This is a genomic window from Candidatus Chlorohelix sp., assembly GCF_037138995.1.
Taxonomy (GTDB): domain Bacteria; phylum Chloroflexota; class Chloroflexia; order Chloroheliales; family Chloroheliaceae; genus Chlorohelix.
The window spans coordinates 1-55,645 of sequence record NZ_JBAXHI010000028.1 but is presented as its reverse complement, the minus strand read 5'-3'; the positions used below and the strand labels follow the sequence as shown (position 1 = coordinate 55,645).

The 55,645-nt window shown below is 46.2% G+C and carries 41 protein-coding genes, 2 tRNA genes and 1 riboswitch; of the genes, 17 read left to right on the top strand and 26 right to left on the bottom strand.

Translation table 11 applies throughout. From position 1 onward, the window contains the following. Positions 1-91 precede the first annotated feature (91 nt). The 3 genes from WCK19_RS12995 to WCK19_RS12985 form a co-directional block, all read right to left on the bottom strand. On the bottom strand, positions 92-1,312 hold the full coding sequence (locus WCK19_RS12995; RefSeq protein WP_342397815.1) for an HD domain-containing phosphohydrolase: 1,221 nt from the start codon (positions 1,310-1,312) through the stop codon (positions 92-94). A gap of 95 nt (positions 1,313-1,407) precedes the next feature. Next, positions 1,408-4,224: a preprotein translocase subunit SecA gene (gene secA, locus WCK19_RS12990; RefSeq protein WP_342397814.1), complete on the bottom strand. Its 2,817-nt coding sequence runs from the start codon at positions 4,222-4,224 to the stop codon at positions 1,408-1,410. 197 nt (positions 4,225-4,421) lie between these two features. Next, a complete protein-coding gene (locus WCK19_RS12985) occupies positions 4,422-6,182 on the bottom strand; it encodes a CAP domain-containing protein (protein ID WP_342397813.1) in 1,761 nt (586 codons plus the stop codon). A gap of 117 nt (positions 6,183-6,299) precedes the next feature. On the opposite strand from WCK19_RS12985, the gene WCK19_RS12980 reads away from it, so the two are divergent. Further along, positions 6,300-6,383 (top strand) — tRNA-Leu (locus WCK19_RS12980). A gap of 2 nt (positions 6,384-6,385) precedes the next feature. Then, positions 6,386-6,458, top strand: a tRNA-Thr gene (locus WCK19_RS12975). A gap of 65 nt (positions 6,459-6,523) precedes the next feature. On the opposite strand, the gene WCK19_RS12970 is transcribed toward WCK19_RS12975, so the two are convergent. Next, a complete protein-coding gene (locus WCK19_RS12970; protein ID WP_342397812.1) occupies positions 6,524-7,555 on the bottom strand; it encodes an alpha/beta hydrolase in 1,032 nt (343 codons plus the stop codon). Between the two features lie 299 nt (positions 7,556-7,854). Between WCK19_RS12970 and WCK19_RS12965 the strand changes: the two genes are divergently transcribed. Both WCK19_RS12965 and WCK19_RS12960 read left to right on the top strand, forming a co-directional pair. Next, the gene (locus WCK19_RS12965; protein ID WP_342397811.1) at positions 7,855-8,412 is read left to right on the top strand and encodes a hypothetical protein; all 558 of its coding nucleotides are present in this window, start codon (positions 7,855-7,857) and stop codon (positions 8,410-8,412) included. Positions 8,413-8,546: 134 nt separating this feature from the next. Further along, positions 8,547-9,668: a hypothetical protein gene (locus WCK19_RS12960; RefSeq protein WP_342397810.1), complete on the top strand. Its 1,122-nt coding sequence runs from the start codon at positions 8,547-8,549 to the stop codon at positions 9,666-9,668. 303 nt (positions 9,669-9,971) lie between these two features. Here WCK19_RS12960 and WCK19_RS12955 read toward each other — a convergent pair whose 3' ends face one another. The 4 genes from WCK19_RS12955 to hrcA all read right to left on the bottom strand — a co-directional run bounded on the left by WCK19_RS12955 (position 9,972) and on the right by hrcA (position 14,366). Next, complete coding sequence (locus tag WCK19_RS12955; RefSeq protein WP_342397809.1) at positions 9,972-11,324, bottom strand: adenylosuccinate synthase; 1,353 nt, start codon at positions 11,322-11,324, stop codon at positions 9,972-9,974. Positions 11,325-11,400: 76 nt separating this feature from the next. Continuing rightward, complete coding sequence (gene dnaJ / locus WCK19_RS12950) at positions 11,401-12,546, bottom strand: molecular chaperone DnaJ (RefSeq protein ID WP_342397808.1); 1,146 nt, start codon at positions 12,544-12,546, stop codon at positions 11,401-11,403. Between the two features lie 83 nt (positions 12,547-12,629). Further along, positions 12,630-13,172 carry a nucleotide exchange factor GrpE gene (locus WCK19_RS12945; RefSeq protein WP_342397807.1) on the bottom strand — a complete coding sequence of 181 codons (543 nt, stop codon included), beginning with the start codon at positions 13,170-13,172 and terminating at the stop codon, positions 12,630-12,632. Between the two features lie 126 nt (positions 13,173-13,298). Then, positions 13,299-14,366 (bottom strand): heat-inducible transcriptional repressor HrcA, encoded by a 1,068-nt coding sequence (gene hrcA / locus WCK19_RS12940; protein ID WP_342397806.1) that lies wholly within the window; start codon positions 14,364-14,366, stop codon positions 13,299-13,301. A 459-nt stretch (positions 14,367-14,825) separates the two neighbouring features. Here hrcA and WCK19_RS12935 point away from each other — a divergent pair, with 459 nt between their 5' ends. After that, complete coding sequence (locus WCK19_RS12935; protein WP_342397805.1) at positions 14,826-16,682, top strand: cation:proton antiporter; 1,857 nt, start codon at positions 14,826-14,828, stop codon at positions 16,680-16,682. 2 nt (positions 16,683-16,684) lie between these two features. Here WCK19_RS12935 and WCK19_RS12930 read toward each other — a convergent pair whose 3' ends face one another. From WCK19_RS12930 to WCK19_RS12890, 9 genes are all read right to left on the bottom strand, one after another. Next, complete coding sequence (locus WCK19_RS12930; protein WP_342397804.1) at positions 16,685-17,428, bottom strand: suppressor of fused domain protein; 744 nt, start codon at positions 17,426-17,428, stop codon at positions 16,685-16,687. 49 nt (positions 17,429-17,477) lie between these two features. After that, on the bottom strand, positions 17,478-18,275 hold the full coding sequence (pgl, locus tag WCK19_RS12925) for a 6-phosphogluconolactonase (protein ID WP_342397803.1): 798 nt from the start codon (positions 18,273-18,275) through the stop codon (positions 17,478-17,480). Next, a complete protein-coding gene (locus WCK19_RS12920) occupies positions 18,259-19,485 on the bottom strand; it encodes a glucose-6-phosphate dehydrogenase assembly protein OpcA (protein WP_342397802.1) in 1,227 nt (408 codons plus the stop codon). The genes pgl and WCK19_RS12920 overlap by 17 nt, the downstream gene beginning before the upstream one ends. A 19-nt stretch (positions 19,486-19,504) precedes the next feature. Further along, positions 19,505-21,064 (bottom strand): glucose-6-phosphate dehydrogenase, encoded by a 1,560-nt coding sequence (gene zwf, locus WCK19_RS12915; protein WP_342397801.1) that lies wholly within the window; start codon positions 21,062-21,064, stop codon positions 19,505-19,507. An 86-nt stretch (positions 21,065-21,150) separates the two neighbouring features. Next, complete coding sequence (gene gnd / locus WCK19_RS12910; protein ID WP_342397800.1) at positions 21,151-22,086, bottom strand: phosphogluconate dehydrogenase (NAD(+)-dependent, decarboxylating); 936 nt, start codon at positions 22,084-22,086, stop codon at positions 21,151-21,153. Between the two features lie 298 nt (positions 22,087-22,384). Then, positions 22,385-23,497, bottom strand: a complete 1,113-nt coding sequence (tal, locus tag WCK19_RS12905) for a transaldolase (protein ID WP_342397799.1) — start codon at positions 23,495-23,497, stop codon at positions 22,385-22,387. Positions 23,498-23,619: 122 nt separating this feature from the next. Continuing rightward, positions 23,620-25,689 carry a transketolase gene (tkt, locus tag WCK19_RS12900; protein ID WP_342397798.1) on the bottom strand — a complete coding sequence of 690 codons (2,070 nt, stop codon included), beginning with the start codon at positions 25,687-25,689 and terminating at the stop codon, positions 23,620-23,622. A 747-nt stretch (positions 25,690-26,436) separates the two neighbouring features. Then, on the bottom strand, positions 26,437-27,891 hold the full coding sequence (proS, locus tag WCK19_RS12895) for a proline--tRNA ligase (RefSeq protein ID WP_342397797.1): 1,455 nt from the start codon (positions 27,889-27,891) through the stop codon (positions 26,437-26,439). A 142-nt stretch (positions 27,892-28,033) separates the two neighbouring features. After that, positions 28,034-28,477, bottom strand: coding sequence for a hypothetical protein (locus WCK19_RS12890; protein ID WP_342397796.1), 444 nt, complete (start codon positions 28,475-28,477; stop codon positions 28,034-28,036). Between the two features lie 161 nt (positions 28,478-28,638). Between WCK19_RS12890 and WCK19_RS12885 the strand changes: the two genes are divergently transcribed. The 3 genes from WCK19_RS12885 to WCK19_RS12875 are packed head-to-tail and all read left to right on the top strand — an operon-like array spanning position 28,639 to position 32,305. Continuing rightward, a complete protein-coding gene (locus tag WCK19_RS12885; RefSeq protein ID WP_342397795.1) occupies positions 28,639-30,738 on the top strand; it encodes a histidine kinase in 2,100 nt (699 codons plus the stop codon). A gap of 15 nt (positions 30,739-30,753) precedes the next feature. Beyond that, positions 30,754-31,413 (top strand): response regulator transcription factor, encoded by a 660-nt coding sequence (locus WCK19_RS12880; protein WP_342397794.1) that lies wholly within the window; start codon positions 30,754-30,756, stop codon positions 31,411-31,413. Between the two features lie 55 nt (positions 31,414-31,468). Continuing rightward, on the top strand, positions 31,469-32,305 hold the full coding sequence (locus tag WCK19_RS12875) for a GNAT family N-acetyltransferase (RefSeq protein ID WP_342397793.1): 837 nt from the start codon (positions 31,469-31,471) through the stop codon (positions 32,303-32,305). Here WCK19_RS12875 and WCK19_RS12870 read toward each other — a convergent pair. From WCK19_RS12870 to WCK19_RS12845, 6 genes are all read right to left on the bottom strand, one after another. Then, complete coding sequence (locus WCK19_RS12870; protein ID WP_342397792.1) at positions 32,302-33,243, bottom strand: EamA family transporter; 942 nt, start codon at positions 33,241-33,243, stop codon at positions 32,302-32,304. The genes WCK19_RS12875 and WCK19_RS12870 overlap by 4 nt on opposite strands. A gap of 234 nt (positions 33,244-33,477) precedes the next feature. Beyond that, complete coding sequence (locus WCK19_RS12865) at positions 33,478-34,179, bottom strand: CpsD/CapB family tyrosine-protein kinase (protein ID WP_342397791.1); 702 nt, start codon at positions 34,177-34,179, stop codon at positions 33,478-33,480. 22 nt (positions 34,180-34,201) lie between these two features. After that, entirely contained in the window at positions 34,202-34,948 is a 747-nt protein-coding gene (locus tag WCK19_RS12860) for a Wzz/FepE/Etk N-terminal domain-containing protein (RefSeq protein WP_342397790.1), read from the bottom strand. 2 nt (positions 34,949-34,950) lie between these two features. After that, positions 34,951-35,727: a hypothetical protein gene (locus WCK19_RS12855; RefSeq protein ID WP_342397789.1), complete on the bottom strand. Its 777-nt coding sequence runs from the start codon at positions 35,725-35,727 to the stop codon at positions 34,951-34,953. Positions 35,728-35,740: 13 nt separating this feature from the next. Further along, entirely contained in the window at positions 35,741-36,925 is a 1,185-nt protein-coding gene (locus tag WCK19_RS12850; protein WP_342397788.1) for a glycosyltransferase, read from the bottom strand. Positions 36,926-36,931: 6 nt separating this feature from the next. Further along, entirely contained in the window at positions 36,932-38,620 is a 1,689-nt protein-coding gene (locus WCK19_RS12845; RefSeq protein ID WP_342397787.1) for a sugar transferase, read from the bottom strand. A 102-nt stretch (positions 38,621-38,722) separates the two neighbouring features. Here WCK19_RS12845 and WCK19_RS12840 point away from each other — a divergent pair, with 102 nt between their 5' ends. The 4 genes from WCK19_RS12840 to WCK19_RS12825 all read left to right on the top strand — a co-directional run bounded on the left by WCK19_RS12840 (position 38,723) and on the right by WCK19_RS12825 (position 43,606). Continuing rightward, a complete protein-coding gene (locus tag WCK19_RS12840; protein ID WP_342397786.1) occupies positions 38,723-40,324 on the top strand; it encodes a DUF3536 domain-containing protein in 1,602 nt (533 codons plus the stop codon). A gap of 77 nt (positions 40,325-40,401) precedes the next feature. Continuing rightward, positions 40,402-41,118: an alanyl-tRNA editing protein gene (locus WCK19_RS12835; protein ID WP_342397785.1), complete on the top strand. Its 717-nt coding sequence runs from the start codon at positions 40,402-40,404 to the stop codon at positions 41,116-41,118. Between the two features lie 72 nt (positions 41,119-41,190). Then, complete coding sequence (locus tag WCK19_RS12830; protein ID WP_342397784.1) at positions 41,191-42,366, top strand: aminotransferase class I/II-fold pyridoxal phosphate-dependent enzyme; 1,176 nt, start codon at positions 41,191-41,193, stop codon at positions 42,364-42,366. Between the two features lie 7 nt (positions 42,367-42,373). Further along, positions 42,374-43,606: an endonuclease/exonuclease/phosphatase family protein gene (locus WCK19_RS12825; RefSeq protein WP_342397783.1), complete on the top strand. Its 1,233-nt coding sequence runs from the start codon at positions 42,374-42,376 to the stop codon at positions 43,604-43,606. Here the strand turns inward: WCK19_RS12825 and WCK19_RS12820 are convergent. Both WCK19_RS12820 and WCK19_RS12815 read right to left on the bottom strand, forming a co-directional pair. Then, positions 43,532-45,673, bottom strand: coding sequence for a hypothetical protein (locus WCK19_RS12820; protein ID WP_342397782.1), 2,142 nt, complete (start codon positions 45,671-45,673; stop codon positions 43,532-43,534). The two genes, WCK19_RS12825 and WCK19_RS12820, sit on opposite strands and share 75 nt — an antisense overlap. Then, positions 45,674-48,046: a glycosyltransferase family 39 protein gene (locus tag WCK19_RS12815; protein WP_342397781.1), complete on the bottom strand. Its 2,373-nt coding sequence runs from the start codon at positions 48,044-48,046 to the stop codon at positions 45,674-45,676. A gap of 154 nt (positions 48,047-48,200) precedes the next feature. Here WCK19_RS12815 and WCK19_RS12810 point away from each other — a divergent pair, with 154 nt between their 5' ends. From WCK19_RS12810 to WCK19_RS12790, 5 genes are all read left to right on the top strand, one after another. Continuing rightward, positions 48,201-49,046, top strand: a complete 846-nt coding sequence (locus WCK19_RS12810) for an alpha/beta hydrolase-fold protein (RefSeq protein ID WP_342397780.1) — start codon at positions 48,201-48,203, stop codon at positions 49,044-49,046. A 104-nt stretch (positions 49,047-49,150) separates the two neighbouring features. Then, complete coding sequence (gene ispG, locus WCK19_RS12805; RefSeq protein ID WP_342397779.1) at positions 49,151-51,307, top strand: (E)-4-hydroxy-3-methylbut-2-enyl-diphosphate synthase; 2,157 nt, start codon at positions 49,151-49,153, stop codon at positions 51,305-51,307. A gap of 194 nt (positions 51,308-51,501) precedes the next feature. Further along, positions 51,502-52,326 carry a methyltransferase domain-containing protein gene (locus tag WCK19_RS12800; protein WP_342397778.1) on the top strand — a complete coding sequence of 275 codons (825 nt, stop codon included), beginning with the start codon at positions 51,502-51,504 and terminating at the stop codon, positions 52,324-52,326. 13 nt (positions 52,327-52,339) lie between these two features. Further along, on the top strand, positions 52,340-53,017 hold the full coding sequence (locus tag WCK19_RS12795; RefSeq protein WP_342397777.1) for a sigma-70 family RNA polymerase sigma factor: 678 nt from the start codon (positions 52,340-52,342) through the stop codon (positions 53,015-53,017). Positions 53,018-53,114: 97 nt separating this feature from the next. Next, a complete protein-coding gene (locus WCK19_RS12790) occupies positions 53,115-53,750 on the top strand; it encodes a zf-HC2 domain-containing protein (protein ID WP_342397776.1) in 636 nt (211 codons plus the stop codon). Positions 53,751-53,819: 69 nt separating this feature from the next. On the opposite strand, the gene WCK19_RS12785 is transcribed toward WCK19_RS12790, so the two are convergent. Beyond that, complete coding sequence (locus tag WCK19_RS12785) at positions 53,820-54,998, bottom strand: cysteine desulfurase family protein (protein WP_342397775.1); 1,179 nt, start codon at positions 54,996-54,998, stop codon at positions 53,820-53,822. A 143-nt stretch (positions 54,999-55,141) separates the two neighbouring features. Next, positions 55,142-55,266, bottom strand: a riboswitch (SAM riboswitch). Positions 55,267-55,645: the final 379 nt, after the last annotated feature.

Sequence of the window (55,645 nt, the reverse complement as noted above, 5' to 3'; positions counted from 1 at the left end):
TTATTTTAAAAGTAAGTTTAAGCATCATTTCATCCGAAAAGAGGCGCAAAATTTATAGCAAGCGGCTGCAATGTGCCACTGAAACTGCTTTTTATTGCAGAAAGCGTGATAAATCGGGTGCTAATGTTTCGGCAGGCGTGCTACCGAATTGCAGGGCAGTATCCTCATAAGGGTTTTGAGGCGCACCAACGCGCTCTACCACCCGCACTAGAGCTTCTACACATTCGCCTTCAAATTCGATACCAATCAGCGTGCGAAGGTAGTTAAGCGCGTCAATATGGGTCATAGGTTCTCGGTAATAGCGCCTTATTGTTAGAGCATCATAAACATCAGATACTGCTAAGATTTTAGCTTCTAGGTGAATAGCTTCACTCAATAAACCATTCGGATATCCAGTGCCGTTAACCCTTTCATGGTGCTGCCCGGTTATACTAGGTAATCGTTTGAGTTCTCCAATCAAATACAGCCTTTTTAGAATTTCCTCGGTAATGGATACATGTTGGCGCATAAAGCCCCACTCTTCTTCAGTGAGTCTACCCTGCTTTTTCAAGACCACTTCCGGCACGCCAATTTTCCCGTAATCGTGGAGCAATCCAGCCATGCGGATAAGCTCAATATTTTCTTTAGGTAAATTAAGCTCACGGGAGATTTCGGCGGCATAGAAGGCAACCCGGCGACTATGCCCGGCTGTTTGTGGGCTTTTAAGGTCTATGGTATCTGCCATAGTTTCGATGAAGCTTTTGAACATTAACTCTATGTCGCGCCGCATTGTAGCATTTTCGATTGCAACTGCCGCAAGTGAAGCGAATGCCAGTGAAACCTCTTCATCGCGCTCATTGAAGCTTCCGGTTTTTTTATTTATAGTTTGGATTACCCCTATAATTTTTCCGGAATGGTTACGCATTGGCACAGTAAGCATGGTATGAGGTATATAAGCCTGTTCACTGGAAATTCTTTTTTGCTGGCGCGGGTCATTTTGTGCATCTCGCAGGTTTATAATTTCACCTGTTTTAGCTACAGTCCCCGCCAGCCCTGAGCCGATTTTCACCCGGATTTCGTTTAAAGTTCCCAACGCAATTTTGCTATAAAGTTCGTTAGTTTCATAATCTATGAGGAAAAGGCTACTGCGGTCTGCGTTCAGCAAGCTATTGCTAGTGTCAATAATCAGATTAAGCAGATTATCCAAATCAGGTTCTGAGCTTAATAAACAAGCAATTTTGACTAGCGCACGGTAATCATCCATATGTGCAACGAGTTGTGGGGTTGCCTCGTTCGGCTGCTGCGAACCGGAATTTAAATCTTGTTGAGACATATCTGACCCTTTACTACTTTACAACTGCTATATTATTTTATTCCGGTCAAAGGAAAAGCGTTCAATTTCCTCTAACCGGATAATAATAACTATTTCTAGCGCATCGCTGTAACTGCCCCGTGACATTTCTTATATTTTTTACCGCTACCACAAGGGCAAGGTTCGTTCGGACCTGTTTTTTTTGATTTGGCAGACGTAGGTTTAGCCTTACCGTTATCAGCGGACTCTTCAGGAGCATTGGTTTGCATCGGGGGGGGTGGAGGAGCAGCCCGTTGTAGTTCATAAGCGAAGAACTTTTCCGCAATATCACGCTTGATATTAATTTGCAATTCGTTCCAGAACTGGAATGCGGCACGGCGGTATTCCTGCAACGGATCGCGCTGTCCATACGCCCTCAGCCCAATACCGCGCCGTAACTCTTCGAGCGGGGTCAGGTAATTTACCCAGTTATCGTCATATACCTGTACCAATACTAGCCGCTCGAACAATATCATGCTCTCTTCGCCGAGCCTTTCTAGTTTCTCATTATAGGCGTGGTCAAGCATTGCTGAGACAAGTTCATCTATTTCATCGCGATTTTTATTCTCAAAATCGTGTGCGCTTATATTGAACTCTTTTTCAAGGGCTTCAAGTACCATTTGTTTTTGATCTTCTTCGTCATGCGGCTGGCGATCAAACTTGATAGCGCTACTACGAAGCATCAGACCAAGGTTGCGGAACAGGTTTGCCACATCCCATTCGTGCGGATCTCCGGGGGTATGCTCTTCTACAATTTCATCAAGGCGACCCTTAATCAAGGTGCTAATCTGTTCTCGCAGGTCTTCACTGGTGAGAATGCGATGGCGGTCATCATAAATCGACTCGCGCTGTTTGTTCATTACATCATCGAACTCCACCAAATGCTTTCGGAAGTCGAAGTTCATACCTTCAACTTTAGTTTGCGCTTGCTCTACTAACTTGCCTACCATACCAAAGTCAATCGGTTGGTCATCCTCAAAGTTAAAGCGTTCCAACAGTCCTTTGATGCGGTCTGAACCAAAACGGCGCATCAGTTCATCTTCCAGCGAGATATAGAAACGGGTGCTACCCGGGTCGCCTTGTCGTCCGGCACGACCGCGCAACTGATTATCAATACGGCGCGACTCGTGCCGCTCAGTACCTATAATGTGCAACCCACCAGCAGTAATAACTCGTTCATGGGCTTCTTCCCAATGTTTTTGGGCTTCTTTTTCTGCTTCCGCATATATTTCTGAGCCTTTGTCTTCCGCCTTTAAGCCGCGCTTCTCCAATTCATCTTGCAAATAGCTTTCAGGAGAACCGCCCAGAATAATATCGGTGCCGCGTCCCGCCATATTGGTTGCGATTGTAATCGCACCGGGTCTTCCGGCTTGTGTGACGATTGCAGCTTCCTTTTCATGCAATTTTGCGTTCAGAACATTGTGAGGAATTTTGTGTCGCTGCAAAAGGTTTGCCAGCACTTCAGATTTTTCTACGCTGGTTGTACCGACCAATACGGGACGACCCAATTTGTACATTTCCTCGATTTCTTCCACCACTGCTTCGTATTTGGATTTTTCGCTCTTGAAAACCATATCGTTTTCGTCTGTTCGCTTCATCTCTTTATTCGTGGGGATTGGTACTACATCAAGCCTATAAATTTTGTAGAATTCTTCCGACTCCGTTAGCGCAGTACCGGTCATACCTGAGAGTTTGTCGTACATACGGAAATAGTTTTGGAGCGTAATGGTGGCATAGGTGAGGTTTTCCTGCTGTATGCGTACTTTCTCTTTGGCTTCAATTGCTTGGTGCAAACCGCCTTCGTAACGCCTACCTTCCATCAAGCGTCCGGTGAACTCATCTACGATAATAACTTGCCCATCTCGCACAATATACTCACGGTCGCGTTGATATAAGGCTTTCGCTTTGAGAGCGTTATCAAGATATTGGGTATATTTGCTCCATTTATCATCATAGACGCTTTCATAGGGCGGGATATTGAGCATACGCTCTAATCGCTCTAGACCGAATTCGGTCAAGTTCACAACCCGTTCTTTTTCTTTGATGGTGTAATCTCTGTCTTCGCCTTCCCGCAATTGGCGCAAAATATCGGCGAATTTGTAATAATTATCATCGGCTTTGCCTGCCGGTCCGCTGATAATAAGCGGGGTTCGTGCTTCGTCAATCAGAATATTATCTACTTCGTCCACAATCGCGTAATGCAATTCGCGCTGTACGTATTCCTCTGCGCTACGTGCCATATTATCACGCAGATAATCAAAGCCAAACTCGTTATTGGTTCCATAGGTAATATCTGCTCTATAGGCAGCATGGCGTGATACTGGCACTAAGAAGTTCAGGGATGGGTCAACTGCATCGCGGAAGGATGGGTCGAGCATGTAGGCGGAAGGGCGGTTGGGATTGCCGCCATTGCTCTGGATAACTGCTACAGAGAGTCCTAGAGCATGATAAATCGGTCCCATCCATTGGGTATCACGTTTTGCAAGGTAATCGTTTACAGTAATTACGTGAACGCCCAGACCTTCAAGCGCGTTTAAATAGGCAGCAAGGGTTGCCACCAGCGTTTTACCTTCACCAGTTTTCATCTCAGCAATTTTGCCCAGATGCAATACTTGACCACCCATTAATTGCACTTTGAAGTGCTTCTGGCGACGGGTTCTCCATGCCGCCTCGCGTACTGTTGCGAAAGCTTCCGGCAAAATATCTTCCAGACTTTCCCCAGCATTTAATCTTTCTTTGAATTGGTCAGTTTTGGCACGAAGCTCTTCATCACTAAGTTTTGAAAATTTTCCATCATATTCATTTATAACTTTGCTGGCGATTTGCTCTAATTTACGCAATTCTTTATCGGTACTATCGCCACCTGTAATTAAATTTTTAAGAGTTTTGAACACAAATCCACCTGTAATTACTAATTAACATTTATACTCAATCAGGGCATTATAAAAACAAAACAACCCGGTTTTTCGGCAATTTCTACAGATTACATTATAGCATATAGAAATAACTATTCTCGTATTGCTTTTGCTAACATCATGGCTGTTACAAGAAACGTTTTTAGGGCAGTAACCTGTGTCCTAAATAACATAAGCTACTGATTGTAACGCCAGCTAAAATAATGCCGTCCTATGTTACCCATTTCTACCCGCCAGTCCATCGGATTTGAGGGTGTATAAGTAAGCGCACGGCGTTCAAATAATTGTACCAGTACGTATGCGTTAGTTCCAGCTAATTTTGTGACTGTCCAGTAAGGGTCGGTAATTGGATAACCCAATACAAAGACCCATCCTCCGGTTATGCTGTTCATATAGGTTAGAAGTACATCCGCAATATTATGCCCTAGTGTTTTGTCATATTGTTTGCAAATTACTGGGGCAGGCGCGTTTGCCAATTTTTGCACCGAGCCGTCTTTAGCAATAATTTCAAGAACGGCTTGCCCGGTACGGTCTGAGATGCGCTTGTCATTGTTGAGCGATGTTATCATAGCAAATGAGGCATAAGTAGGGGCATTAGGATTGGATGCGGCTGGGTCTCCCGCAACCGGTATTTGCGCCGAACTGCGTTGTTCATAGCTACTGTCTCCAACCTGTACGAATCCTCCTACCAATTCGCGGGTGAGCAAGCCACTGGTTACAAACCACTTGCTATTGCGATCTCCTGCTGGATTATTGATTTCCAACCGGGCTTTATCCAGATAATAGACCAGCCGATTACCGCCCGGCGCTTCTTTGTAGGGTTCATATCTAGCATCAAAAATTTCAGGTCCGTATAACCAACTTCTCTTGACTTTACCTGTTGCTACCGGCGCATCGGTGTTTTGCCACAGATTCCGCACCGAAATATCGGCGTTGCTCAAACCAGCTTTGGGCTGGATAATGTTCAAGGCACTAGTGCTGAATGACCAACTTAACATTTGGGGTGCGCCACCGTTGATACTAAATGTAAAACTGACCGTAAGAGTGGTATCCGGTGCAAGTGGCTGAATTGAGGAAATTGCGGCACTATTACGGGCAGTCCAGAACGAGTTCAAATCCGCCAGTTTGTAACTTGGTACTTCCTTGCCGCTCGAATCTTTTAGGCTCATACCATTGGGGTCATATACAATTTTTTCTGAGCCTCGGTAAGTAACCGTAATCGGATTTCCGATAGGGTAAGCTGGATTTAGTCCGGCACGTTTGAACATATCGGGACTTTCTCCGCGATAACTGCGATAGAATCCACTACTGCCATTAGGGGGCCAGATTATAAACTGAGGCTGGAAGCTGGTTTTCCAGACAGGCATTCCGAAGTCTATGACTGAAATCGGGTTTGTACCATCCGGTTTGGCGCCGTAAGCAATCCCAACATCTGGGTAAGCAGGGTCAAGCAAGGGGATGCGATGGTTCAAGGTGTTCATCAAACGTTCGATCGCTTGCAAAGGGTCGGCAATTGTATCAATGTTTTCATTGGTGCAATCCGGGTTTACATAACTAAATTTAGCAGCACGGGCAAAGAAGTCTTTACCCGAAAACCCTTGATTAGTGGCTATTTCTTCGTGAATGGAATAATTCCCCGACCCATTCAAATTGTAATAATTAACATGAGATGTTGCCGCTTGCTGTAACGGTTGGTTCATCGTTGCTGCTGCTACGCCCACCTGACTGCGGTAATAATTTATTCTGTCCAGCGCAAACTGAGATTTATCCAAACCGAAAGTTTGCATAGAACCCGTATTACTGCCTGCCGCCTCTACCACCGCAGAGGTTAGCGGCATAGGGGTACTTTCCTCATCCGGTTGGAAAGTATTCGGAGTATCGGCTGTGGTGATACTTGGAGGGACTTTATCAGGGGCGTTTCTGGTATCAGCGCTCATAATCTTTCTCCTGTTCAGATGAAATAGGCACTTTACATATCGGATTTTACTTAATGATGACGGTTAACGCAATCGAGTTGCAAAATAAGCTCAATTTTGTTATTATACTGTAGTTGCGCCTGGGTGGCGGAATGGCAGACGCGGCGGTCTCAAAAACCGTTGGGCTAATCACCCGTGTGGGTTCGACTCCCACTCCAGGCATTGCCCATGTAGCTCAGTCGGTAGAGCACATTCTTGGTAAGAATGAGGTCATCAGTTCGATCCTGATCATGGGCTTGGTAAACGAAAAAAGGCGGGCATTGCGCTCGCCTTTTTCATTTGAAATATTTTTCTAAAAAGATTTAGTTCTCGGTGTGCGCCAAAATTTCGCTATCTTTCCTCATTGAATTTTTCCCTAAGTGCATTTTCATCAATTCGACAACTTGATTTGGCAATTCTGCTAGGATTAAATGTCCGCACTTGGGCATTTCAAAGTAAGTAAGATTTGGAATCAGATTTGCCAGCGCTTTAGCATTCTTTTTGCCAATAACCCGGTCATGCGAACCCGGCACCAGCAAAGTGGGAGCTTTAACTGCTGTACACCAAAGGGGCAACTCGTCTAGCACCGGCTTTGACATGATGTCGCGGGCACTATTATAAGAAGTACGAAACGAGCAATCTCGTAGGCTGAGTAGCCCATATAGAATATCGCGCTTATCCACCGGATTTTTAGTAAGGGTTAGACGAGCGTAATAGTAAACGAAGCGCCAACTTTTGGGACCAACAGGGCGCAATACTCTACTGAAAACAGTGCTAAGTGCTATAGGCATAACCTTGACCACAATTGGATTATAACGGAACAAACCAAAATTAAAAGCAGTCAAGGAGGCAACATGTTCAGGATATTTTGCGGCATACGACACTGCAATAACAGAACCTAACGAAAAAGTAGCAATGTGGAATTTTTCCAGCTTAAAATACTGGCGTAAAGCTTCGAGATCTTCCACGTATGCTTTGATACTATAATTATCATTTCCGGGATGGTTTTCATCGCTCAACCCGTGTCCCCGCAGGTCATAATTGATAGTGCGATACCCGTTATCGTTGAGTTTGTCTGTGATGGCATGCCACCAGAAACTACTACAATCCCAGCCGTGAACTAAGATAATTGCTTCACCATCGGCAGGGCCTTCATCCATTATAAAGTGCTTAACCCCGTTGATTTCCACAAACTTCCCCGCCGCAATTTTGGCAAGGTCTTCTTCTATCTCAGCGCGGCGTTTAGCTTTCAGACGCGGCTGTTGTAATTCTCTTTTAAGGCTCTCAATGTAATCAAGCGCTTTTGAGGTGAGTAACCCGGTAGATGCAGCAATGGTTTCATTAACTTTAAGCATAGGGAACCCTCTCTATTGAAAAAAATGAGACTTCTATTATAATTTATGACTAAGTTGAGATAAGCGCAGTAGCAGCCACTACAAAACCGATTGTTCAAAATTTGTCGAAGAAGGCGCAGAATCGAGGGTGTAGCAAAAACTACCGCACCCTGAAGCCAGTTTTAATAGAATAAACCCAATAGTAAATACCTGTTTGCTTACGTAGGAATAATTCTTCTTGCGTTTAATTTTTTAACGCCCATCAAGTCTTTTAAGTATTCTAGTATCCGGCAAGTCAAGCTAGACAGGAGAGAAAACCAGTGGCTTACCAACCTAAACAAAACAGAAATGTTAGGACGGTGTTGGGAGAACCCCGTGTACAACTGGTGGTTTACACTGTCTGGTTCAGTGGTATTATCATCGGGGCGATCCTGCTTTTTTTCCTCGGATTTCTGGTAGCAGGTGACTATAACGGGCGCACCCAGCAGACAGCTTTAGAAGCGGGTGGTCCTACTTATGCCAAGATCCAGTTATCCACTGATGGTACAAAGATTGCGTATGTAGAAGCGTGGAAGACCCAAGGAAAACAGGGGGAAGATGAGCTGAAAAGCGCACTTGCCCGTGGACAGGCTAACTATAATCGCATTTGTGTTGGTTGTCATTATGGTCCCCCGACCGTCTCTAGTCACGGCGCGTGGTTAGGTGATCTTTACCAAACCGCTTTCCTTTTCAATGGCACACCAGTAAATGATGCGAACGTAGTGAAGTTTATCTTACTAGGGCATGGAAATATGCCTTCCGGCATTCCTTTGCCTCAACAAGCAGTAGATATTATGCTTTATGTGAAACAGCAGACGAGTGGCACGCCAACCAAGTGAAACCAAGGCGAAATGCAGTCTGCCCTTTAGTTAACCTATCAGTCGTCAGTGGGTAGCAATCGTAAGCAAACTGCTGGCGACGCGGCTATTGACAACTGACAAGCCACAAGTATTTTTAGAAGGAGGATTCCCGTATGCCAGCATTCCTTGAAGGAAGGGCAGAGCAAGGGAAGGGTCTGGCCGATTGGCGCTGCCGCTACGATAACGATTGGTGGGCTAACATTACAGCCCGTGCTACTATAGGTTGCCCAGCGGCAGTACCCAAACTCCCACTCGAATCCGAGATAGAGTTTAGAGCTAGACCCAAGGGTGACGACATCTCCGACATTACGGTTCGAGTTGAATCGATGGTGGAGGGCGTTAAGAAGGGCTTGGAAATAAACGCACTTATCACGGATCTTGATGATAAAACCCGTGAGAGTAAGGGCTACGGGCGCATTATCGTAGGCGATTTCATACATCCATTTGAGTGGCGCGGCACAGTTCGGCGAGAAACTTATGTTCCCGATAGCAGCCTAAACCTGACCCGATCTCAGACCTATATCGGTGGTCGCTTGTTCCATGATGTTACTGCGCGTATTGCGCTTGATACCCAGATCGCTCGCGAGGCGTGGGAGCAAGTTCGCACTGTGACTGCCAAGAACAACGATGTCTTAACCAAGACTGTATTCTTTGGTCCTCTATGGAGTACTGCTGACCTCACCGGTCAATTGTATGAGGATATTCAGGTTCGTACCCTGAGTGCTAGTGAGGGTAAAACCCTTAGCCGTGTATCCTTCGTTACAAGCGGTACTGGTCAGGTGGACAGCATTACCTACTGGACTCGCTTATTCCCGGTGTCGCAACTGAAAGGTCGCGAAGCCTACGTTAAAGCGAAATTTGTAACTGATGGTGCCAGTATCCGTGTAGCTGCTGAAGCTGAATTACCCAGTGGTGTAGAACGAGCCGGTAATTTGCTTAAGGTTATTGATCATCCGCAAATACCTATTCTGCATCATGGTATTCCGGCACAGCCTATACCGTTGGACTTGGAGTTCAACTATACGCTTACTACTCCGGATGGATGGCGAATTCAAAAAGCAGAGCCGACCTTCCGCAAGAAGATTGGGCGAAATAGCTATCTGTTCCAGGGTGGTAGTTATTTAGGTTTCGTTAACACAATTGCCCGTGGCAATATTACACCGTTTGATGTGTTCTTTGAGCCTGAAGATGGTTCAGTCTCCTTGAGTCCGAACGCTGCTATTGCTATTAAGTAAGGCAACGAGCTTAGTAAAACACTGCTAATTCTCGGGTACAGATTTTCTATCCTAATCCGAGAATTGGCGGCAAACACAATCTTAATTAGATACATCCTTAACTTATTTGACTGAGATGGCTTGAACAGGTAGAGACTAGTGAAGTTGTATTTATTGTAATACTGCTTTATATTGGTTGCTGCCGATCGCGAAAGCGGTGAGCTTGGCAGGTTAGATAGGTGAGCAAGTCAATATAGTTAGTGACAGTGAGTAAGTGAATCCAACAAGCCAAAGCTGGTCCTTTGAGTGAGGGGACCAGTTTTTTTATCCGTAGTTCCCCATAACTCGGCTTATATTTACCGCTCTCAAAGGGTCACGTAGCACAATAGTATCTTTTTGATCCGGTCCGGTAGAAACTATATCAACGTTAACCCCCACTAACATTCCGATCCGCTTTATGAAATTCTGACAATTAATCGGTAATTCCTCGTAGTTCTTTATATGTGCAGTGGGAGATTCCCAGCCCGGCAATTCTTCATAAACGGGGGTAGCTACTTTAAGTGTTGCAATATCAGAGGGAAATCTTCGCACGTTGGTATCATATACCTGATACTCTGTACAAATCTTAACGGTTTTGAAAGTATCCAGCGCATCTAGGTTGGTAATGGCTAGAGAGGTTAAGCCATTTAGCTGTGCTACAAAACGCGCCGCGACTGTATCGAACCAGCCATAGCGACGGTATTTCTCACCTGTAATCGGATTAGTAGCTCTGCGCCCACCTCGACTGTTGTCCTGACTACGAAAGCTTACCAATGGCGAGCCTTCTTCTTTTGTCATTTCGGTTGGGAAGGGTCCGGTCTGAGAACGAACTATGTAAGCGCTAAAGACACCCAGCGATGCTTTTATGACTGTAGGTGGAAGCCCACACCCAATACATGCGGCACCGACTGTTGGTGAAGCGTTGGAAACATACGGATATGACCCAAAATCAAGGTCTAGCATCGAACCTTGATCGCTCTCCAGAATTATTGTGTGATTATCTTCAACTGCTTTTTGGAGAATTAGGCGAGTGTCAAAGATACGTTCGCGCATTGCTCGCCCATAACTGAGATATTGCTGGTAGATTTCACGTAGATTTAGAGGTTCTTGTTTATAAACCTTGGTCAGTATGTCGTTCTTAACAGTGAGTGTTTTGCTCAAGCGTGATAAAAACTGTTCTTCCTGAATCAGGTCGCCAACTCTTATTCCTATTCGGCTAACTTTGTCGGCATAGGCGGGTCCCAGACCTGAACCTAGGGTATCAATAATAGGAGTTCCATAAACTCTGCGCTCTTGTTCTTCAAATAAAGGATGATAAGGCATTATCAAGTGAGACTGCTCACTGATAAAAAGCCTTTTAAGATTAACTCCGTTACTCGCAAGGGCTTCCATCTCTTCTACAACCCGTTTAGGATCGAGAACCATACCCGCACCAAGTATCGTGATTACCTTATTGTTGAATATACTGCGTGGAATAAATTGAAGATTAAAACGACCCTGCTCGTTTATTATGGGCTGCCGTATATGTCCCCCACCGCTATAACGCACTACAACTTTGGCTTGCTCAGCCAGAATTTCGATAAATTTACCCTTGCCTTCTTCGCCCCATTGTCCGCCAATTAAAGCCATTACTGACATAGAGGTGCTACCTCTTTAGTTCAAACGATTTGCTGCATTGAAATTAATAGTAGTTATAAACTTTCCGCTGCTACTGCTATGACCCAACCCTGAATCGTCCAAAGAATCCGCCTTTATCATCTTTGTCGCGCTGTGATTCTTTGCCGATTTGTTCGCGTGGCATAGTACGCGCCATTTGTTGAAGTAGCTGACGTTGTTCTTCGCTAAGTTTTCGCGGCACTATTATTTTAAAAGTAATAATTTGGTCTCCCCGCCCGTTTCCCCGCAACAATGGCACTCCCCGCTCTTTTAGCCGGATAATATCCCCATGTTGCGTACCGGGTTTAACTTCTATTTCTAATGGACCATCCACTGTTGGAACTTCAATTTTATCACCCAGAGTAGCCTGCCATAAATTGAGTGGCACATCCACCATTATATGGGCTTCTACTCTCTTAAAAATAGGATGTTCTTTAATTGCTATTCCCACAAACAGATTACCGGGCAAAGTACCACGAGGACCTGCTTCACCTTCTCCGCTTATTCGAATTTGCGAGTTGGAGTCAATCCCAGCTGGGATTTTTACCAGCAAGCGTTTGCTTACTTTAACTCTTCCTTCGCCCCGACATTCCTTGCAAGGGGTGGTTACAACCCGACCATCACCTCTGCAACGGTCACAAGTGGTTACACTTACAAACTGACCAAAGATACTGCTCTGTACGCGGCGCACTTCTCCTGAACCGTTGCAATTAGAGCATTTAGTGGTTTCAACCCCCGGTTCGCTTTTGCTACCCTTGCAATGAGCGCATGTGTCGAAACGTGCAATCTCAATTTCTTTTTCGGCACCAAAAACTGCTTCTTCAAATTCAAGGGTGATGGTGGTTTTTAAGTCTGCGCCCCTTTGCGGGCTGGCACGCCGCGCCCCTCCGGGACCACCTGCCCCGCCAAAAAATTGCTCAAATATGTCGCTGAACCCACCCATACCGCCAAAACCTTCAAAGGGGTTAGCGCCTGCCCCAGACATACCGGCGTGACCAAACTGGTCGTAAGTGGCACGTTTTTTAGCGTCACTAAGGACTTCGTATGCCTCTTTGACTTCTTTGAATTTTTCTTCAGCATCCGCTTCTTTATTTACATCAGGATGAAACTTCATTGCCAAGCGGCGATAAGCCTTTTTAATCTCATCTTCGGTTGCTGACCGGGAAACTCCCAGTATTTCGTAGAAATCACGTTTTGAAGCCATTAATATACCTGTCTTTTTCTTAAGTTCAGTTTAATCAAAACTGCGTACTCCGTCAAGGGGAATCGAGATATAGAGAAGATTTCTTAGCCCCTTCCTACTTTAACTGCCGCGGGTCTAAGCACTCTGTCACCCATCATATAACCTTTTTGATAAACCTCGGTTACTATATCTTTATCGCCTTCTCCGTCTTCATCTCTCTGAACGGCATCATGGTATCGAGGGTCAAAATCTGCGTTTTTCGCATCAAATGAACTGATGCCTTCTTGCTCAAGCAGCGTTTTTAATTTCTTTTCTATTAAACTGACTCCATTAACCCACGGCTCAGCTTTCAAATTGTCAGGAGTGGAGGCAAGCGCCCGTTCAAAATCATCAACTATTGGGAGTAGCCGCATTATTACTCTTGATTTTACATCAGCATTTATATTAGCACGTTCGATTTCGGTGCGTCGCTTTAGATTTTGGAAATCAGCCAGAGAACGTTTCCAGTTATCTGCCAACTCAGCCGCTTTCTTTTGTTCTACCACTAGCAGCGTTTCTAATTCTTCTACTGTACGAACATTGTTTTCGGTGATTGCTTCAATTGTGCCATTTGTTTCCTGATTGGTTTGTTTGGTTGTTTCTTCCATTTTCATCCCTCTTTTTTTCTCATCAGTATATGGTTGCATATTATTGCTATTCTCACAATTAAGCGCGTCGAGTGGGGGTTTTATTGAACCCTTCGCCGCGCATTTGAAACTTGATCCGCCAATACTTTAAGTCGGTCCTATAAAATTATTACCAGAATGTCCAGTAAGTAGGTTAGTCATAAGCTGTGCAATATATTGCACCGTTGAAATCGAGCGATTATATTCCATTCGGGTTGACCCGACCAGACCCACTACACCTATTACCTGCCCATCAATACCGTAACGCGCTAGAACTACGCTCAGCAAACGCATATCGTCAAAGCGGTTCTCACCGCCAATTACTACTTGCACTCCACTCTCATAATTTTGAAGGATTTCTGGGATTAGGGTTGGCAATGCGGTGCCTGTTTCAATCGTTTGCATTACCTGTCGCATTGTTGAAATATTGTTAAATTCAGGCTGATTAAGTATATTTGCCAACCCCTCACGATACAATTGTACGTCCCTATATTGTTCGAGACTCCGTAGCATTTCCACTAAGCGAGTTGCTACAATTTTGTCTAACTCCTCTGCCCAATCCTGCACTTTTTTTTCAATCTGAGTCCGGTTCTGGTTATGTAGCGTTGCATTTAGGCGATTTGAAATTATACTTAATTCTTCTTGTGTGATTGGCTCTTTCAGACTTAACATTTGCTCTTTAATAGAGCCGTCTTGGGTTACTGCAACCACCAGCGCTAACCGCTCTTGGACTCCGATTACTTCTAGCCGTTTCAAACGCCCATCAAATACGTAAGGTGAGCTAACCACTCCTACATTCTGGGAGGTTCGCGCTACGACTCCGGCTGCTAACCGTATCCCCTCGTTTAATTCCAATTGTACTTGGTAGAACTGGTGTTGGATGTTATGCTGTTCCGGTAAGCTAAGCCCACCTTGCCGTTCCATCAGATGTTCTACATAATATCGGTAGCCTTTGTCGCTGGGGATACGCCCTGCTGAAGTATGCGGGTGAGTAATATACCCTTCTCGTTCCAGTTCCGCCATTTCGTTTCGAACAGTAGCCGGACTTATTGGAAGTTTGTATTTGTTAACAATCATCTCCGAGCTTACCGGTAAGTAGTTATTGACATACTCATTGATTATTGTTCGCAACAATTCCTTGCGCCGCTCCGTCATGGATTCCTGCGGCTCTTCCATGTTTACCTTGCTTTCTCTATCTATTCCCCCTGTTTTACGTTCTTGGCGTTTCATATTTTAAGTTTTATCAATAATGGTTTGTCAGATGTATCTAGAAAGACAATAATATGTTTAATTCACCCTTGTAATATTAGCACTCTATTACTATGAGTGCTAAAACATGCTGATTTTTATGGTATCATTTCGACTTTGTTGTGTCAATAGTACCTTGCTACGCTGCTTTTTTACTAAATAGCAGGGTCTTGTGTCCAGCAATTCGGGTGGCGTTTGCCTAATGACTTCATGTAAAGAATCTAATTATAAGTTCAGTTAGCCTCAAACACTAGAGAATTATACTCTATTGGAGTGGTTTCTGTATGTAACTCTAACCGCATTTTATCCAAATTCCAGAGCATTTTACACTATAATTAACCAATACAACTTTTGGGTTAGATGGGCAATTCTACGAGGGAGCAAGGAATGGGATGGATAGCGGGTGCAATTCAGGCAACCGACTCTGGCGCTAACTATAATTTAATTACTGCTCTGGTTCTAGCGGTTATTGCAGCGGTTGTAGGTGGTTTAGTGGCAGCGTGGCTCAAGCAACCGCTTATAGTCGGCTATTTGCTTGGTGGCGTGTTCATTGGTCCCTACGCCCCGGGTCCGTCTTTATCGGTATCTGATGTAGAGGTGTTGGCAGAAATCGGGGTAGCCTTGCTCATGTTCGCTTTAGGGACAGAGTTTTCTCTACAAGAGTTAAGACATATAGGAAAAATAGCCGTTCTGGGAGGCATCTTTCAAATTTCTCTTACGATACTGTTGGGTATCCCCGTAGGGCTGCTGCTAGGGCTTAATTTGAGCGGTAGCATTTTTCTTGGTGGTCTCCTTGCCATTTCAAGCTCAATTGTAATCCTGAAAATCCTGATGGGTCGGGGCGAAATGGAATCGTTGCATGGCAAAGTGGCGCTTGGGTTGGGCATTGTCCAAGACCTGAGCGTTATTGTGCTGGTGGTATTATTACCTGCTCTTGGAGAAAAAGGTGGTGATAATCTAGCCTTGAGTATTGGGTTGGCGCTGCTGAAAGGCACTTTATTTTTAGTGGGAGCTTATATCATAGGCACTCGTTTTATGCCTTGGATAGTACAAAAACTGGTGATGCTAGGTATTCGCGAAATGTTTTTGCTTGGCGTGATAACAATTGCGCTGGGTACGGCAAGTTTAGCCTATTTTCTTGATATATCTTTCGCGTTGGGCGCTTTCGTGGCAGGTCTAATGGTAAGCGGTTCTGAGTCTGCCGGAGATATTCTAACCGAAATTATACCCATACGTGATGTTTTTGCCAGCCTTTTTTTTGTTAGTATCGGTATGTTGATAGACCCTGTTTTTTTGATAAACAACTTCTTCGAAATTATGCTACTGGTAATTACGGTGCTGGTTGGGAAATGGGCATTGACTAGTGGAATATTACTACTATTCAAACAACCGTTAAAAACCGCAGCTCTGGCTGGTTTATTGCTGGCTCAGGTAGGGGAATTTTCGTTTGTTTTGGCGCGTATCGGCGTTGATAGCCGGGCGATTAACAACCGGGTTGAATCTTTGCTACTTTCGGCAGCGCTCGTTACTATTATTGCGAACCCGATCTTATTACAATTCTTCCCAACTTTTACCCATTGGCTAATTAGAATCCGTAGTCGCTTGTTCAGGCTGTTGGGTAAAAATGTTCCGGACTATGCTAATGTCGGTATGTCCTTACCATTTTCATTGCGCCCGGAATTAAAACTCTCCGATGAGAGAGAAACTGGTGAGATGAATTATACCCTGCGAGGTTTGAGGGGTCAGACCGAACGTTGGCCCTATAAAAAGCATGTGGTAGTATGTGGTTATGGGCGAGTTGGTCAACAATTGGTAGATGCCTGTATGCGCCGAAATTTTGATGTGGTAGTGATTGAGTATAACCCACGCAGGTTGGAACTAGCACGCAAACGCGGTATTATCAGCTTATTCGGTGACGTTTCGGTGGAAGCAACTCTGAAGCAAGCGAATATAATCGAAGCTAAAGTGCTTGCTGTAACCGTGCCGGATGCGATTGTAGCCGAAGCTGCCAGCCGTGCCGGAAGGGCAATGAATCCCCACCTTGAAATCATCACTCGCGCTACCGAGCAAAAAACCATCGAAATGCTGAAACAATCGGGCGCAGACGAAGTAATCCAGCCTGAATTTGAAGCCAGCTTAGAATTTATTCGCCGCACCGCCAAATTGTATGGGGTGAACGGGGTAGAGTTACAGGCGTTGATAAATGGAAGACGCGCCCGCTTTTACGGGCGCAAGGATATGTAATTTTAAAATCGGGCTTGAAGCTCTTTAGGGAGGGGAAAGCGATTTGGAAGCTCTATACTTTCGCGATTTGGGTTAATAGCGGGGGCTGCTCCCTGTTCGTAAAGTACATCTTCCAGAGAGGTAGGTCCCTTAGCCAGAAGGTAAGCTAACTCCTGCCCGGTAATCCCTAGCAATTGCAACAATTCTACCTTACCGCTACGCAATGAAAAATCTGGTGGAAAATCTCGCGGTTGTGCTACTAAAATCCCGCGCACTTTGGTATTTGGCGTGCCGGGGTCAATGGGTCCGTTCAGGGGCATCCAATCTCCACAAGTAAAAACCTTGCCTTTGATTGTTTTGCCGGCAACGCCAATTTGGTACGCGCTAAGCCTATGTAACACATCTACTGCCCATCCGGCACGCTCTGATGTTCGCATTACTATTTCAATTCCGGTACCGCTGCGTCCGTTCGGGTTTAAATCTGCTTCTTTATCAAGGTTCCAAGGTTGGCTGAAACCGGTGGTAATATATAGCCAGTCCGCATGATGCGCGTTAGGGGCAATCTCAATTACTCCATAATGAAGCCATTCCGGTAGAATTTTGGCATCTGCTCCCAGAATAGCTTTTAAGGCTTGCTCCTGTAGCCGAATAACAGTTTCAGGCAACTTGCCGAATAACTCAGGATATATCTTTTCTTCGCGTTCTTCCCAGATTTTTTGAAACCACTCATCTCCACTATTACTCTTTAAAAGGTCAACCAAGCTCATTAGTAGTATTGTTCCTGTCTATTTGTAGGTTGTTTGTATAATAAATTCCTTAAATACTGCCCAATTGAGCCGCTGCCGCCCGATCTACAAACCAGTAAACACGCCCCCCATTGGGTTTTACTAACTGGCTTGGCAAGGTTTGAGGCTGATAATCGCCTTCGAGAACTCGCTTTAGAGTAGGCGCTTTATCCTCTCCGACTACCATGAACCAAACCTGCTCTGCCCGGTTTATGGTTGGTGCGGTTAGTGTCAGACGATTAGCGTTCAATTTTGGGACAAAATTTGCGGCTACCGGATGCCCGCGCTCCTGTAGAGCAGCTGTGCCGGGAAACAACGAAGCGGTATGCCCGTCTGGTCCCATTCCCAGCAATATTAGGTCAAATTTAGGGAAGTTTTCCGGGCTAGGTCCCTCACCGGATTCAAGCTCAAAGAACTCTTGTAACAGGTTGGCGTAGTTTGTTGCGGCTACTACCGGGTCAGGGTTTTCGCCTTCCATCCGAAAAATATTGGCGAAAGGAATCCCTACAAAATCCAGTAAATTTTCCTGCACCATCCGGTAATTACTGTCAGGGTGATCGGGTGGCACACACCGCTCATCCCCGAAAAATAGATAGGTATTGAACCAGTCTATTTGTTCGCGAATCGGCGGTTGCGCCAGTATCCTGTACAACTCGCGGGGGGTGTTACCGCCTGCCAGAGCAATTGTAAAACGCCCTCGCTGCCCTATACAGTCTGTGGTGTAAGCGGCAAGCCTTTCAGCCGCCGTTTTGCTCAATTCCGCCAGATTTTCAAAGATTTGGATTTTAATTTGCGGGTCTATATTATGCATATTATACTTGGCTACCATTGTCACCAAACTTGCTGGCGTAAACCAATGCTCCCTCAAATAGCGAGTCACCACCTACCATGCTCAACTCTTCGTGCATAAGGTTGGTTACATCTCGCAATGGTAAGAGCGCCGAGAAGGTTGAAACAATCTGCCCATTTTCCTCGATTTTGCTGTGGGCATGCTCCAAATCGTCCGCAAGGGTAAGGGTAAAAACCGCTTCCCTGTTTTCATTCGGTAGGCTAGAATAAATCCGCAAGGAGGTTATTCCACCTAATTCATCTTTCCGCTCGTTGTGACCATGAAATTCAATGTTTAGAGGTTGCCCTCCTCGGTTGATTATCAGGCTTGCATTTGAGCCACGCACTTTGAGAGCAAAAGCAGGTTTCCAGTTAAGCACCTTAGCAAACCATCCTACCAATAATAATGCTTCAGAGAAATTCGGCTGCTCGAAATCGTAGGGAGCTTCGTATTCGATTTCCAATTTATCTACGGTATAAAGATACGGTAGGAAACTGGTATTGTCAAAAAACTGTGAAATTGCGCTACGCCACGGAGTCAAACGTGTCCAGTTCAAATCACTAATACTAACCTTATGCTGGGTGCTTTCTGCTAGGTCAGCTAATTGCTTGAAGCTGGTAGTTGGTTTTTTGAACAGTCGAGAATCCACAACAAGGCGGTCAGCCGTTTCAAATAAATGTTGGAAAAGATTAAGTTGCGAGCCAAGGTCGTACCTCCACCACAGCGTTACCGGTAAATCTGAAACCAACAAGGGCAATACCATGCTACTGATGCGTTCTGCGCCCGTTCCTCGTCCCTCAATAGTTATCTGCTCACAACATACTTTCCGCCCTTTAGGGTCAGGCATCTGGCAATGTGCCGAAATCCAGGCAGTTATTTCTTCCTCTGGGTCATTTGGCTTTGAAAGTAATACGATACTGCGACTTGGGTAAGTCCAAGTCAATCGCGCAATCGAATTAGTTGCTTGCTCTAACTCCTCATCGGTTTCAGTACAAATTACCAGATTCAAAACGCAAGCTCGCATAACAGCCGGTTCACTATCAGCTTGTCGTGTCATATCGGTGGCTTGCCAGAGTGCGGTTATTCCTTTTTCTATGTCTTCAAGCGCAATATTATGAGCTTGTCCCTGTTCGATAATCTGTTGTAAAGAATCGTTATTGATTGTACCGGTTCCACTGCCGAACATTTTAATATTTGTATTATCGGTCACGGCTAATTACCTCGCTTTGTTACAACCGTCGCCAGCGGCGACCGTCCTTCTCGATGAAATCATCCGCTTCTTTTGGTCCCCATGTCCCTGACTCATAATTAGGGAAATTAGGAGTCATTAGATAATTCCAACCATTGGTGATTGAATTAACTATTGTCCAGGCTTGCTCAACTTCATCGCGGCGGGCAAACAGAGTAGAATCGCCCAGTAGCGCGTCAAGAATCAGCCGTTCATAGGCATCGGTAGCCACATTGCCAAAGCTTTGCCCAAAGCGGAAATCCATAGTTACCGGGCGAATTTGCATTGCTTGACCGGGAACTTTAGCCCCAAAACGCATTGAGATACCATCATTGGGCTGGATTTGCAAAGTCAATACACTTGGTTCAATATTAGTTTGCGGGAAAAGGCGGTGTGGTGCGGCTTTAAATTGCAAGGCTACTTCAGTCATGCGTTTAGGCAAGCGTTTGCCGGTGCGTAGGTAAATTGGCACGCCTGCCCAGCGCCAGTTCTCAACAAAAAGTTTGATGGCTACGAAAGTATCCGTGACCGAATTAGGGTCAACCCGTTCTTCTTCACGATAACCCTTGACCGGCTTACCGAAAATTACTCCGGCGCCGTATTGACCGCGAACGGTGCGTTGTACTACATCGTCTGTATCTAAGGGTGCGATGGCACGTAAAACTTTCACTTTTTCATCACGTACCGAATTTGCTTCAAAGTTAATGGGCGGTTCCATACATACGAGGCTGAGCAATTGCATCATATGGTTTTGCACCATATCTCGAATTGTTCCCGAATGTTCGTAGTAAGGTCCTCGCCCTTCCACTCCCAATTCTTCAGACACTGTCATCTGTATATGGTCTATATAGCGACGGTTCCAGAGCGGTTCAAAGATGCTGTTAGCAAAACGGAACACCAAAATATTCTGAACAGTTTCTTTACCCAGATAGTGATCAATGCGGAAGACCTGATTTTCGCGAAACACCTGTGCTATCGTTTCATTTAACTCTTGTGCGCTATTCAAATCATGCCCGATGGGTTTCTCTACAATAATGCGCGACCACGCGCTCGAACCAGCTTTTTGGGGACGTGCCAAGCCAGACGCTCCTAGATTCTCGATGATAACAGGGTAATCGCTTGGGTTAGTGGCGAGATAAAAAAGTCTGTTTCCTTGAGTACCTTGCTCTTGGTCGAGCCTTCCAAGCAAGTCGGCTAAACGCTGATAACCTTCCGGATTTTGAAAATCGCTGCTGATAAAATGAATTGTCTGTGTAAACTGTTCTTTTGCTTCTGGCATAATCGGGCGACGGCGGGAGAATTGGTTAATAGATTCGACCAGAGATCCCCGGAATTGTTCGTCTGTAAGAGGGCGACGCGCAAAGCCAATCACGTTAAAATTGGCAGGTAAGTGACGCTCAATTGCAAGATTGTAAAGAGCAGGAATCAATTTTCTGTGAGTTAGATCTCCCGTAGCTCCAAAGATAACCATCACACATGGTTCAGGCGTGCGCTCAGTTCGCATGCCTTCCCTGAGTGGGTTAATGGCATGGGTAGCTGTAGTTGTGAGAGCCTGCGTCATAACATTAACTCTTTCTGTATCAGGCATTATATATTTCACATGGGTTTTTATTGCCCTTGTTTTTGAGAGAACTGGTGGCGTGGGAATTAGCCGTGTTGTTTTTCCATTTCCCCAGTAACGGTAGATAGCACCGCATGCCCCCCAAACTGGTTACGCAAGGCAGAAATCACCTTAGCGCTGAAGCTATCATCTTGGCGGCTGACAAACCGCGCCAATAACGAAAGGGTCAAGATTGGCGCAGGAGTGGATTGGTCAATCGCTTCTTGTACTGTCCAGCGTCCTTCACCGCTATCCTGTACAAACCCCTTGATATTCGTTAGGTCGTTGCCTTCGTTTTCAAAAGCATTTACCGCCAACTCAAGTAGCCAACTTCTGACTACGCTGCCGTTCATCCACATTTTGCTTATGGAAAGCAGGTCAAGGTCGTACCGGCTGTTTTTCAAAATTTCATAGCCTTCGCCATACGCTTGCAACATGCCATATTCAATACCGTTGTGTACCATTTTTACGAAGTGTCCCGCGCCGCTTGGTCCACAATGCAAGTAACCGTTTTCAGGAGCTAAGGTCTTGAATAGCGGATATAGATGATCCACTTGCTCTTTATCTCCCCCCACCATCAAGGCATAACCTACCGTAAGACCCCAAACGCCGCCGCTGGTGCCGCAATCAAGATAATGTATCCCCTTTTGTTTCATTAGTTCGTGGCGGCGGATAGTATCTTTATAGTTGCTATTTCCACCGTCAATAATAATGTCGCCGGGCTTGAGCAGGTCTGAAACCTCATTCACATACTGTTCGGTCACATCACCGCTCGGAACCATAAGCCAAACCGCTTTGGGCGATTCTTGCAGTTGTTCCACCAAATTTTGCAGAGAGGTCGCGCCGACTGCTCCAAATTTAACTACCTCTTGCACTTTGTCTTGGGAACGGTTGTAAGCGACTACGCGGTGTCCACCCAGAGTTACCAATCGCTGAACCATGTTTGCGCCCATGCGCCCTAGACCTACAAATCCTAATTCCATATTCTATTTAAACCTTTCTCAATTAATATCTTAAAAAACCGTAACCATGAATGGGGTTCTGACTATATCTATACAATATCTGGTGTAGAATATCAAATCGGAAACTTTGGTGTAATCAAACTAAATCAATGTACTGCGGCATGCAATGGTTAAAACCACAAAAAGTTCATGCCCAATGAACGGTTACTAAAAAACTACTGTTACGCTCTATTTAAAAGCGGGCAAAGATTTGCATTGAGCATCTAATATTCCGCGCTCTTACTTGTCTCTGCCCGTTTTATGCGGTTATTAATTAATACTAACCTTTGTTAGCCAGCACCAATTGTCGTTTGGCTTCTACTCCTGCCAGCAAGGTTTCAAAGCTATCAGAAAAGCTCTTAACCCCCTCTGCCAGCAATTGGGCGGTTACCTCGTCTATGGAGACTCCGTAAGTTTCAAGGGCTTTAACGTGAGCTTTCGCTTCCTCATAGCCCTTGTTTACGGTTTCGGATGCCACGCCATGATCGCCAAAAGCTACGACTGTTTGCGGTGGCATAGTATTGACTGTATCCCGCCCAATCAATTGCTCTACGTAAATTACATCACGGTAGGCGGGGTTTTTCGTGCTGGTGCTTGCCCAGAGTAAACGCTGCTTACGTGCGCCTTGCGCTTCGAGGTTCTTCCAGCGTTCTGTGCTATAGATTTGCTCGGACATTTCATAGGCGAGGCGGCTATTACCGATGCCTGCCTTACCGAAAAGCTCTGCGGGTGCGTCCTTCTGTTCCAGCAACTTGTCCACCAGCGAATCCACGCGGCTAACAAAGAAGCTTGCCACACTCGAAATTTCGCTCAAGTTTTTCTTGCCACTTTTCGACAGTTCTTCCAAACCTTCGATATAGGCATAGGCTACTTGCTTATAAGAATCAAGCGAGAAGATGAGCGTAACGTTCACATTAATGCCAGCCCCAATGGTGGCAGTAATAGCCGGAATGCCTGCTGGAGTGGCAGGGATTTTAATCATCAGGTTAGGTCGATCTACGCGGGTGTAATAATACACCGCCGATTTTTTTGTGCCTTCGGTGTCGTTTGCCAGTGTCGGGGAGACTTCCAGCGAAACATAGCCGTCCAAGCTGTTACTTTCATCATACACTGGGCGGAAAATATCGGCTACATCCTGAATGTCTTTAATCGCCAATTCATCGAAAATACCCGCCGCATCTTTGCCTTCACTTGCTGCATGCAAGATTTGCTCGTCATACTCTGCTGAACTGCTAATAGCTTTCTCAAAAATGGTGGGGTTGCTGGTTACTCCAACTACCGCCTGTTCCTGAATCATGCGGGTAAAACTGCCATCTTTAATCAAGCTACGTGACACATTGTCATACCACACGCTCTGTCCGTACTTCTGCAATTCCTGCAATGGGTTGCCCATAAATACTCCACTCCTTGTCTTTTCTCTCTCTGATTATTTTGATTTAGGGGTTTTCGCTTTGGGCAAGGGGCTTTATGCCCCCTGCTTATTGTTTCAAGCGAAAGTCTATATAAATATCCCGCCTAGTGGAAGGATTGGTTCATAATCTTCTTCGCTAGAGCGCGTCCTTCTTTCGGGGCGCTTATCAACTTCTGCGCCAGTTCCGTAATGGTTGGCACATTGAAGCCAAAGTGTTCTGCTACTACATCACCGGGTGCGCTTGCGCCGAAATGATTAATTGCCAGCGACGCGCCTTCCCCGCCTATATAGCGTTCCCAACCCATCGGGCTTCCCGCTTCTATAGACAAGCGAGCGGTAACATTGGAAGGCAATACTTCTTCCTTGTATTCTTCCGATTGCTCTTCAAAAATTTCCCAACTAGGCATACTTACTACCCGCGCTTGCACGCCTGTTGCCGTTAATTCCTCCTGAGCCTTAAGCGCAAGGCTCACTTCTGACCCGGTAGCAATCAAGATAACCTGTGGTGTGCCGGAAGGGGCTTCACTCAGGATATACGCGCCCTTAGCCAGATTTGCCGTTGGGTATTTCTCAGGTTCGAGAACGGGCAATTTCTGGCGACTCAGGATAATGCAAGATGGACTGTGTTTTCGTTCCAATATGACTTTCCAGGCTTGCGCGGTTTCGTTGGCATCGGCTGGGCGAATTACCGTCAGATTATGAATAAGGCGAAGGCTGGCTAAATGTTCGATTGGCTGGTGGGTTGGTCCGTCCTCACCTACTCCGATGCTGTCATGGGTGAAGACAAAGATGGCTGGAATACCCATAAGGGCAGCCAGTCTCAAGCTAGGGCGCATATAATCGGCGAATACAAAGAAGGTCGCCCCGTAGATTCGCAACCCGCCGTAGAGAGTCGCCCCGTTTATGGCTGAACCCATACCGTGTTCACGCACACCATAATGAAGCGTGCGACCATCATAAGAACCGCCCTTTTCAGCGTTCGGCTGGAATCCGGGATAATGTTCGAGGCTTGTTATGGTAGAATCTGCTAGGTCTGCACTACCGCCGATAAAGTTGGGTAACTTAGGTGCAATCGCATTTAATACCGTACCGCTGGCGTTGCGAGTGGGAATAGAACCGCTGCTGAATACCGGAAGCACTTCTTCCCATCCTTCGGGCAATTTGTTATCCCATGCCGTTTCGAGTTGCGCTGCCAGTTCAGGGTAAGCCGCTTTGTATGCTTCCCATTTCTTGTTCCATTCTGATTCCAATTGTGCGCCGTTGTCAATTGCCTGACGGTACAATGCCAACGCCTCTTCCGGCACATAGAATTCAGGCTCTAGGGGCCAGCCTAACTTTTCTTTGGTTGCTTTTACATTGTCTTTGCCGAGTGGGCTACCGTGCGATTTTGCGCTATTTGCAAGAGGGCTGCCATAACCAATGATACTTCTCAAGTTGATTAAATGGGGCTTGCCTTTAACTTGCTTGGCAACTTCGATTGCAGCTTCTACCGCTGCCACATCGTTAATATTGCTTACATGCTGCACATGCCACCCATAAGCCTCAAAACGTTTCCCAACATCTTCGGTAAAAGCAATCTTGGTATCGCCTTCAATAGTGATATGGTTATCATCATAGAAGTAAATCAGGTTATCCAGTTCCAAATGCCCTGCCATTGAAGCGGCTTCGCTGGCTACCCCTTCTTCAAGACAACCATCCCCCACAATGACATAGATATAATGGTCGATTATTTCATGTCCCGGTTTGTTATAGGTTGCCTGAAGAAATTTCTGGGCGATACCCATACCTACACCGTTGCCGAAGCCCTGTCCTAGTGGACCGGTAGTGGTTTCTACCCCCGCAGTCATTCCATATTCAGGATGACCGGGGGTAATGCTGCCCCATTGCCGGAACTGCTTTAACTGTTCTAGCGGCAAATCGTAACCGCTCAGATAAAGCATGGCATAGTTAAGCATTGAGGCATGACCGTTGGAGAGGATAAAGCGGTCACGATTGTGCCAGTGTGGGTTGCGTGGGTTATAGTGCATCTGGCGAGTCCATAGCAGATAGGTAAGTGGGGCAAGCCCTAATGGTGCGCCGGGATGTCCAGAATTAGCTTTCTGGACACCGTCCACCGCTAGAAAGCGGATAGTATTAATGGCTAATTCTTCCAGTTTTGGGTCAATGCTGGTCAATTTTACAATCTCCTTTTTAATCGCGGTAAAAATGAGTTATGGCAATACGTCCGGGTCTATTTCTAGATATACCTCTGGTAAACGGGCGCTCGATTCGGGCTTTTTAATTTGGTAGGGGATTGGCTTGGGAATCATAAAAAAACTGCTCTTACAGAGCTTCTACCGGACTCAATTACAAAAGCAAGCGAAATTTTGGCTATTTCTCTTGCTATGTCCGGCGTAGAATATTATTCCTGTCCATCCAACCTACCAGAATTGCGTAGCCCTGCATGCGTGGGAATTTTGTCCCACTACATCAGTTTAATTTTCTGTTTTTCTGGAAAATCCAATTTGGCGACTCACTATTTTACATGTCACAATTTAACATAGCCTTGCTTGTTTTTCAACTATGAACGCTTAGGCAAGTCTGATTGTAGCTTGTAGTGATACTGGCTAGACTAGGAAAATGCCGTGTTTCCGAGGATAATGCAGAGGTTTGCGGGTTTCTAGTCCTTGCGTCAATATGGCACGAGTATCGGTGGGGTCAATAATATCATCCCAAATTGGGGATATTGTCCACCGTCAAAAAACAATTCTAGAAGTTTGCGGCTGGTGAGTTTGCCGGAGGCATGCTGCTACTTTTTTTCTTTTTGCCCCCCCAATTGTAAGGCAGTAGTTTTGCGCTCTTTTAGGTGCGCTACTATTTTCTTTTTTGTGGGGGGGAGCGTTAGGGTGGTGCGTATTTGCTAACTCAACCGCCGCTATTATTTAATATGAGCGGGCAAAAAGAGCTTCACAGGTGGCAGGGTTGCCGGTGTAGAAACACTTTTTGCCTTGCATCCCCTCTGCGGGTTGGTCAAAAGGAATCACGCGCACAGTGGCTTTGGTTTCTTCTTTGATTTTTAGTTCCGCCGCGCTGTCCTCAGACCAAGGGACTCGGATGAAACCGCGTTTTTCTTCCAAAATCTTCTTGAATTCGTCATAGCTATCGGTGTGGTAGGTATGCTCATCTCGGAACTTTTTGGCTTTGTCGTATAACGCTTTCTGGATTTCTTCGAGCAGAACAGGCAAACGTTCTGTAAGCGCGTCCACGCCTACAAATTCTTTGGCGCGACTATCGCGTCGCACCAGCACCACGCTATTGTTCTGAACATCGCGGGGTCCGATTTCCATACGAACAGGCACGCCGCGCATTTCGTACTCGGCGAACTTCCAGCCCGGCGTATTTTCGCTCAGGTCGGCAGTTACGCGCACTTTGCCCTTGAGCAATTTCTTGACGCGCTCTACCATTTCGAGGACGGCTACCTTTTCCTCCTCCTTGCGCCAGATTGGTACTATTACCACTTGATGTGGGGCAAGCCGTGGCGGGAAAATCAGCCCGTTGGTGTCGCCATGTACCATAATGATACCTCCAATCATGCGGGTGCTAAGACCCCAACTGGTGGTGGAGCAATACTTGCGCTGACCGTCGCTATCAAGATATTGGATGTCAAAGCTTTTGGCGAAATTCTGACCGAGATTATGGCTCGTTCCAGATTGCAATGCCTTGCCATCGCCCATCATCGCTTCGATGGAGTAGGTGCGGAGTGCGCCCGCAAATTTTTCGTTTTCGCTTTTGCGTCCGGTAAAGACCGGGATAGCGGCATCTTCTTCGGCGAAAGAACGATATACATCTAGCATCATGCGAGTGCGTTCTTCGGCTTCTTCGAGGGTGCGGTGGGCGGTATGCCCTTCTTGCCATAGAAACTCAGCGGTACGTAGGAACAGTTTAGTGCGTTTTTCCCAGCGCACCACGTTATTCCAAAGATTAATCAGGATGGGCAAATCACGATAGCTTTGTACCCACTTGGCATAGCTGTAACCGATGATTGTTTCACTGGTAGGGCGCACGGCGAGGGGTTCTTCTAGTTCTTCTCCGCCCCCTCGTGTAACCCATGCTACTTCGGGAGCAAAGCCTTCCACATGTTCGGCTTCTCGCTCAAGGAAGCTCTTGGGTATGAACAGTGGGAAATAGGCGTTGACCACATCGGTTTCTTTAAACCGTGTGTCTAGCGTGTGCTGGATATTTTCCCAAAGGGCGTACCCGTAAGGGCGTATAATCATACAGCCGCGCACAGGCGCGTAATCGGCGAGTTGCGCCTTAATTACCAGTTCGTTATACCATTCGCTGAAATCGTCTTCTTTATCAGCCAATTCCTCGACGTACTTTTCCTCGTTAGCCATACCGTCCTTCTTCAAGAAATGCGAAATTTTGACAAAAGATTTTATTACACAAGGCAAATTATACTATAAGAGCGGCTTTTCAGCCGCCCTCGCTTACCTGATACAGGTTGTGAAATGTGAATCCACCAGGCGCGGCGAAGAATTAATAATCGCTATCGGGTGGAGGGTCGAACGCGCCTGCCCATGAATATCCAAGAAAGATGTAAATTACGCCTACTACTACCGAGAAGCTTAAAAGCAGGGCATTGCCCAAATCCATACCGCCGTTTATTAGCAAAAATGCTGCCCTGATTACAGGTATAATTACCAACGCTACGCCTGTAACGAAACAAACAAAACCGTAAATTTTGCGGATGCCTTCTTCGTCATCGGCATTTTCGCTGGTCAGTTCGCGGATAGTGCTGATACCAATACCGACAATGATAATCAATACGCTGAAAACAGCCAGTCCAAAGTTTATATTTGCTCCACCTGCCAGCGCAAAGAACTCACCCAAAGTAGTCATCGCCAGCCCAAGAAAGAAAGTGAAGAAATCGAAAATTGTAACCATTGCGGCACTTTTGGCTTTTGGCGTTTGTCTAGCCACCCGGGTTCTCCTTTCCATAACTACAGTCGTTTGAATTCATTTTAACATAATATTTTAAGTGTTGTATAGGTCAAAGGAAATTAGTATAATATTTAGCGTTATATATACCTTCACTTTGTTAGCTAAGCAGCCACTGAACTCCAAAATGAACAGGTTGTCGCATGCCCAATTCGTTGGATAGGGACAAAAACAATATAGGTAATCAGCTACAAGTAGCGTCTATTCATTCTGGAATTGAAGAAGTGTACAAACAATCTTCTCAGGGTGGCGCTTTTCCGCTGCGAAATAGCTTGGGCGGGCGGATTCTTGCCGGATTTTTGGCAATAGCTTTTATGAGTCTCGTGGTCGCGCTCGTTGCAATCCTTTATACCAGCCAGTCTGGAAACAGCCTGAGTACACAGGAAGAACTTGACCAACAGGTTACAGACGGGGTGTTACGCCTTGAACTAGCAGTAGAGCGTCAATTTAACGCCGCGCGGGGTGTATTGCTTAGCCTTGATTCGGCTGATACGGATAAGGAATTTTCCGAAGCTACCCAGCTTTATGAAGCTGCCAGCGTTCAGCTAAATAAAGCCTTTGAATCGCTATCTCTACCCCGGCGTAGTGACAGCCAGACTCAGGAATTGCACGATAAATTTTCCACCACAATAAGCCAGATTCGCACTATAAATTTGGAAGATTTCAAAACTACCGCTATCTACACCTATGAAAGAGTGGCGCGAGAACAAAAGAATAGACTGATTACTGCTATCAATAAAGACCTTAACCTCTATCGTGAAGAGATTGCCCGCAAAATACGAGCGGCACGTGAGCAGGGTACCTTGATTACGATATTATCATTGGCGCTGGCACTGATGACAACTCTCGGCGGTACTATAGTAGCGACTTTAATTATTCGTAGTATAATGCGCCCTCTTCGTGAACTTGCCACCGTTGCCGACGCCCTTCACAAAGATAATTATGATGTTCCTGTACCACAATCGAATGGCAATGATGAGGTTGTCCGCCTTGCCGGAGCAATGGGACGAATGGCGGAAAATTTAAGAATCTCCCGTAATCGTCTGCAATCTTCCTTGAATGAGACTCGCCGTCGCAACCGTGAATTAACCGCTGTCAACCGGGTTATGGCTTCCATTAGCGCATCGCTTGACCTCGACCAAGTGCTTAATGACGCAATGGAAGAACTTATATCGGTCTCAGAAATGGAGCGTTGCGCGGTCTTTCTGGTTTCGCCGGATAGACAGCTTTTGCGATTGGCCCTACATCGCGCCCAATCAGAGCAGTCGCTGAATATTTTCAACAAGGGGCTAAAGGTGGGAGAATATATGACCGGGCAGGTTGCCGAAACCGGCGAAATCATCTACCTAAATGATAATGTACTTGAGGATTCGCGGGTTCCGCCGGACATACAAGCTCAAAGCTCTATTAGAAGTTATTTGGGTATTCCTTTCACTAGTAGTAGCGGAGTGGTGGGCGTAATTGCGATGACTAGCGATTTCCCCAAAAACTTTACCGATAATGATATAGTTCTATATAAAGCCATCGGTAGCCAAATAGGTATCGCGGTAGAAAATGCCCAGTTATATTCACAGGCGCAACTGGTGGCTGCCCTAGAAGAACGCAACCGTCTGGCGCGTGATCTGCACGATTCGGTTACTCAGACTCTTTTCAGCATCACCCTTACTGCTGAATCGGCGCGAGCAATGCTTATTAAAAAACCTGAGAGGGTTGAGGCTCAACTCGATCGTTTGCAGGTTATGGCACGAGGGGCATTGGCGGAAATGCGTACTTTAATTTTTCAGTTGCGTCCCGTTGCGTTGGAAGAACAGGGTTTGGTTACAGCCCTTCAAAAACATATTGAGTCGGTCAAGGCAAAAGAATATCTGAATATTGAATTTGACGTATTCGGGGAACGTCGGCTCTCTAATGAACATGAACAAACCCTTTATCGCATTACTCAGGAAGCCTTGAATAATATTATGAAACATGCTCAGGCAAGCAGGGTTCTTATCAAGTTGACAATAGATGACCGGAAAGCCGAGTTATTGATACACGATAACGGAATAGGTTTTGAACCACAGGAAGTAGTTAACGGTGGTAGCATAAATCAAAAATCTCTGGGTATGACCAGTATGCGGGAAAGAGCGGAATTAGCTGGTGGCACGTTACAAATAGAAAGTAAGCCCGGTGAAGGCTCTAAAATAAAAGTAATATTGCCCTTGTTGGTTGCGCCGCGTCCGGTTGGCTTAGGTATATATTAAAGGAGCTTATAGCAAATGGCTACGGATGGCAACGACCCGGTTAAAGTTTTGATTGTTGATGACCACGCGGTTGTACGCCAAGGTCTTATAACTTTTCTTGAGTTGCAAAACGAAATTGAAGTTGTTGGAGAAGCCAGCAACGGCAAAGAAGCTCTTCAAAAAGTTAAAGAATTGCATCCTGATGTAGTTTTGATGGATTTGGTCATGCCTGTTATGGATGGGCTGACTGCTCTCAAAGAGATTAAGCTGCTGCGACCTGAAACCGAAGTAATTGCACTTACCAGCTTTGCCGATGACGAGAAAGTGTTTACTGCTATTCGTAGCGGCGCTACCGGTTATTTGCTAAAAGATGTACAGCCCCAAGATTTGGTGAAAGCGGTGCTTGCTGCTGAACGTGGCGAGGTTCAATTGCATCCTGAAGTTGCTAAGAAACTTATGCATGAGGTGCTTGCTCCACATAAGGAGGCGGCTGAGATTGAAGAATTAACCGAACGTGAGCGCGAAGTTCTGGGTCTGTTGGGCAAAGGTATGAGCAATAAGGAAATCGCCCGCGACCTTTCGGTAAGTGAGAAAACAGTAAAAGCGCATGTGAGTAATATTCTTAATAAATTAAACTTACCGGGCAGAACGCATGCCGCTTTATATGCCGTAAAGCGGGGAATTGCGGCAAGTTAGCAAAATATCTCTATTTGGTGTTATTTATGGAAACTAATTATCGGAGTAATTATAGATGCAAATAAATGAGTTGGAAGTGGGACAATTCGAGAGTTATGAAATGGAGTCCTACTCCGGTTTTTTCCAGTCTATTGGTCCGTCTATGATGGATTTGGGATTGAACATTATTGTCAGCAACGGGTTGTTCCAATTTGCTTGCACCGAAGCCCCGAATGTTAGTTTCTTGAACCGCGTACTTGGTTTAGGACTTGGCAAACCCGCTTCTAGTGATGCGATAGAGCGGGTAGTTAAACGCGCTTACGCTCTCAAGGTTTCTTGCACTGTTTATACGATTGAAAATTATTCAAAACCTTCAGAATTGCCGATTTTGCTTAAAGAGCGCGGTTTTACTCTTAAAGCCCGCAGTAGTGTTCTTGCTTATATTCCCGGTAATATGGCATCCCTAGTGGAAGACCATTCTGTGGAAGCTCAAATACGGTTGGTAACTTCCGAGCAACGTGAAGAATTTGCACAGGTGGTATGCGAAGGGTTTGAGTTGAGGGGAGGTTTTCGCAGGGCTTGGGAAGCAATCAGTATGGCAAGTGTGGGGCATCCCCAACAAATTTGCTTCATGGCATATATTCATGACCAACCCGCAGGGGGCGCAACTCTATTTTTAAGTAAAGACGGCAAGTATGCCGGGCTTTATTCTGCCAGCACCTTACCGGATTTTCGGCAACACGGTGTACAGAGTGCGCTCTTGCGGGCGATGCTTGAAGAAGCCTTGCGGCGTGGCAGAAAAATAATTACTGCTCAAACTCCTTACGGTGGAAGCGCGGAACGAAACCTCCACCGACTCGGTTTAGAAACAGCCTATGTGCGCGAAAGTTACTTCCTGCCTTCTCGCCGTTAGCTTTTTTTAATTGAGAGAATCCACACACTTACTACTAGCATAATTGCTCCAACAAGTGTTAGGATACCAATGCTTTCACCCAGTAACAACCACGCCAGAAAAGCCGCTACTCCCGGTTCTAGCAAAGTAACGATTGAAGCGGCGGTAGCGGTGGCACGTCTGAGAGCTTGAAAAAAAATTATGTAGGCTACTCCGGTTGGTATCAGCCCCAAGTATGCTGCTATCAACCAGACTCCCGGCGCAAGATTCAACTTTAGGTTGCCAGTAAACAAAGCTCCCCCAAGCAACAATATTGCCGCAAACGTAAAAGATAGCGCCATTGTTTGGCTGCTTCCTGATTTGGTGTACCGTGTTGCTAGTTTGGACAGGATGGTGATACTTGAGTAAGACAACCCTGCTCCTAAAGCCAGCAACGCTCCAAGTAGATACTCCGGCTTGAGAAAATCGCCCTTGTTGTCACTACCGCCTAGCGTTAGCAAACCCGTTCCGATAAGCGCCAGCCCAAGCGACAAAATAACCAACCCGGTCAGCTTCTCTTTAAAAATCGGTATCGAGAGCAACGCGACCATTACAGGCGCACTGCATAATGCTACCACTACTACTAGCGTTACACTGGAGAGGGGTATAGCAATAAAGTAAAAAAGCTGGTAACTTGCCATTGCGATTCCCAATGCGGCGAACAGCGGCAAATCGCGCAATCTAGCTTTAAAGGGGTTTCGTTTGGTGGTTAGCCAAGCTAAACCCAGCAAAAAAGGCGAAGAAAAAGCCAGTCTTAAAAACCCGATTGTTAACGCTGGCGTATTTTCTATCCGATTGAGCAGCGCCGAGGAAACACCGACTGTTCCCCAAATCCCTGCTGCCAGTACCAGCAGCACAATCCCACCGCTTCTCTTTTTCTCCTGTTGCTTTTCAAGTGTTACTTCTTCTGTGCTAGACATATATTAACCTCCGGTTTCACACGGTAATTTATAGTTCAATTGACTTTACATAAAGTGGAAAACAGGGAGGAAAAATCCAAAATTAAGCTATCTGGCAATTATGCCTATAGCCAAACTGAAAAATAAAATGGGGGTGCCTCTCCTGCTTATAGCGCAACAGCGCGGCAGGGAGGTGGGGTTACGCTCAATGAAAGGATGTTCAACAGATTCATTCTATTTAGCTCAATTTTCTAACTAATAACTGTAACGGGTTGCGCCACTCTTTACCTCGTTCAGCGCTACACCAATAATATTGGCACGTACTTTTTCGAGTTGTTCTTTTGCTTCTTTGGCATCATCCCGCTTGGTTTTATTGGCTTTTAACGTCAATAATACTCCATCCAAGCGAGTGGATAATACTGCTGCATCGGTTACTGCCAAAAGGGGTGGCGAGTCAAAGAAAAGATAATCAGCTTCTCCTCGTAGTTGCTCGATTATTTCGCGCATCAGGTTACTGCCAAGAATTTCGGCAGGATTTGGAGCTTGCAACCCGGCAGGTAGCAGCCGCAAATTTGGCACACCAGTTTCCTGAATCGGGAATTTGATAGCTGCACTGTTCTTAGAAGCCGAACCAAGCCCACCCGCTTCAAGAATGACATTTGATAGACCGGGTTCTTGCTCTAGCCCGAAAAGAATATGGAGGCTAGGGCGGCGCAAATCACAATCTATCATTAAAACTTTATTTCCGGTTTGAGCAAAGGACACCGCCAGATTTGCCAGTGTTTCAGATTTACCTTCGTCAGGGCGTGCGCTGGTGATAAGTAAAGCGCGTAACTGGCGGTCAAGCCCGCTGAATTGAATATTGGTGCGTAAGTCTTTGTATGCTTCGGCGGCTGGTGAACGAGGGTCTGCCAATGTCACCAACTTTTCTACGCCATTTATACTGGAATTGCTCATGCTAGATTAAAAAATCCTTCCGTTACTCGCGTTTGCTGCCAATTTTTACCGGGCTTGAACTCTTTTCGGCTGCTTCGGTAGCGCTGTTCATAGGTAAGCTTTGAGAGGCTGTGCCTTTCCAAATCGGCACACTTCCTAACACCGTTAATCCGGTCAACCGCTTTAATTCCTCTTCGCTTTTGATAGTATCGTCAAAAAACTCGACAGCAAAAATAAATATCAAACCAATAACAAGTCCTAATGCTGCTCCTGCTGCGGTGTTAAGGTTGGTACGCGGGCTGTTGGGCTTATCAGGTGTTGCGGCAGGGCTGGTTAATTTAATATAGGTCTGCTGGTCTTGGTTATATCCGGCAATTTTCTGTTCGTTTTCATCCACTAGAATCTGACCGGAGGTGTTGGCTATAGAGGCGGCACGTTTTGCATCCGTATCCTCTACGGTAATCACAAAAGTATATTCGGCTGGTCGCGCCTGCACTTTGATTTTGCCTCTGATTTCGTCAATCGGGAGGTCAAATTTGCCCCGCTCATTAATGGCGGCGGCGAACTCAACCGAATCGAAGCGGGCAGTATAGCCATTTATCTGTTCTTTTAGGGAAGCCCACAAGTTATTATCCGGTTTGCCGACATCCCCCTGCAATTTGGCGATGGCTTGATAGGTTTTTGGCTGGCTAAGGCTATATCCAAAAGCTACTCCTGCTGCTATTACCGCTACCAGCAACGCCAGCCACCATCTTTTTTTCAGGACGTTTATATAATCCTTGAGTTGCATAGCTACCGCCGTGCCGATATTTGCTCCGGCTCGGAGCTATTGGGATTATAATTACTACCACCGCTATTATTTTGTCCGAAAGGTAATAGCGCTTTTGCGGGAATGACCCCAATTACAGGTAAACCCAGAGCTTCTTTGAAATCTTCAGGAGTTCGCAGCCTGTTATCAAGATACGCCAGCAAGAAAGCTAACCCTATCCCCAAAATGAGACCTACGATGAGTCGGATGCTGGATACAAGTAGGTTGCGACCACTGTTAAATATCGCGCTGGTTGGGAAATCAATCAAATTAGCTGAAAACTGCGTACTATCGCCGTGTGCAATATATTTGCCGGCGTTCTGCACAATCGTATCAGCCAGCGCTCTTGCTATTACCAGTGCCTTATCTTCGGTTTCAGTATGCACCGTGAAGGTAATCTCTCGGTGTTTACGCTCTACATCGAAATTGCCCTTGAGTTCTTCGGGGGATAGCGGGTATTTGGTGCTTTTTAGCTTTTCCGCCGCGTCATTCAAAAAGACGCTACCTTTTACAATTTTTACGTAGTCATCTAGCACATACTCAGACGAGATAAACTGGTAATAATTGAAGTAGTCCTGAAACCCTTTGTTTGCTTGGTCAAGTGGGGGGTCATTGCGCCCGACATTAACCTCAAAAACTGCCTGATAATTGGAGGATGTGGATTTGTACTGGCTATAAGCTAACGCGCCACCCGCAATGGTAAAGAGCAGCACTAGCCACCAGTATCTAAAGAGGATTCGCCCGTATTTTCTGAGTTCCATTCCCTATTACCTGTTACTGAGCCGGTTGCTCTTTGATGTTAGGCATTTCAGCCGCATCATTTAAAGGTCGTATCGCCAGAATTTTTTTTTGCTGCGGCGCTTTGAATTCCCGCACACACAAATCTATCTGTTCATGGAAGCGTTTGATAAAGATTTCGCGGCTAAAAGTTTCCGCGTGAGTACGAATTATATGCGAGTCGAATTGTTCGCTCATTTGCTCAAAACGCTGTACTGTATCTGCCAGCGACTGAGGAGATTGTTCCTCAAAAAACAAGCCGGTTAGTCCCTCGACATTCACTTCGGCTGGTCCGTTCTGTTTGATAGCTATTACTGGCGCTCCTGCTGCCATAGCCTCAACCTGAGTAATTCCGAAATCTTCCGCGCCGGTTTGGATGAAGGCTTTACATCGTCCGAATAATTTGTACAACTCATCGTCCGATACGTAGCCTAAAAACTCAATATTTGACCCGCCCAAATCCTTCAAATTCTTCAAATCGCGTCCGGTTCCTACAATTTTCAAGGGCAATCCTAGTTCCCGGAACGCCTTTACCCCAATATCCAACCGTTTGTATGGCATTAGGCGCGATGCCATCAAATAAAAATCTTCACGCGGACTATAGTTGCAGGGGATTTGCTCAACCTCTACAGGGGGATTTATCACCACCGCATCACGTCCCCAGTATTCCTTGATACGCCCTGCGATGGTTTGCGAATTTGCCACATAGAAGTGCGGGCGGGCAGCGCTTGCTATGTCCCACAGTCTAACAAATTCCATTACCAAAGGCAACCCGATTTTAGCCAAACGGCTCATGTTCTCTCTGCGGGCGTAATCTTGGGTATCCCAAGCAAAGCGCATTGGGGCGTGGCAGTAGCAGATGTGCAGGGTATTGGGAGGAGTAACTACTCCCTTTGCCCACGCGCTGCTGCTACTGATAACCACATCGTAGTCCTTCAAATCAAAATGCTCGAACGCAAAGGAGTAAGCCAGCAAATATAGCTGATGGCGTTTGAGAACACCCGGAAACCGTTGCATAAAGGAGGTATATATTTTATGACCCGGAAACTTCCCTTCCATTAATTTTTTATCATAGATGGAAGTGTAGATTGGGGCTTCTGGAAACATATCGGCTATCGCTTCCAGCACTCGCTCGGCTCCACCATATTGGTTCAGGTAATCGTGTACAAGTGCAACTTTCATTGATTCCTAGTATGCTCCCTCCCCTTTTAGAACCGCCGGGATTGTGCGAATCAGGATTTTAAAATCTAGCCAGAGCGACCAATTCTCAGCATAGTATATATCTAATTTTACCATGTCGTCGAACGAGAGTTTGCTTCGCCCGCTTATCTGCCATAAACCCGTTAGCCCGCATGCTACTTCCAACCGGCGATAGTGCCATTCTTCATACTTTTCTACTTCTCGGTCAATGGGGGGGCGTGGTCCAACGAAGCTCATTTGCCCGAACAGGATATTAAAAAGCTGCGGTAATTCATCAAGACTGGTGCGGCGCAGGAATTTCCCCAAGCGGGTACGGCGTGGGTCATTCGCTATTTTAAAAGTAACGCCGCCAGTTTCATTGAGATGCGCTAGGTTATCAACTTGCTGATCTGAGCCTACTTTCATTGATCTGAATTTATAGAAAGTAAAGGTATTACCATGTTTGCCTACTCTAGTCTGTTTGTAGATAACCGCTCCTTTAGAATCCAGTTTGATGAGCAAGGCGATTAATAATAGGAACGGTGAGAGGGCTACTAGCGTGATTAATGATAAGGTAATATCCATTGCCCGTTTTAAAACATAGTTCCAACCCGTTAGATTAGTACCCTTGAACCCAATCAGTGGCACTCCATTAATCTCGGTGAAGTTCAACGAATCTAGGCGCATCTCAAAAATATCGGGTATCAGGTTAAAATCAACTTCGTTTTCTCGACATATATTTATTATATCGTTGATAGCGATATGGTGTGTGGCTGGCAAGGCGATAATAACTTCGTCAATTTTATGCGAATATAAAAGTGTACTCAAGTTATTGAGAGTACCGAGGCAGGATACCGGTTGCCCATCTGGGTAGCGCGGTGGTAAAATCCACTCCGAAAAGCGAGTTTCATCATCAACATAACCAGCCAGCCTATAGCGATGATCCGGGTTTGCTACTACGGCATCCATCAAGCGTGAGGCTGAATCCGTAGCGCCAACTACCAGCAGACTACGCACGCCAATTCCACGATGCCACAGCGAGCGTCTTACTAGTTTGACCACGATACGCTCAATTCCCAGAATTAAGAAGGTGGCAGGAATCAGGAAAACAAACATGAGTCGGCTAAAAGCCAGTGGTCGGCTGATGAAAACCAGCACCATCATACTGGCAACTGCGATTAGGGTAGAACTAAGGATAATGCCGAGTTCGTCAAGAAATGAAAGCACCTGTTTTCGGCGATAAAATCCTTTGAAATGGAGTGTGACCAGTAAAACGAAGGTATAAGCTAACTCAATAGAAATATAATTGGTGAAGGGAACCTGATATTCTTCAAGAACTTCAACCCCAATCTGCAAGACATAGCGTACGAAATAAGCCAACCCAAATGCCAGCAAAATTAGTAGCGTATCCATTACCAGCCGCAGAGCGTAAAACAGGCGTTCCCGACTTACTGTCGATTTGTTCTGGTTTAGTTTGGCGTGTTTTGAATTCAAAATCTGGAAAGAGCCTGAAATATCAAACTGGTTTTTCGTGGCTTCCTCGCCATTTTCGGCGGGATGCTCGAATTTCAAAGGTTTGATTTCGTTGTTCATTTCTGAAAGCTTCTCAAACTCCAGAGTCGCAGAGGTATTTCCTCTTTCCCTGAACAAGGCTGCTTGGTCAGAGCTAAAAGGTTTATTCTGTTCAACTGAACTCAACTAATAGTTACCTCCAACAATTCCATAAGCGGGTGAGCAGCCCGAATTTATGCTATTATAGCATAGACATAATCAAATTTTAAAATTATGGAGACCTCACGCTTGATTGGTAAAGTCGAAAGTTCCAGTGTACAAATCTGCATACACGGTCACTTTTACCAACCTCCTAGGGAAAACCCCTTCACTGGGCTAATACCGCCGGAGTTGGGTGCTGAACCTTACGCTAATTTTAATGATAAAATTACGGCAGAGTGCTATAGCCCTAATGCCAAGTTGAACAATTACCGCAATATCAGTTTTAACTTCGGTCCTACGCTGGCAGCTTGGCTCGAAAAAAATGATTCTGCCACCTACCAGAATATTATTGAAGCTGACCGTTTAAATGTTGAAAAATACGGTTATGGTAACGCTCTGGCGCAAGTCTATAACCATATTATTATGCCACTTTCCAAACCTGAAGATATGCGGGTGCAAATTGAATGGGGTATTGCCGATTTTCAACGCCGATTTGGGCATTTCCCGGAAGGTATGTGGTTGGCTGAGACAGCCGTAAATAGCGCTGTACTGGAATTATTGGCAGATTGCGGTATAAAATTCACTATACTCGCCCCATGGCAGGCTTATCACGATAGTGTTGAAACTATTGATCCCCTCGAATATCAGTTAGAACAAACGCGCCTACGCAACAATGTATTAGGAAGCCTGAGCCAACAATTCCATCAAGATGAGCGTTTGCATTGGGCTGCCTCCGTTGCGCTTGAACGTGCAATTATTCCCGAAACCTTTGACCCAAACGAACCTTATGAAGTTAATCTGCGAAATGGGAAAAGCATTGTGGTCTTTTTTTATAATGCGCCTCTCAGTGGCGGTGTGTCCTTTGATCATGGCGCTACTACCGATGCGGATTCTTTTGTAAAGAACTGGATTGCCCCTCAGATTAATCTTGATAAACTTGAACGCGGTGCAGATCAGCTAATCACCATTGCTACCGATGGGGAACTTTATGGGCATCATAAGTCCTACCGTGACCTGTTTCTGAAGCGTTTGGTGGAACATTCGATTGATGCGGCTGGGTTTAGTGTAACTTTCCCCTCTCATTGGTTGCGAAATCATCCGCCTCGTCGCAAAATCCGAATAATGGAAAATACTAGTTGGAGTTGTTTTCACGGAGTCAAACGTTGGGGTGAGGGTTGTGATTGTACCCCCGGTGAGAATGCGTGGAAGAAATATTTAAGATTAGCCTTTGATGTTCTAGGTGCAGAAGTTGACCGAGTGGTTGAGGAAAATAGCCCAAAACTTTTTATTGATCGGCATGCAGCGTTGCGAGATTGGCTACAAGTATATCTTGGCTTTCAGGATGAAAAAGACTTCGGAAATTCTCATTTGCGTTTACCATCAGATAAAAATAGGGGAACTGCCCGTCGTATATTGATGGCGCAGATTTATAAACATCAAATGTACACTAGTTGCGCTTGGTTCTTTGAAGATATAGACCGGATTGAACCAAAGAATGCGCTGGCGGCGGCGGCAATTACCATTCGCTTATTGGGAAGGCAGTTGAATCGGGCGGCATTTGAACAATTCCAGCAATATCTTGAGCAAGCGCGGAGTAATAAGTCTCATCATTATAACGGCTTGCAGCTTTACAAGCGCGGTGTACGCTGGTCGCAACGCCATCATGATGAGTTATTACTTTCGGATTAACCGAACCAACGCGATATAAATCAGGCAAAATAAAAGCAACTTCCCGTTTTTTTAACTACCAATCTGAAGGGTTTTGAATGACCGAAAAATTGTATTACATAGATTCTTATTCACATGAATTTGAAGCCAAAATTCTAACGGTAAGCGAGGATGGACTAGCTGTAGCTTTAGACCGCAGTTTGTTCTTTACTCCCGGTGGTGGGCAACCAACCGACACCGGAACTCTCCTCCTTGATGGGGAAATCTATAATGTCACTGAAGCCTATAGTTCGGAAGGGCTAACTTGGCATAAGCTAGACCGCGCTTTATCAGGCGGTTTAAAGGGGCAAACTTTGAAAGGCACGCTCGATTGGGAGCGGCGCTATGCGATTATGCGGCATCATACCGCTTTGCATGTGCTTAACGGCGTGGCTTATCTTGCCTTTGGTGCGTTGGTTACAGGCGGTCAAATTTATACTGACCGCGCCCGTATAGACTTGACTCTCGAAGACCTGAACCCGGAGAAGGTGGAATATATTGAGAAAGAGTCGAATGCGATAATTGCCAAAGCGTTCCACACAATCCCACGTTTGGTTACGCAGGAGGAAGCCTCCACTATGCCCGAACTGGTGCGTACCCTGAACGCGATGCCGCCTCAGTCAGAAAAAATGCGTATTGTGGAAATAGCCGGATTGGATCGGCAGTTTTGCGGAGGCACGCATGTTGCCAATATTCGCGAGCTTGGCACGTTGAAAGTTTTGGGTACGCGCAGCAAAGGCAAGGTAAACAAACGTATTGAGATTGGTCTTGAATAGGCTAACCAAACTTTTAGGAAATTTATCTGCATACCGGAATTAACTTTACATAAATAATGAGGGGGATTTGTAATGGCAAAATTTGTGGCTAAACGTATGGACATTGTGCCGCCTAGCGGTATTCGGCGTTTTTTTGATATTGCCGCCACTATGCAGGATGTTATTTCATTAGGTGTGGGTGAGCCTGATTTTGTAACTCCCGATAATATTAGGCGGGCAGCGGTTGATTCAATCGAAAAAGGGCAAACCCGCTACACCTCTAACGCTGGTATTCTGGAATTACGGCAACTTGTGCAAGCGCACTTGCAACGGTTATATGGGGTAGATTATGACCCCAATCATGAGATGATTATAACTGTCGGGGTGAGCGAAGCCCTTCAAGCGGTGTGCTTGGCTTCGCTTAATCCGGGCGAGGAAGTGTTGATACCGGAACCGAGTTTCGTATCATATGCCCCTTCGGTTATTTTTGCCGGCGCGACTCCGGTTTATGTTCCAACCAGCGTTGATGAACAATTTATGCCTTCAATAGCCGAACTTGAAGCAAGGGTTACGCCTAACACCCGCGCTTTGCTGCTGGGCTATCCCAACAACCCCACCGGAGCAGTGTTAACTCCTCAACGCGCCTTAGAAATTGCCGAATTTGCCAAGAAGTATGACTTATTGGTTTTCAGCGATGAGATTTATGACCGCTTGGTTTACGGGATTGAGCATATCTGTACTGCCGCGCTACCGGGCATGAAAGAGCGCACTATCACTTTAGGCGGTTTTAGCAAGGCTTATGCGATGACCGGGTGGCGCATCGGCTATGTTTGCGCTCCCTCCGATATTATTGCGGCTTCTCTTCGTATTCATCAATATGCAATTATGAGCGCCCCAACTGCCGGGCAACATGCTGCTATCGAAGCTCTGAAAAATAATGAAAATTCGGTGCTAGAAATGGTTGCGGAATATGACCGCCGCCGTCAGTTTATGGTCAAATCTTTCAACGAAATTGGGCTGGCTTGCTTTGAGCCAAAAGGCGCGTTCTATACCTTTCCTAGTATCAAAGCTACCGGTATGAACGAAGATGAGTTTTGCGAAAAGCTTTTAGTGGAAGAGCATGTAGCAGTAGTGCCGGGCTATTCGTTCGGTCCAAGCGGAGCGGGACATATTCGCGCTTGTTATGCTACCAGCCTGCCAAAAATAGAAGAAGCTATGGAGCGCATCAACCGCTTTGTACGCCGCTATTCCAGCGTGGGAGTCCGATAAACTCCAAATGCCATCTAATAGCACTCTGCTTACCAATGAAACCAAGTTACGCGCCCTGACTCTTAATGTTTGGGGCGTGCCTTTTATTACAGCCGAGCGCAAAGCTCGTATTGACGCAATTGTAAAACAGTTGCCGGAGCTAAAACCCGATATTGTGGCGATTCAAGAGGCATGGCTGACTCTTGATCGCCGCACTTTGATAGAAGGTGGCAAGCGTGTTGGACTCAAACATTGTCATTATTACGCATCGGGAGTGAACGGCAGCGGTTTGTTACTACTGTCGCGCTATCCGTTGGTAGATATTGCTTTTTTACGTTTCAAACTCACCTCCCGCCCGGAACGAGTTCCCAATGAGTTGGATTATTTCGGGGGGAAAGGTATCGGATATGCTCGAATACAGACTCCAAACGGGTTTGTTGAACTGTTTAACGCTCATCCTGTAGCACAGTACAGCGGAGATAACAACGATTTATATCGCGCCCATCGTGCTGCTGCTGCTTACGAAGCTGCCCGATTTATTAACGCACATGCAAGCGGGAGATATCCTGTAATCTTGCTAGGCGATTTGAATACACGCCCTGATCAATTGCCCTATCGCCTTGTACGAAAATTAGCGAATCTATCAGATAGCTATTCTGAACTGAATCATCAAGACCCCGGTTACACCTATTCGGTCAATAATCCCTATTCCAACAAAAGCGAACCGTCCAATCGGCTGGATTATATACTTTATCGCTCAGGCAGTGAATCTGGCATTTCTCCTGTTGCAAGCGCATTGTGTTTTAACGAGATTACTACTTTAGTACCACGCGCTTTTACCGACCATTATGGGGTATTGAGCGAATTTCAGTTGAATTGCACTCAAAATGCCGTCAACGAATTGCCCTCCAGCCCAACCCCGCTCTATTGTGAACTGGAAGAATTGCTTTACGATACGCTTGTGGAAGCGCGTCGCCGCCGGGAATCACACCTGTTAAAATTATGGGTTGCCACGACAAGTTGGTTGTTATCCTTTGGCTGGAATCGCCGGGGAATATTTTTATTGCGCTTACTAACCGGATTTTATTCGCTTATACAGGGTTGTTTGTCGCTGTTGGTTGTGCCAGAAGAAATAAATGGGCTTGAATCGCTACTGGAAGAGGTCAGAAAACAGCTACCAACCGTTTCAGTCTCTCAATTCGGTGGAGCGGAAAATCACCCGGTCGTACCAGAGCGCGAGGATGGTAATCACGAAGAATAACGCGATAAGTAACGCCAGCAGTTTACCGCTCCAGCCTTGCCTTTTCCAAAGCCTAGAAGAAAAGATACCAGCGCCGACAGCGACTATCGGCAGCGCGAACAGCGAATAGCGCACGTAGAGGTTGGTTATCCAACCGAGTATTGCAAAGAGCAATGTAATGGCATACCAACTAAGGCTCACCCGTAATAGTCGACCACGCCCTTCCTGAAAATTCATATTATCGGTTGCTTCTACCGGAAGGCTACCGCGTTTGCTGTTGTCCCACAACCACCACAAAGCCCACAGTGCGAAGATTAGCGGAATGAGATTGAAATAAGCCTGTCCTTCTGCCCAGAAGCCGGATAGCCCCCCCCATAGCCAATCCCCGAAATTGTTGACAGGCTTGCGGATTAATCCCAAGCGCGGGTCTGCCACCGAACCGCCCACATATAGCAAATTACCTTTTGCAGTTGCAGCGGTGCCGTTTGCTTTGCTAGTAATGGTGTCTAGCGCTTGTGGAATCATCTCTGCCAGTGTTTGGCGGTGGTAAATCGCGATTGAAAGTGCCAGCGCCAACAGATAAGACATCACCAGAAATTTTGCCCCGCTCCTTTCCCTGAACCATTGCACCAGCGCAAATAGCAAAAATACTGCCCCGCTGAGTATGGTTATGCCTGGATGCTGCATGAAAGAAGCCAGTAAAGACAGCGTAAGGATAACAAAATAAAAGGGATGATTTAACTGTTTATATTTAACCACCACCAGACACAGCGCGACCATCATTAGCCACTCGCCGTACATATTGGAAACCTGCCCGAAACCGATTGAAATCCATGCTACCGGCATAGTTACCATAAAAAAGGCGGCAAATACGGCTGCCCGCCCGTCCCCCATCGCTTTTTTGACCAGATAGAACACCAACAATGCTCGTGAGGTATCAAAGGCGGTCATCCAGAATTTTTGCAGCAGGGTGACATCAGGCACAAGCCAATGGAATAGCCCTATCATAAAATATCCGGTGGTGGGGTAGTAGGTTTCTTTGCCGCCCCACTCCGCCGATGGTATTTTTTGGAAAAACTGCCCTTGTTCCCACAGAGCTATGTAACGGTTATAGTGGAAACCTATATCGGTCATCTGAATATGCGGATGTAGCGTCCCGCCGAAGCGAATTGCCAACGCCAGCCCGAAAAAGCTCAGTACCCAAGCGCGTTCCCAACGATATTGCCATACTGAGCGCATCGGCAAATCCAGTATTACCAACGCCAGCAATGCCAGAAAAAAGGCAAAGGACAATTTGGCAGAAAAAATGGTGAGCCAAGGGCGGGCGGGGGTGGCAATTACATATGCCATTATTGCTAGCACGCTTGCGCCAACGCCAAACCCGACCCACCCGTTGAAGCCTGCTCTGGTAACAATCATGTAAGTCAATAATACCGTTGCCAGCAGGTACGCCACTTGAATAATAGGTGGGATAGTGAAGCTGTCTCCCTGTGCCGTAATTTCCGCGCCCCAGAAAATCAGCCCAAGCTCGCGGCGGTCTTTGGGTGGAGAGAAGGGCGTGGTTTTAAGAGTTAGGCGTAGGTCGCCAGATACGCCAGTAATAGCCGAAGCGGGTATAACGAAATCATAATCAACCTTATCGGGTTCGCTTTTGTAATAACCGATAAGCGTTTCGTTGGCATATACATACAGGTCGAGGTTTGGATTCGGATTGCCTCCAAAAGGAAGCTTAAGCCTTAAGCCGTATTCATGCTTGCCCACTCCAATAAAATTTAGATAGGATTCACCGCGAGTCCAGCGCCAAGTTGGTGTAATCAGGTTTGGCGTAGCTGATTCGCGTGAGTTGAAATTGGCTAAAAATGGCTCATCTAGTCTGAAATGGCTGTTCTGGTCGATGCTATAATTCCAGCCGGGCTGCCACGCCAGCGCAAAAACTCCAACTGATACCAGTACCAACAGATAAAGCGCGGGAGATGAAAAAGCTTTACGCCACAGGTTCATCTCGTCACGCCATGAAGCAATTAGCCAGCCACGAATTTTGTTGCTTGCGATAGCTGCTTTTCCAGTTTTGGCAATAACCTTGCTCAATTATGAAGTTACCTCTACATATCCCAAAGTGTACGCATCGCTATAATCAGCCAGCGGTATTCGCGCTGAGTTTGCTGCATCGTAAAGCCCTACAATAATTCTGTATCGCCCTATTGGCAGGTTCGGGGGTAGCGGAAGGCTATGTACATCTTGATAAAAATCGCCCTTGCGCCAAGTGCGGGTATCCCCTTTATCATCGAGCGGTAACAAATCGCGTTGTGCCACGCGCTGCCCGGTTTTTTCATCTATCAGGTGGATAAAGACCTTAGCTTGCTGCGGTGGAGTGGTAACTGTTTCCCAGACCAGCCGTAAATCCAATGTGCGCGTGCCGCTATCCTTTGATTTCAGTCGCAAAACCCCGTCCGCTCCCACCGAATCATAATTGGCTTTACCCTGAAAACTGCTACTCGTTCCAAATGTATAAAGGATTAAGCCGTTTGAAAAGCGCGTTGGCGATGGCTGGAATCTACTCTGATAAAGCTCAACGTAATCTAAGGTAAGGGCTTTGGCTGCCAGCGTCTGGAAATATTCTACCGAAGTGGGGGTAAGTTGCGGCAGCGCAATTTTCCCATCTAGTGCAATCCAACTACTCGAAATGGCTGTCGCGCTTATTATTGCTTGCGCCCGTTCCTTTTGGAAAGTGTTATCCACCTGACCACGCTCACGGTTAAGATTGAAAATTTGCCCGGTCATTTCGCCTAAACTACGCCGGTCAATATCAAGGTTGAGATACACCATATAGCCCGCGCTATCCACTAGGAACTTGCCATCGGGGGTGCGTGCCGGTTCATGTTCTGAAAGGAAAGCAAAACCTGGGTCAAAGCTCAAAATGCTACCGCTTGTAGGTTGCTGTAGGAAATATTCACCCGAAGCGTGATACACCCTGTCCACCGTTACACTTTGCCCCTGTAGCCATTGGCGTGCTGCCATCGGCGCAATTATCAGCAGCATCGCAATTATTCCGGTTGCAGCCAGCGTATAAAATTGCTGATTAAGCTTGCGAACTTCAAATATAAAAAGCCCTCCTACCAGCAAGGCGAGCGGCAAAGCCAGTTGCGCGTAATACCAAGGGTGGAAGCTTTTTCCCACTAGCAAGGTAGCCAGCAAAGGCAAACTCCATGTGGCGGGTATCAGCCAGATGTCGTTGCTCGTTTTGCGGCGAATTAACCGCCACGCAATGATACAGAATACCATTCCTGCCAGCAGCAAGGTTAAGGCGGCTTGTGGCTCTTCCGCCAATCGTCCTATTTGGTCGCGTCCTTCCGCTACTTCTTGCGGGCGTAGTAGTTGGAAGAAAAAAACCTGACGGATGAATTGACCGATTCCACCCGCAAGCCCGAAAAAGCCCACAATAAGCGCGGTCAAGCTCGTAAACCCTGCGGTAGTCCATCCTAACCCGCGCCAATTGCGTTTCCAAGCCAGATAAACCAAAAAGCCGAAAATTACCGCTATACCGGGCAATTTGCTTAAGAAAGCCATTCCAGCCAGCGCCCCTGCTCCGGCAAACCATAGCGGGTTTATTTGTTTGCGTAAGCCCTCTAGCAAGCAAATAAAAGCGAAGACGGCAAAAAGGTTTGAGATAGTTTCCAGCGTCGCAATTTGGGAGGCGCGAACATCCAACGCTAATATCAATGCACTAGCACTTCCGGGCAAGCCCCACGATATACCTTTATTGCCCCACATTCTTGAGCCAGCCCACGCGACTCCGGCGCAAGTGACCAATCCGGCTATAACGGTTAACCAGCGTAACGCGGAGTAAGCTTCCGCGCCACCCATTGCGCCGAATAGCTTGCTGATAGGCGCAAGCATTAGCAACGCGCCCGGTGGATGTGCCAGAAAAAAATCGCGGTAGGGCAAATGCCCTTGCGCCAGTTGGGAGGCAGCAGAAAAGTACACCATTTCGTCATAGTTGGAGGCAGACCATCGTCCCGCGCTATCGGGCAACAATTGAGCGGAGCGTACTGCCCAACCTGCCAGCAACGCACCCACCAGCCCAATTCCCCAAAGCATACGATTCTGGAGCATTACGGGGAATGCAGCAAACTCAAGCTTGCCCCTTGCGCTTTTTCGTGCCGTTAACAGCCCAAACGCGCCCACTAGCCACAAACCAACTACCAGCATCGGAAAGAGCGGGAAGGGGCTGTGTAAATCATCTAGCGGACTGCCCCGTTCATCCATTCTAATGGGGTCAAAATCCAGCCGAAGCAGCGCATCAAGCCCACGCCATATTGAAGCGGGTATTTTTAGGGCAATAATTAGACCGAGCGAGCCGAGAATCAGGCATATGCTAAAACTCGCCTCAAAAAATATAGTTAGAGCGAGGCGCGGCGGTTCGGAAGTACCGGACGTTCTATTTGGGGTTTTGGTTGTCAAACCTCTGATAGTTTGAATATCCTCCGGTGTCAGATTATAACAAAGGCTACCTAGACAGGCAAAAAAGGCTCAAGCATGTGCATTGGTATGGTAAAATCATCTGATTATACTTTGAATTCAAGTTTCAAGACATGTTGGAGGTTATATTTAGCCGTTGTCATCCCTACCCGCGAATAATTCGCAGCCCCAACCCGATTCTCATATCTCGATAGTAACGACACACTTATTAAAGTTTCCCCATATCTTGCACCGTCATAGAGTGGATATATTCTTGCCGCCCGGCTATGATTCCAGACCGAATGAAAATTACAAAGCGCTATACGTGAATGACGGTCAGGATATGGGGCGTTTGCTTATGAAAGAAACCCTTGAAAAACTCTACCGCTTTCACCAGATTGAACCTATTATAGTTGTGGCAATCCACGCTTCCCATGACCGAGTACATGATTACGGAGTAGTGGGTATCCCAGATGCACACAATCGCGGTTCCAAAGCGCACGAGTATGAACAATTTGTGCTTGAACGTCTCTTGCTTTATATGGAGCAGCACTATCGGATTCGTAAGGGCGCACCGAATACCGCTATATCAGGCGTTTCCTTGGGAGGGCTATCCGCTATTGACCTTGCGTGGCGCAATCCTACTCTTTTCGGCAAGGTTGGGGTGTTTTCAGGTTCTTTCTGGTGGCGCACTGACGATACCGATTGGCGCACTCAACAGGCTTCGCGCATTATGCACAAGGTAGTAAGGGAGAGCCAGAAACGGGAAGGTTTGAAATTTTGGTTTCAAGCCGGGACAGCAGACGAAACCAGCGATAGAGATGGAAATGGCGTTATAGACGCGATTCAGGATACGCTTGAACTTATAGATGAACTAGAACTGAAGGGTTATCGCAGGGGCGAAGAAATCGTTTATGTGCAGGTAGAAGGCGGAAAGCACGATCAGGAAACGTGGGGTAGTGTCTTGCCTGATTTTCTCAAATGGGCTTTTGCCGCAGAGTAATTTTCTAGCACCAAAATTTTACTAGCTTGCGATTAGCCATTGTGCGTCATATACTGTTGCAGATGGCTTGGAAACGGCAATGAAATTGTAAGGAAATCTCAAAAATGTCATTAGATACAAAGCAGGATTTCAGCAAACTTTTGTATGTGGCAGACGCTTATCGCTACCAGCGTCGCAAAACTCGCATAGTGATGGTGGGCAATATCGGGGTAGGTGGGAATAATCCCATCAGAGTGCAATCCATGACCACCGCCGATACGTTGGATACCGATTCTACCGTAGCGGAAGCAATACGGCTGGTTAACGTCGGTTGCGAAATTGTACGTATTACCACCCCTACTGCTAAAGATGCCGAGAACCTTAAAAATATTCGGGCTGCGCTGGACGCTAAAGGAATAAATGTACCATTGGTGGCAGATATTCACTTCAACCCGAATGCTGCAATGGAAGCCGCGCGTTGGGCTGATAAGGTGCGTATCAATCCCGGTAACTTTGCCGATGCCAAGCGTTTTGCCGAGCGTGATTATACCGAAGATGAATATAACGCTGAATTGGACAAGATAGAGGAAAAATTTGCGCCTTTGCTGGAGCGGTGCAAAGAATTAGGGCGCAGCATTCGCATCGGTACTAATCACGGCTCACTTAGTGACCGCATAATGAACCAGTTTGGTGATACTCCCGAAGGAATGGTTGAATCCGCGCTGGAGTTTGCCGAAGTTGCCCGCAAATACAATTTTCACGACTTGATTTTTTCCATGAAAGCCAGCAATCCCAAAGTGATGATTCAGGCTTACCGCTTGTTGGCTGCGCGACTGGACGAGCGCGGTTGGGATTATCCCTTGCATTTAGGTGTTACCGAAGCCGGAAACGGTGAGGACGGGCGTATAAAGAGCGCAATCGGAATCGGCTCCTTGCTGGAGGATGGTTTGGGTGATACTATTCGTGTTTCCCTCACTGAAGACCCTGAATTGGAAATCCCGGTAGCCGTTCGGTTGGTGCGTCGCTATTCTCGGATTGATACGGCTATTCTGGAAAAAGCCCATGCCACCGATGAAACTCCAACAGTATTGCCGGAAGCTTTTACCCATTTGGAAATTTCGCAGACTATCCCTGACAGGCGCGACCCTTATCACTTTGTGCGTCGCAACTCTGGAGTTGTGCAGGTTGGTAACGCGCGTTTGGGTGCCGAAAATGTACCGCAAGTAATTGCCCCGCTTACCCAATCACGACTGGAAGCATTGCTCAAAGCCCAGCGCGACTTGCCTTTAGCGGGTAGCAAGAAAAAGACCTCCACTGAAGCGCCCACTGTTCCTGATATATATGTAGTAGATGAATTTATCCCTGAAATAATCGAACTGAAAAAAGCGCAGGGAGATAAGCTACCTCTACTGGCTCAAGTTTATGAGGAAAAAGACGCGCAAGATGCGATAGAAGCGGGCGCAGACGCATTAATGCTGGTACTCTACGCGCAAGGTGGTAATACTAACCTTCCGCAGGTACGCCCGGTGGCGCAATTGGCAGTTGCCAACGGCAAGCCTCTTTTCCTGCAAAGCGTAGCATCCGGCAACGACCTTTACAGCGTTGTCGCTAGTTATGATACCTCTGAACTTGATACCCTGTTAGAAGCAGCTTACATCAGCCGCGAAGTTGGTGTAAATGAATTGGCGTTGGGTTTGGGGCTGGATAGTTCGGCGCGTACTATCTGGAGCTACCGTTTGTTGGCGGCAAAACTGCAAGAATTGGGTTGGAACTATCCTATTCATTTGGAAGCGCCCGGTTTGAAACAGGGCGTAGTTGAAGATTATCTGATAAATGATAGCATTGCTACGGGTTCGCTACTTGCCGATGGCATTGGTGACAGCATACAGGTGATGCAGGGCGAAAATACCCCACTTACTGAGGAGCAGCAGGTACAATTGGCTTTTAATATTTTACAGGCGGCAGGGGCGCGTAGTAGCAAAGCCGAATTCATCGCTTGCCCTAGCTGTGGTCGCACCCTCTTTGACCTGCAAAGTACCACCGAGCGCATCAAATCCAAAACCGGACATTTGGTCGGCGTGAAAATCGCCATTATGGGGTGTATCGTCAATGGGCTTGGAGAACTGGCGGACGCTGATTTTGGTTATATGGGTGGAGCGCCGGGCAAAGTAAACCTGTTCGTGGGCAAAACCTGTGTGGAAAAAGGCGTAGCTACCGATGAAGCAGTTGAGCGTCTGATTTCCATAATCAAGCAGCACGGGCGCTGGATTGAAGCAGACTAGTTATAATGCGTTCCTTTTTTCTTTCCCTTTCCCCCATTGAGGGGGTTAGGGGTGCATGGTCACGAGAAATTTACCAGCAGCTAAATTTTGACAGCGCAGTTGATGGTATATATACTCAAATTGTGCAGGTGAAATATAGGTTTCTACTGGTTTACTCAGGATAGTTGTTACTACTTTGTTATAAGGAGCGTTTATTGTCCCTGAAACTGGCTGAACAAACCGCCCCTGCCTCTACTGAAATGCGATTTCATGAGTACGGAATCATGTACAATGTGGAGGATAATTTCTGGTGGTATGAAGGAATGCGCCAGAATCTTCTCAGTTTGCTGCAACGCCATTGGGACTGGCAAGCCAAGACAAACCCGGTTGTTCTCGATGCGGGATGCGGTACAGGGGCGACCTTGCAGCGTCTTGCCGATGGCTTTGAAGGGAAAATTGCCACTAATCGAGCGGTAGGCTTTGATATTAGCAGTGAAGCCCTGCGCTTCTGCCGCCAGCGTAAACTTGACCACCGCCTCTTTCAAGGTTCTATCACCTCAATTCCGGTAGCAGATAATTCTATAGATATTCTGGTTAGCTTTGAGGTTATTTCTAACCTGACCGACCCCGAACCGGGTTTTCGGGAAGTGGCGCGGGTACTTAATCATGGGGGTTTGGCAATTATAAAATTGCCCGCTTATCAGTTTTTATACAGTGAGCATGATATAGCAGTCAGAGTGTTGCGACGCTTTGACCGGGGAGAGGTGCGAGATTTACTGGCGAAGCATGGTCTAGCGCCCGTTCGCACATCTTATCTAAACACTTTCCTGTTTCCTCCTGCCGCACTTTCTCGCCTTACTAAGAAATTCTCCCTCAAAAGTAAAGCGGATGAAGAACTTGAAAGCGATTTGAAACCGCCGCATCCTCTTCTCAACAAAATACTTATTGGTATAATGGCTCAAGAAGCCAGAGTTTTGCGTCACACAAATTTTAATTTGCCTTTTGGGTTATCATTAATTACGGTAGCGCGGAAGGTATAATTGGTAGTAACTAATGTTGAATTACATTAGCCGAAACCAGCAATCGTCAGAAACGTCTGAAGTTATGAAAATTAGCGCTCCTATCAATGATGATAAGGCAGGTGAAGACGGTCTGGTTATTCTCGCTCAACAAGGTGACCTCCCCGCATTTAACCAATTGGTCGCTTTGTACGAGCAACGAATATTTAATTTAGCTTACCGTTTGTTGGGGGATAGGGAATCTGCCGCCGATGCTACCCAAGATACTTTCTTTCAGGCATATCGCGCACTCGCCCAATATCGCGGTGGGTCTTTTAAAAGCTGGTTGTTACGTATAGTTACCAACATAAGTTATGACCGTTTGCGTACACGCCGCCGCCGCCCTACCTCATCGCTTGATGAACTGGTGAATGAAGCCGAAGAAATAGGTGGTAGCGCTATTGCTTTGTTAGAAGATGTTGATTCTGACCCTAGCGATAAATATTTGCAGCGCGAGACGATGGATGAATTAAGCCGCGCTTTGGATAAGCTACCACCTGAACAGAAATTAGTAATAGTCTTGAGTGATGTGCAAGGAATGAGCTATGAAGAAATAGCTACAATAACCCGCACTTCGCTCGGAACGGTTAAAAGCCGATTAAACCGAGGACGCACTAAAATACGCGAATTGTTGCAAAATACGGAACTTTTGTCGCGAAACAGGCGTCTATAATATATAGAGCAAATTTTTCTCAATATTTAATTGTGCCTTCCTGTCGGTTCTGGCAGGTTTGCCGGGAGAGGGCTTTGGGAAAAGCCCTAAGAATGCCGTGTTTAAGCGAGAACCAAAATCCGCCTTTGACCACCATAACGAATTGCATTCGATTTTTTTGGATGAATATGTGGATGGGCGGTTAACTACTCTCCAACTAAAAGAACTGGAGGAACATCTCGCCACTTGCGAATTTTGCCGGGAAGAAGTGGCAGGTTTGCAGCGGGTGCGTTCAATGTTCCGTCGCCTCTCAGCGATTGACCAACCATTACCGCGCTCCTTTGCCGTGAGCCAAGCACAAGCTAATGGCTTGAAGCCAAAACCGCTATTTGCTACTTTTGCTGGCGCAATTGCTGCCACATTGCTGGTATTGTTTCTAGCCCTAGATATTCTTGGCGCATTTACCTTTACTTCCACCCGTACAGAGACGCTTGTCGCTAGTAACCAACTCCCTACTTTTGGCGCTCTTTCTTCGGCAACCTGCTCTACTTCAGATGAAAACGGGAGTGTTTGCGCTGCCAGCGACCCAAACGGACCCACTGTAATTTATCCTGCTAATCCGCCTAATCGGTTTGTGGTAGTGACCGAGCGGTTGCAGGCGATTACATTTATTGAAATCGGGTTGGTAGGTATTGTGTTGGCGATGGCTGCCTATGTTTTCACTATACGCCCCCGCTTCCCTTCTAGAAAATAAGCTTTATAGTTCAAAACCCCCCTTCCTTCACAAAAAATACGAAAGAAGGGGGTTTTTAATTAGTTTTTCCTAACCTTTCGCCCTTATAAAGGACCCGCCGCTTAGAACTTGGGCTTTATTACTTGCCAACCTGATTATTTTTTCAATTACGTAATCTATTTCCTCTTCAGTAGTATATCTTCCCAACCCGAACCGTAGGCTGGTCAATCCACGTTCTTCCCCAAAACCAAGCGCAGAGATAACATGCGAAGCTTTTGCAACAGATGCATTACAAGCGCTACCGGCTGAAATAGCAATGTCACCTAATTGTACAATCAATTCACGACTGTTTATGCCATTTATGCTGATGTTAAGATTGTGAGGCAGCCGTTCAGTTGGATGTCCGTTCAATTCAACGTCTTCTACTGACTTGCTGATACCTTCCCATAGGCGTTGGGTTAATTTTCGCAGTCGCGGCACTTCTGTTTCCAAATGTTCCGCGCAAATCTGAGCCGCTTTTCCAAAGCCCACTATACTAGGTACATTTAATGTTCCTGAGCGTACCCCCCGTTCATGCCCACCTCCGTAAATTACCGGACATATCTCAACATCCGGTCTGATATATAAAGCACCGATTCCCTTTGGCCCGTAAATTTTGTGGGCTGAAATAGAGAGAAGGTCTATATTGTATTCATCGACATTCAGAGGCAGATGCCCAACGTATTGTGCGCCATCGGTATGGAACAGCACCCCATGTTCGCGAGCAATTGCGCCAATCGCTTTCAGGTTGGGAATTGTACCGATTTCATTATTAGCAGCCATAATAGAGATTAAGACTGTTCGAGGAGTGATGGCATTTCGTACCGCTTCAGGGTCAACTCTGCCATATTGGTCAACTGGCAAATAGGTAACACTCTTACCCAATTGTTCAAGGTGGCGGGCTGAGTCTAGAATAGCTTTATGCTCGGTAACGCAGGTAATTATATGGTCGCCCTTAGTGGCATATTTTTCTGCAATACCAAAGAGCGCGATATTGTCAGATTCGGTTGCGCCACTGGTGAAAACAATATTATCAGCTTTTGCACCGATAAGGCTGGCTATCTGATGGCGAGCTTTGTATATAGCGGCTTGCACTTCATGACCAAACAAATGGTCGCTGGCGGCATTACCGAATTTCCTTGAAAAATAAGGCAACATTGCTTCCAAAGCTCGCTCGTCAACCGGAGTGGTTGCGTTATAGTCCAAATAAATCGGTAATGTTAAACTCATCTCTCGTACCCTTCCCTTTGCGAATTAGTCTAAAATATTTAGAAAACTGAGATTGGGCGGGTAATAAAAAAACCCGCTTACCTGAAACTAGATAAGGGGGTTAAATCTTCTTTTGAATTAGCGGTTTTAGAAACCGAAAGATTCCCTTATCTTGCGTAAATCTGTTAAATGGTTACGCTGGAATTGGCACCATACGCATATTTTTTTCCGTTTGCGTTGGTTGCCGGGCTTCACAGGGCCTTTTACCCTCCACCTCTCTTGATAAGAGCTACAATATTCTATTATTAAGCTTTGCCTGTTAAAAGGCTAAACAAATAATAATAAGAAAAGACGCAACTGTCAAGTTAAAAATTGTTCACCTATTGAATTGATATACTTAAGAATTGCCGAATCCGGCAAGGTTACGCTTCCAACTAAATCGAATGTATAGAAAGAGAAGTCATTGAAATATGAAATTAGGGAGTGCCTATCTTGGAAGAGGTGAATTTTAATTTTGCCAAACATCTTGAGGCTGCTTAACAATAGCAAAAATCTATTATAGCCTGCTACCTCTGCATTACTAGGCACTCCCTAATTTCAGGGAGTGTCTAAAAAGCAAGACACAACTTACTTTTGAAATTAAAGTTGGAATTGATGAGACGCTGACG

What these genes read in the sequence shown, in the direction of transcription:
- WCK19_RS12870 (WP_342397792.1), bottom strand. Translation starts at nt 33,243, where the DNA reads ATGTCTAGCACAGAAGAAGTAACACTTGAAAAGCAACAGGAGAAAAAG.
- WCK19_RS12825 (WP_342397783.1), top strand. Translation starts at nt 42,374, where the DNA reads ATGCCATCTAATAGCACTCTGCTTACCAATGAAACCAAGTTACGCGCC.
- zwf (WP_342397801.1), bottom strand. Translation starts at nt 21,064, where the DNA reads ATGACGCAGGCTCTCACAACTACAGCTACCCATGCCATTAACCCACTC.
- proS (WP_342397797.1), bottom strand. Translation starts at nt 27,891, where the DNA reads ATGGCTAACGAGGAAAAGTACGTCGAGGAATTGGCTGATAAAGAAGAC.
- WCK19_RS12875 (WP_342397793.1), top strand. Translation starts at nt 31,469, where the DNA reads ATGCAAATAAATGAGTTGGAAGTGGGACAATTCGAGAGTTATGAAATG.
- tal (WP_342397799.1), bottom strand. Translation starts at nt 23,497, where the DNA reads ATGGGCAACCCATTGCAGGAATTGCAGAAGTACGGACAGAGCGTGTGG.
- WCK19_RS12880 (WP_342397794.1), top strand. Translation starts at nt 30,754, where the DNA reads ATGGCTACGGATGGCAACGACCCGGTTAAAGTTTTGATTGTTGATGAC.
- WCK19_RS12935 (WP_342397805.1), top strand. Translation starts at nt 14,826, where the DNA reads ATGGGATGGATAGCGGGTGCAATTCAGGCAACCGACTCTGGCGCTAAC.
- gnd (WP_342397800.1), bottom strand. Translation starts at nt 22,086, where the DNA reads ATGGAATTAGGATTTGTAGGTCTAGGGCGCATGGGCGCAAACATGGTT.
- WCK19_RS12995 (WP_342397815.1), bottom strand. Translation starts at nt 1,312, where the DNA reads ATGTCTCAACAAGATTTAAATTCCGGTTCGCAGCAGCCGAACGAGGCA.
- WCK19_RS12835 (WP_342397785.1), top strand. Translation starts at nt 40,402, where the DNA reads ATGACCGAAAAATTGTATTACATAGATTCTTATTCACATGAATTTGAA.
- WCK19_RS12830 (WP_342397784.1), top strand. Translation starts at nt 41,191, where the DNA reads ATGGCAAAATTTGTGGCTAAACGTATGGACATTGTGCCGCCTAGCGGT.
- WCK19_RS12945 (WP_342397807.1), bottom strand. Translation starts at nt 13,172, where the DNA reads ATGGAAGAAACAACCAAACAAACCAATCAGGAAACAAATGGCACAATT.
- WCK19_RS12785 (WP_342397775.1), bottom strand. Translation starts at nt 54,998, where the DNA reads ATGAGTTTAACATTACCGATTTATTTGGACTATAACGCAACCACTCCG.
- WCK19_RS12865 (WP_342397791.1), bottom strand. Translation starts at nt 34,179, where the DNA reads ATGAGCAATTCCAGTATAAATGGCGTAGAAAAGTTGGTGACATTGGCA.
- WCK19_RS12985 (WP_342397813.1), bottom strand. Translation starts at nt 6,182, where the DNA reads ATGAGCGCTGATACCAGAAACGCCCCTGATAAAGTCCCTCCAAGTATC.
- WCK19_RS12930 (WP_342397804.1), bottom strand. Translation starts at nt 17,428, where the DNA reads ATGAGCTTGGTTGACCTTTTAAAGAGTAATAGTGGAGATGAGTGGTTT.
- dnaJ (WP_342397808.1), bottom strand. Translation starts at nt 12,546, where the DNA reads ATGGCTTCAAAACGTGATTTCTACGAAATACTGGGAGTTTCCCGGTCA.
- WCK19_RS12860 (WP_342397790.1), bottom strand. Translation starts at nt 34,948, where the DNA reads ATGCAACTCAAGGATTATATAAACGTCCTGAAAAAAAGATGGTGGCTG.
- WCK19_RS12855 (WP_342397789.1), bottom strand. Translation starts at nt 35,727, where the DNA reads ATGGAACTCAGAAAATACGGGCGAATCCTCTTTAGATACTGGTGGCTA.
- WCK19_RS12960 (WP_342397810.1), top strand. Translation starts at nt 8,547, where the DNA reads ATGCCAGCATTCCTTGAAGGAAGGGCAGAGCAAGGGAAGGGTCTGGCC.
- pgl (WP_342397803.1), bottom strand. Translation starts at nt 18,275, where the DNA reads ATGGTAGCCAAGTATAATATGCATAATATAGACCCGCAAATTAAAATC.
- WCK19_RS12955 (WP_342397809.1), bottom strand. Translation starts at nt 11,324, where the DNA reads ATGTCAGTAATGGCTTTAATTGGCGGACAATGGGGCGAAGAAGGCAAG.
- WCK19_RS12850 (WP_342397788.1), bottom strand. Translation starts at nt 36,925, where the DNA reads ATGAAAGTTGCACTTGTACACGATTACCTGAACCAATATGGTGGAGCC.
- WCK19_RS12795 (WP_342397777.1), top strand. Translation starts at nt 52,340, where the DNA reads ATGTTGAATTACATTAGCCGAAACCAGCAATCGTCAGAAACGTCTGAA.
- ispG (WP_342397779.1), top strand. Translation starts at nt 49,151, where the DNA reads ATGTCATTAGATACAAAGCAGGATTTCAGCAAACTTTTGTATGTGGCA.
- hrcA (WP_342397806.1), bottom strand. Translation starts at nt 14,366, where the DNA reads ATGGAAGAGCCGCAGGAATCCATGACGGAGCGGCGCAAGGAATTGTTG.
- WCK19_RS12885 (WP_342397795.1), top strand. Translation starts at nt 28,639, where the DNA reads ATGCCCAATTCGTTGGATAGGGACAAAAACAATATAGGTAATCAGCTA.
- WCK19_RS12970 (WP_342397812.1), bottom strand. Translation starts at nt 7,555, where the DNA reads ATGCTTAAAGTTAATGAAACCATTGCTGCATCTACCGGGTTACTCACC.